Origin of the sequence: Microcoleus sp. w2-18bC1 (assembly GCF_036700365.1) — a bacterium.
GTDB lineage: Bacteria > Cyanobacteriota > Cyanobacteriia > Cyanobacteriales > Microcoleaceae > Microcoleus.
The window spans coordinates 1-51,200 of record NZ_JAUBOS010000042.1 but is presented as its reverse complement, the minus strand read 5'-3'; the positions used below and the strand labels follow the sequence as shown (position 1 = coordinate 51,200).

Annotated in this window: 40 protein-coding genes and 2 pseudogenes; 21 read left to right on the top strand and 21 right to left on the bottom strand. The window is 45.5% G+C overall.

What is annotated here, in order from left to right:
* Positions 1-75: 75 nt before the first annotated feature.
* On the bottom strand, positions 76-3,219 hold the full coding sequence (locus QT979_RS19775; RefSeq protein WP_333311461.1) for a peptidase domain-containing ABC transporter: 3,144 nt from the start codon (positions 3,217-3,219) through the stop codon (positions 76-78).
* Between the two features lie 750 nt (positions 3,220-3,969).
* Between QT979_RS19775 and QT979_RS19770 the strand changes: the two are divergent.
* The 5 genes and pseudogenes from QT979_RS19770 to QT979_RS19750 form a co-directional block, all read left to right on the top strand.
* Positions 3,970-4,149, top strand: a pseudogene (locus QT979_RS19770) (DEAD/DEAH box helicase); the annotation flags it as partial.
* 210 nt (positions 4,150-4,359) lie between these two features.
* A complete protein-coding gene (locus QT979_RS19765) occupies positions 4,360-5,322 on the top strand; it encodes a hypothetical protein (protein WP_333212845.1) in 963 nt (320 codons plus the stop codon).
* A gap of 154 nt (positions 5,323-5,476) precedes the next feature.
* Positions 5,477-5,722, top strand: a complete 246-nt coding sequence (locus QT979_RS19760) for a hypothetical protein (protein ID WP_333212847.1) — start codon at positions 5,477-5,479, stop codon at positions 5,720-5,722.
* 39 nt (positions 5,723-5,761) lie between these two features.
* Entirely contained in the window at positions 5,762-6,064 is a 303-nt protein-coding gene (locus QT979_RS19755) for a UPF0175 family protein (protein ID WP_333311460.1), read from the top strand.
* Positions 6,054-6,401 carry a type II toxin-antitoxin system RelE/ParE family toxin gene (locus QT979_RS19750; RefSeq protein WP_333311459.1) on the top strand — a complete coding sequence of 116 codons (348 nt, stop codon included), beginning with the start codon at positions 6,054-6,056 and terminating at the stop codon, positions 6,399-6,401. The genes QT979_RS19755 and QT979_RS19750 overlap by 11 nt, the downstream gene beginning before the upstream one ends.
* A gap of 172 nt (positions 6,402-6,573) precedes the next feature.
* Here the strand turns inward: QT979_RS19750 and QT979_RS19745 are convergent, their stop codons facing one another.
* On the bottom strand, positions 6,574-7,851 hold the full coding sequence (locus tag QT979_RS19745; RefSeq protein ID WP_333311458.1) for a leucine-rich repeat domain-containing protein: 1,278 nt from the start codon (positions 7,849-7,851) through the stop codon (positions 6,574-6,576).
* 123 nt (positions 7,852-7,974) lie between these two features.
* Between QT979_RS19745 and QT979_RS19740 the strand changes: the two genes are divergently transcribed.
* From QT979_RS19740 to QT979_RS19730, 3 genes are all read left to right on the top strand, one after another.
* Positions 7,975-9,924, top strand: coding sequence for a long-chain fatty acid--CoA ligase (locus QT979_RS19740; RefSeq protein WP_333311457.1), 1,950 nt, complete (start codon positions 7,975-7,977; stop codon positions 9,922-9,924).
* 151 nt (positions 9,925-10,075) lie between these two features.
* Complete coding sequence (locus tag QT979_RS19735) at positions 10,076-10,516, top strand: YlqD family protein (protein ID WP_242722909.1); 441 nt, start codon at positions 10,076-10,078, stop codon at positions 10,514-10,516.
* Positions 10,517-10,696: 180 nt separating this feature from the next.
* Complete coding sequence (locus QT979_RS19730; RefSeq protein ID WP_333311456.1) at positions 10,697-11,980, top strand: dihydrolipoamide acetyltransferase family protein; 1,284 nt, start codon at positions 10,697-10,699, stop codon at positions 11,978-11,980.
* Positions 11,981-12,079: 99 nt separating this feature from the next.
* Here QT979_RS19730 and QT979_RS19725 read toward each other — a convergent pair whose 3' ends face one another.
* The 3 genes from QT979_RS19725 to QT979_RS19715 form a co-directional block, all read right to left on the bottom strand.
* Entirely contained in the window at positions 12,080-12,640 is a 561-nt protein-coding gene (locus QT979_RS19725) for a Uma2 family endonuclease (protein WP_333212857.1), read from the bottom strand.
* Positions 12,641-12,752: 112 nt separating this feature from the next.
* A complete protein-coding gene (locus QT979_RS19720) occupies positions 12,753-14,213 on the bottom strand; it encodes a DUF3370 domain-containing protein (protein ID WP_333311455.1) in 1,461 nt (486 codons plus the stop codon).
* Between the two features lie 232 nt (positions 14,214-14,445).
* Positions 14,446-19,737 (bottom strand): AAA family ATPase, encoded by a 5,292-nt coding sequence (locus QT979_RS19715; protein ID WP_333311454.1) that lies wholly within the window; start codon positions 19,735-19,737, stop codon positions 14,446-14,448.
* Between the two features lie 706 nt (positions 19,738-20,443).
* Here QT979_RS19715 and surE point away from each other — a divergent pair.
* Together surE and QT979_RS19705 are read left to right on the top strand one after the other, a co-directional pair.
* Positions 20,444-21,121 carry a 5'/3'-nucleotidase SurE gene (gene surE / locus QT979_RS19710; RefSeq protein ID WP_333311453.1) on the top strand — a complete coding sequence of 226 codons (678 nt, stop codon included), beginning with the start codon at positions 20,444-20,446 and terminating at the stop codon, positions 21,119-21,121.
* 147 nt (positions 21,122-21,268) lie between these two features.
* The gene (locus QT979_RS19705) at positions 21,269-22,330 is read left to right on the top strand and encodes a DNA methyltransferase (protein WP_333212864.1); all 1,062 of its coding nucleotides are present in this window, start codon (positions 21,269-21,271) and stop codon (positions 22,328-22,330) included.
* Here QT979_RS19705 and QT979_RS19700 read toward each other — a convergent pair.
* Both QT979_RS19700 and QT979_RS19695 read right to left on the bottom strand, forming a co-directional pair.
* Positions 22,320-23,237: a hypothetical protein gene (locus tag QT979_RS19700; protein WP_333311452.1), complete on the bottom strand. Its 918-nt coding sequence runs from the start codon at positions 23,235-23,237 to the stop codon at positions 22,320-22,322. The genes QT979_RS19705 and QT979_RS19700 overlap by 11 nt on opposite strands.
* Positions 23,234-23,497: a helix-turn-helix transcriptional regulator gene (locus QT979_RS19695; protein ID WP_333311451.1), complete on the bottom strand. Its 264-nt coding sequence runs from the start codon at positions 23,495-23,497 to the stop codon at positions 23,234-23,236. The genes QT979_RS19700 and QT979_RS19695 overlap by 4 nt, the downstream gene beginning before the upstream one ends.
* A gap of 1,143 nt (positions 23,498-24,640) precedes the next feature.
* Here QT979_RS19695 and QT979_RS19690 point away from each other — a divergent pair.
* Positions 24,641-25,513, top strand: a complete 873-nt coding sequence (locus QT979_RS19690; RefSeq protein ID WP_333216620.1) for a pentapeptide repeat-containing protein — start codon at positions 24,641-24,643, stop codon at positions 25,511-25,513.
* Between the two features lie 146 nt (positions 25,514-25,659).
* Here the strand turns inward: QT979_RS19690 and QT979_RS19685 are convergent, their stop codons facing one another.
* The 9 genes from QT979_RS19685 to QT979_RS19645 all read right to left on the bottom strand — a co-directional run bounded on the left by QT979_RS19685 (position 25,660) and on the right by QT979_RS19645 (position 36,639).
* Complete coding sequence (locus QT979_RS19685; protein WP_333216622.1) at positions 25,660-26,874, bottom strand: FAD-dependent oxidoreductase; 1,215 nt, start codon at positions 26,872-26,874, stop codon at positions 25,660-25,662.
* Between the two features lie 228 nt (positions 26,875-27,102).
* Positions 27,103-28,635 carry an NAD(P)/FAD-dependent oxidoreductase gene (locus QT979_RS19680; RefSeq protein WP_333311450.1) on the bottom strand — a complete coding sequence of 511 codons (1,533 nt, stop codon included), beginning with the start codon at positions 28,633-28,635 and terminating at the stop codon, positions 27,103-27,105.
* A gap of 302 nt (positions 28,636-28,937) precedes the next feature.
* Positions 28,938-29,423 carry a CRR6 family NdhI maturation factor gene (locus QT979_RS19675; RefSeq protein ID WP_333216626.1) on the bottom strand — a complete coding sequence of 162 codons (486 nt, stop codon included), beginning with the start codon at positions 29,421-29,423 and terminating at the stop codon, positions 28,938-28,940.
* Between the two features lie 168 nt (positions 29,424-29,591).
* Entirely contained in the window at positions 29,592-31,541 is a 1,950-nt protein-coding gene (locus tag QT979_RS19670) for a DUF3685 domain-containing protein (RefSeq protein ID WP_333311449.1), read from the bottom strand.
* A gap of 47 nt (positions 31,542-31,588) precedes the next feature.
* Positions 31,589-33,793 (bottom strand): hypothetical protein, encoded by a 2,205-nt coding sequence (locus tag QT979_RS19665; RefSeq protein ID WP_333216630.1) that lies wholly within the window; start codon positions 33,791-33,793, stop codon positions 31,589-31,591.
* Between the two features lie 733 nt (positions 33,794-34,526).
* Positions 34,527-34,991, bottom strand: coding sequence for a Fur family transcriptional regulator (locus QT979_RS19660; protein WP_333216347.1), 465 nt, complete (start codon positions 34,989-34,991; stop codon positions 34,527-34,529).
* 55 nt (positions 34,992-35,046) lie between these two features.
* Positions 35,047-35,214: a hypothetical protein gene (locus QT979_RS19655; protein ID WP_333216345.1), complete on the bottom strand. Its 168-nt coding sequence runs from the start codon at positions 35,212-35,214 to the stop codon at positions 35,047-35,049.
* 5 nt (positions 35,215-35,219) lie between these two features.
* Positions 35,220-36,302, bottom strand: coding sequence for an Hpt domain-containing protein (locus QT979_RS19650; RefSeq protein ID WP_333216343.1), 1,083 nt, complete (start codon positions 36,300-36,302; stop codon positions 35,220-35,222).
* A gap of 82 nt (positions 36,303-36,384) precedes the next feature.
* Positions 36,385-36,639 carry a hypothetical protein gene (locus QT979_RS19645; protein WP_333216341.1) on the bottom strand — a complete coding sequence of 85 codons (255 nt, stop codon included), beginning with the start codon at positions 36,637-36,639 and terminating at the stop codon, positions 36,385-36,387.
* A gap of 270 nt (positions 36,640-36,909) precedes the next feature.
* Here QT979_RS19645 and QT979_RS19640 point away from each other — a divergent pair, with 270 nt between their 5' ends.
* The 4 genes from QT979_RS19640 (at position 36,910) to QT979_RS19625 (ending at position 39,131) form a co-directional block, all read left to right on the top strand.
* Positions 36,910-37,170: a sulfiredoxin gene (locus QT979_RS19640; RefSeq protein ID WP_333076422.1), complete on the top strand. Its 261-nt coding sequence runs from the start codon at positions 36,910-36,912 to the stop codon at positions 37,168-37,170.
* A 97-nt stretch (positions 37,171-37,267) separates the two neighbouring features.
* Positions 37,268-37,816 carry a DNA starvation/stationary phase protection protein Dps gene (gene dps, locus QT979_RS19635; RefSeq protein WP_333311448.1) on the top strand — a complete coding sequence of 183 codons (549 nt, stop codon included), beginning with the start codon at positions 37,268-37,270 and terminating at the stop codon, positions 37,814-37,816.
* Between the two features lie 44 nt (positions 37,817-37,860).
* On the top strand, positions 37,861-38,565 hold the full coding sequence (locus QT979_RS19630; protein WP_333311447.1) for a helix-turn-helix domain-containing protein: 705 nt from the start codon (positions 37,861-37,863) through the stop codon (positions 38,563-38,565).
* A 239-nt stretch (positions 38,566-38,804) separates the two neighbouring features.
* The gene (locus tag QT979_RS19625; protein ID WP_041623653.1) at positions 38,805-39,131 is read left to right on the top strand and encodes an STAS domain-containing protein; all 327 of its coding nucleotides are present in this window, start codon (positions 38,805-38,807) and stop codon (positions 39,129-39,131) included.
* Between the two features lie 56 nt (positions 39,132-39,187).
* Here QT979_RS19625 and QT979_RS19620 read toward each other — a convergent pair whose 3' ends face one another.
* On the bottom strand, positions 39,188-40,324 hold the full coding sequence (locus QT979_RS19620) for a PP2C family protein-serine/threonine phosphatase (RefSeq protein WP_006632014.1): 1,137 nt from the start codon (positions 40,322-40,324) through the stop codon (positions 39,188-39,190).
* 432 nt (positions 40,325-40,756) lie between these two features.
* Here QT979_RS19620 and QT979_RS19615 point away from each other — a divergent pair, with 432 nt between their 5' ends.
* Positions 40,757-41,275: an ATP-binding protein gene (locus tag QT979_RS19615; protein WP_333311446.1), complete on the top strand. Its 519-nt coding sequence runs from the start codon at positions 40,757-40,759 to the stop codon at positions 41,273-41,275.
* Between the two features lie 15 nt (positions 41,276-41,290).
* On the opposite strand, the gene QT979_RS19610 is transcribed toward QT979_RS19615, so the two are convergent.
* Positions 41,291-42,058 carry a DUF1350 family protein gene (locus QT979_RS19610; RefSeq protein ID WP_333216331.1) on the bottom strand — a complete coding sequence of 256 codons (768 nt, stop codon included), beginning with the start codon at positions 42,056-42,058 and terminating at the stop codon, positions 41,291-41,293.
* Positions 42,059-42,635: 577 nt separating this feature from the next.
* On the bottom strand, positions 42,636-43,661 hold the full coding sequence (locus QT979_RS19605; protein ID WP_333311445.1) for a glycosyltransferase family 2 protein: 1,026 nt from the start codon (positions 43,659-43,661) through the stop codon (positions 42,636-42,638).
* A 1,088-nt stretch (positions 43,662-44,749) separates the two neighbouring features.
* Here QT979_RS19605 and ggt point away from each other — a divergent pair.
* The 5 genes from ggt to QT979_RS19580 all read left to right on the top strand — a co-directional run bounded on the left by ggt (position 44,750) and on the right by QT979_RS19580 (position 49,234).
* The gene (gene ggt / locus QT979_RS19600) at positions 44,750-46,477 is read left to right on the top strand and encodes a gamma-glutamyltransferase (protein WP_333311444.1); all 1,728 of its coding nucleotides are present in this window, start codon (positions 44,750-44,752) and stop codon (positions 46,475-46,477) included.
* A 505-nt stretch (positions 46,478-46,982) separates the two neighbouring features.
* A complete protein-coding gene (locus QT979_RS19595) occupies positions 46,983-47,861 on the top strand; it encodes a choice-of-anchor L family PEP-CTERM protein (RefSeq protein ID WP_333216325.1) in 879 nt (292 codons plus the stop codon).
* 82 nt (positions 47,862-47,943) lie between these two features.
* The gene (locus QT979_RS19590) at positions 47,944-48,360 is read left to right on the top strand and encodes a helix-turn-helix domain-containing protein (protein WP_333311443.1); all 417 of its coding nucleotides are present in this window, start codon (positions 47,944-47,946) and stop codon (positions 48,358-48,360) included.
* A 145-nt stretch (positions 48,361-48,505) separates the two neighbouring features.
* On the top strand, positions 48,506-48,919 hold the full coding sequence (locus QT979_RS19585) for a hypothetical protein (RefSeq protein WP_333311442.1): 414 nt from the start codon (positions 48,506-48,508) through the stop codon (positions 48,917-48,919).
* 66 nt (positions 48,920-48,985) lie between these two features.
* Positions 48,986-49,234: a hypothetical protein gene (locus QT979_RS19580; protein ID WP_333311441.1), complete on the top strand. Its 249-nt coding sequence runs from the start codon at positions 48,986-48,988 to the stop codon at positions 49,232-49,234.
* Between the two features lie 54 nt (positions 49,235-49,288).
* On the opposite strand, the pseudogene QT979_RS19575 reads toward QT979_RS19580, so the two are convergent.
* Both QT979_RS19575 and QT979_RS19570 read right to left on the bottom strand, forming a co-directional pair.
* Positions 49,289-49,693 (bottom strand): annotated as a pseudogene (locus tag QT979_RS19575) (IS1 family transposase); the annotation flags it as partial.
* Between the two features lie 256 nt (positions 49,694-49,949).
* Entirely contained in the window at positions 49,950-51,053 is a 1,104-nt protein-coding gene (locus QT979_RS19570) for an ISAs1 family transposase (RefSeq protein WP_333311440.1), read from the bottom strand.
* Positions 51,054-51,200 lie beyond the last annotated feature (147 nt).

Sequence of the window (51,200 nt, the reverse complement as noted above, 5' to 3'; positions counted from 1 at the left end):
ATGACTAATGACTAATGACTAATGACTAATGACTAATGACTAATGACTAATGACTAATGACTAATGACTAATGACTTAAATATCGAGTTGTTGCTGAGCGAGGTGATAGTAAAGTCCGCGTTCAGCCATCAATTCGTCGTGGTTGCCTTGTTCGGCTAAAATGCCTTTGTCTAGAACCAAAATGCGATCGGCATGACGCACCGTAGACAAACGATGAGCGATAATAAACGCAGTGCGATCGCGACTAATGCGGGCGAGATTTTGCTGAAACCTGCGCTCAGATTCGGTATCCAGCGAAGAAGTTGCTTCGTCCAAAACCAAAATTCGGGGATCGCCCAAAAGAGCGCGGGCGATCGCAATTCGTTGTCGCTGGCCCCCAGACAAACTCGTTCCCCTTTCCCCCACAGGAGTTTGATAACCCAGCGGCATATCTTGAATAAAAGCGTGAGCTTCTGCTAGCTTCGCCACTTCTATCGCCTGTTCCAAGCTTGCAGAATCCGCATCATTTCCGTTTTTATACAGCGTAATATTTTCCAAAATCGTTCCCGAAAACAAGAAACAATCTTGAGGAACAACACCCAACTGAACTCGCAGCGACTGCAAAGAAATGTGCCGAATATCGTGGCCGTCAATTGTCAGCCGCCCCTTTTCTGGATAATAGAAACCTTGCAGCAACTTTACCAAAGTGCTCTTACCGGAACCGCTGCGGCCAACAATTGCCACAGTTTCTCCAGCTTGCACCTCAAAGGAAAGATTTTGCAGCGTATTGCGTTCCTCATCCTGAGCATAACGGAAAGAAACATTGTCAAACTTGACGTTTCCCTGAATGCGAGGCAGCACCAGCATTGGCTTGTAAGGGCTTTCTTCAGGTTGGGCAGAGAATACATCATCCAAACGCTCGATCGAAACGAGCACTTCTTGAAACTCATCCCAAAGTCCTACTACAGACAGCACAGGAGAAATCACGCTCCCAATCATCATATTAAAAGCAACAAATTGACCGATCGTCAACTCATCTTGAATCACCAGCATTGCCCCGTACCAAAGCAAAGCCGTGCTCCCCAAAGTATTAATCCCACCCCCGATCACCTGCAAAGAATTAGCCAACTTCTGCCCGCGAAATTTAGCATTAATCATGCAGGTTAATTGGTCTTCCCAGCGCCAGCGCATTTCTCGCTCAGCAGCAGTTGCCTTAACCGTCGCCACCCCAGTAATCATTTCCACCAAAGATGAATTTTGCTTGGCACTTTCGGTAAAAATCTCCCGCGACACTTTTCGCAGAAATGGAGTTGCCACTAAAGTCAAAATCACGATCGGTGGAATCAAAGCCAGCACCAACAAAGCCAGACGCCAGTTATAGTAAACCATCAGTCCGATGTAAACTACAGCCATCAAAGCATCCAACCAAGCCGTAATAGCTTGGCGAGTCAAAAATGCCTGAATTTTTTGATTTTCCTGAACCCGCGTCAAGATATCGCCCACCTGACGAGATTCAAAAAACTTGATTGGCAAACTGAGAGTATGACTGATAAAGCCACTAATTAAAGTCAGGTCAATGCGGTTCGACAAATAATCCAGCAAATACTGTCTCGTTGCACCCAACAGCGTTCGCCAAACACTAAATAACAGCAGTCCGAGCGCAAAAACGTGCAGAGTTACTATGCTTTTGCTGACAACCACTTGGTCGAGAATTACCTGGGTAAATAGGGGAGTAACTAAACCAAATACTTGGAGCAACAAAGAGAGGAGCAGAATTTGGGCGATCGCAGCGCGGTATGGCCAGACTATGCCAACAAAATCTTTAATTTTAATGCCTTGATGTTCGGCAGCGTGATTGCGGTAGAGTTCCGCTGTCGGGTCTAAAATTAGGGCATACCCAGTCCAATTTTCGGTAAAACTTTTAATGCTCATCCACCGCTTGCCCGCAGCCGGATCAGCCACTAAAACCTGTTGATTTTTAAAGCGGTAAACTGCCACGTAGTGATTGCCTTGCCAGTGAGCAATCCAGGGATTTTGATTTCGCAGGGGAGTTAAAGAAGCTCGCACGGGACGGGTTTGAAATCCCATCCTTTCCGCTGCTTTTGCCAGACTCTTGAGCGACGCGCCGCTGCGGCCGATTTCTGCCAATTCGCGCAAGTAATTTAGGCTGAATTTTTTACCCCAATATTCGCTAATCATCGCTAAGCAAGTAGCTCCACAGTCTGCTGCACTCTGTTGTTGAATGAATGGGTGTTTGCTGCTAAACCAGCGCCTCTGCTTGGGTTTGGGAAAGCTGATGATTCCGGCTGCGGGTTTTTTCTGAGCAACTGCGGTTAATTTTGATGGCTCAGTTTGTGAGGTATATCTGGCATCCTGGGGCGACGTTACTAAGCTTAAAATGGGAGGTTTGCGGATGATTTTAGGGCGGGAATTGCTTTCGGAACTAATTCGCGCTTTGGCGATTTCCCACTGTTCGCTGCTAAGCTGGTAAATTAGCAGATCTGTTACCGCTATCCAGTCGCTCTTTATGTCTGAATATTCCCAGTTCCTGCCGATAATTGGCGCTGCTTGACCTTGAATTTGACCGCTGCGGAGCCAAAAATTATTGTTGGAGTTTTGGCAATGTTCAGCGAGGGAAACTCCTGCGGGAACTCGACTTTCTTCTATGTAAGGAAGTAAGTGCGGCCACAGAAGCTGTTGTTGGTGGGGAGGGCGCGATCGCAAATCAGTTTGTGTCTTGAAAAATATTAACCGCTGTCGCTCTTGAAATTCTTGCTGCAAGTGCTGTTGCAGTTGCGGGAATTCTTCTAAAATAAGCTGCATTGTGGTGGCCGCAATTCGACCGATTTGGCAAGTGCCAGCCGCAATTGCCCTGTAAGGCAGTCCGCTTTCAATAAATCGGTTATCTGTCCCAAATATTGCTCCGACTTCCAGTACCACCGCCGAAATTTCCTGCTGTTGAGACGCTTCTACCGCTAGCAGTCTGACTCTTCCCTCGCAAACTAAATAAAAATTGCGATCGCTCTGTTCTTTTTCAAGAAAATTGTTGCTATCTGATGTTTGATATTGAGTGATTTCATCTCCGAGCTGAAACTCGCAAATTTCACACGCTGTATTTAATTTCGCCACTAATGTCGGTTCTGCACCGACTTCCTCGAAAATTTTCTGAATAGCCGGGAAATTTTCCAAGGCTTCTGGGGTTTTAAAAATGTGATTTTTAACCCCTAAATTTTTTTTCATAACTCACCCTGTCAAAAATTTGAAACAAATTTTTTGAATGACAACTAACCCGGTTATGAGCAATTTTTATTGGTTTAGTTGCAATTTAGTTGGCTTAAAAACTGTTGGTCGATATGTCCGACTAACACCCCTTAGTTACGGCATCCCTTCAACGCCTTTAGGATATATAAAATTGCGTTTTTTCAGGATTGTGTGGTGATTACGTAAGTGTGGTTTTGGCTGGCTCTCAGTTTAACTTACAGAATCGTGATTTGGGCTACCTTTAAGGGCAATCTTTACCAAATCTTTATAAACTTACCGTAATTATACGGATATTTGTGAAGATTGTGTGAAGCTGGGGCAGGCAAATGTTGAGCCTGGCATACGTATATATACACAGAAATTGACATTCAGGATTCAAAAACCATCAATTTTTGATGCTTGTTTGTGAAGTCCAGATTCCGAACATTGTAAAGAAATATTGATTGCTGTTAGTTTGTAGCAGCCATTTAAGCAATTAATTCACCATCTAATCTGGGTATGTAACGAATTAAAGTAAAGTGGAAAATTCTGCTGTTGATAACGGCTTTCCATTTGGGGGTGACTTCTGTGATGGGCCAAACCCATCACTATCGATACCCATCACTATCCGTCTAAACCCTGATTAAAAGTATCGGTTTCTCTGCGTAACGAATTTTGTGCGATCGCACTCAGTGTATTTGTTCTCCAAAAGCATGGAATAGCGTAAAATCCAACAACCAACTACTGGAAATATCAGCGTCTAATCCGCCAACATCTTCTGTGCCGCTGTCCCTGGAACAAGTTCTCAAACATTTTTTTTGCTATGACTCTTTGATCCCGGGGCAGCAGGAAATTGTCGAAGCTGCTTTACAAAAACGGGATATGATGATTGTCATGCCGACGGGCAGTGGCAAGTCTTTGTATTTTCAATAGTAGAGACTATTTATGGGAGGAAGGCTACTCTTTGGCACATCTTAGCCGTATCATCTGTTATTTAGTTCACCCTACTTCATGCCGTTTCACCTAAGTTCTGCTCAATCAACGCCAGTGCTAGTAATTGAGCAGCCTGCACGTTACTCATTGCGACTTCCCAAATGCCTTTTGCACAATAGCTGTAAAAGTTACGAACAGGCAGAAACAATGAAAGCTACTGGTAAGGTGTATACAATTGATTTGGCTGGGAATCAGTATCAAAGCCCTCGCTACTTGCAAAGTCGAGCGAGGATTAACTCCCTCATCGACCATTATATGTCATTGGAAGTTTTGAGCGATCGACTTTCCGCTCTCCCCCAGCAATTTTCCACCCCGCATCCCCGCCCTTGGGAACCCATAGATTGGCAAGGAATCAATCGCAACCAAATTATTGGTGTCAAGCCAGAAATCTTTTTACAAATTTTGGCAAGTGCCGCAGAAATTGAAGCTCCCATCCGCAGCTACGGTAGAGAAAGTTGGTGCTACTTACAGCATATTTACCCGCAAATGGCAAGGTTTATGGGAGGAATCTTTGATGACAACGGCAAGATTTTAGAGATTGGTGTTTGGGAAAAAGAAGAACGCCAACATTGCCCGACATTTAGGAAAATTTACCAGCAACTTACAGGGGAAAAACTGCAAGTTAAACCGAACTCTGTGAATGGCTGTCAATCCACAGGTGACGCTTGGCAAGATACCTACAAACACGTGATTAGTCGCCTGAGTACCGAGTGGGGAGCTACTTCTGTTTATTTATGGTTGATGGTACACTCAACAGGAGCGTTGCAACAGGCAATTTCCCAGCCTTTACAGGATGAGATCAATCATTTGGCTAAGTTTTGGGGTTTCAGCCGCTGGGCATTCTCCCAGAGTTACTTCAATCAACTAAAAGGCTCTACCAAAAACCTGATTGCTTTGCTGAAACACCATCAGATTGAACGCACCCACGGCAACGATGTGTTTAATACTTCGCTCAGTCTCAAACAGCTTTCTTTGGTGTTGGAATTGACTTTTACATTCACACGAGTGATGGTGCGGCTGCGGCGCTGGAACCGGGAGCTCAGTCGCAGTTATCTCAGACATTTGTTTGGTACTGCGCCGATGGTTGATGCACCGCGCCATGTCGCTTAAACTAAGTTACCCCCTCGCTCGGCGGTTGAAACAAGGGCAACCACGGGGGGATTGCCCCTACTACATAAAATTTAGCCCCAGCAGAGAGGGACTAAGAAATAAGGGGCATTTAAGCCGGACTTGGTATTAGCAATCAGAGCGGAGGCTAGAAGTTATGAAGCATAAAATCTACGCTGTTGTCAATCTAAATCACAAAAAACTATTCGTTGGTGAAGCCGCTCATTTGACTATCAATTGGCCGCCTTTATTAGCTCGACTCAACAGCGGGAGGTATTCAGATACCGAATTTCAAGCTGTATGGAATCAGGAAGCAGACAAGCGCTTCTTTTCCTTTCACACTTGGCAAGATTTGGCGGATCTAGCTAATAGTTGTGACCTGGTAGGGTTGCCAAATTGTTAGACTTAAAGAGCCAATCAAAATTAAAAGGTAGTATAAATCATGCAAATTACGATCGACCTTCCCGACAATCTCCCCCTGACTGAAGCCGATGTGAGGATAGAATTGGCGATCGTACTTTATCAGCAACACAGCCTCAGTCTCGATCGAGCCGCTCAACTCGCTGTAATGTCTGTGGACGACTTCTACCAACTATTAATCAGCCGCCATATTGTCGCCCCGCCCGCAGATCCCAATGACGAGCCTGCCGAACTCGTCCTAGCCAGCCTCCGCACTTCCCTCCAGCAAATTAAAGAAGGCAAATTGCATCCTATTTCCGAACTGTGGGAAGGGATTGATTACTGACGAGACACCCCAAATCCAGATTGTCTTTTCCGATGAGTTCAAAACACGACTTCGCACTTTAATTAAACGCTACCGCAGTATCCGCACCGACCTAAAACCGCTACTTGATGAGCTACAGTCTGGCAACTTAATTGGCGACCAAATCCCCGGCACTGGCTACACCGTATTCAAAGTCCGCCTCAAAAACAGCGACATCCAAAAAGGCAAAAGTGGTGGCTACCGAGTTATCTATCAACTCAGAGGCGATACCTACATCTTACTCGTCGTTATCTACTCCAAGTCAGACCAAGATGACATCCCAGCAAATCAAATTCGAGACATTATCGATCGCACTTAAAAGCCAATAAAAACCTAAAAGTACCATAAATCATGCAAATTACGATCGACCTTCCCGACAATTTCCCCCTGACTGAAGCCGATGTGAGGATAGAATTGGCGATCGTACTTTATCAGCAGCACAGCTATCGCGACTGAAGTATTGAAGTGCGATCGGGCGTCATTTTCAAGTTTTAGGGTTTAGGTTCTGGTTCCCACTTACAGATAGACTCTGGCTTGAGAGGACAAGTCTTGGGTGCGCTCGGATTTCCGCTGAGGTAAAGAGCGGTCAGTTTAGTCAAGGATGCTAGCGGTTTGATGTCGTTGATTTGATTGTTGTTGAGGCCGAGCCCAGTCAGGTTAGTCAAGGATGCTAGCGGTTTTATGTCACTGATTTGATTGTTGTCAAGTCCGAGCCCAGTCAGGTTAGCCAAGGATGCTAGCGGTTTGATGTCGTTGATTTGATTGTTGTTGAGGAAGAGAGCAGTCAGGTGAGTCAAAGATGCTAGCGGTTTGATGTCCCTGATTTGATTATTATCGAGGAAGAGAGTAGTCAGGTTAGTCAAAGATGCTAGCGGTTTGATGTCCCTGATTTGATTGTTAAGGAGGTCGAGAAGAATTAGGTTAGTCAAGGATGCTAGCAGTTTAATGTCGTTGATTTGATTTTCGCCGAGGCCGAGCCCAGTCAGGTTAGTCAAGGATGCTAGCGGTTTGATGTCGCTGATTTGATTTTTGGTGAGCCAGAGCCAATTTAGTTTAGTCAAGGATGCTAACGGTTTGATATCGCTGATTTGATTTTTGGTGAGCCCCAGTTCAGTCAGTTTAGTCAAAGATTCTAGCGGTTTGATATCGCTGATTTGATTTTTGGTGAGGCCGAGATCAGTCAGGTGAGTCAAGGATGCTAGCGGTTGGATGTCCCTGATTTGATTGTTTTCGAGTTTGAGCCTACTCAGGTGAGTCAAGGATGCTAGGGGTTGGATGTCCTTGATTTGATTGTTGTAGAGGAAGAGATCGGTCAGGTGAGTCAAGGATGCTAGCGGTTTGATGTCCTTGATTTGATTGTTGTGGAGGTAGAGCCGAGTCAATGTAGTCAAGGATGCTAAGGGTTGGAGATCGCTAATTTGATTGTTCCAGAGTTCGATCGCAGTCAGTTTAGTCAAAGATGCTAGCGGTTTGATGTCACTGATTTGATTTTTGTAGAGCTTTAGTTCCGTGAGAAGAGAAAGTTTCCGATCGGCCGCCTCGCACTCAGTAGTTCCCGCTTTCTGCAACAGCACCTCAACAGTATGTTTAGCTTCAGGACTCAAATTAGCTTTTTGGCGACACCAATCCGCAAATGTTCTGTTTCCCGATCGCGTTTCTTCAGCCTTCGCTCCAAGTGCATTTCCCGATAATGCTACGATCGCACTAAAAGCAACTACTATCAACCTTGATAAATTAATGTGTTTCTCTGCAACTATAAATTTCATCATCTTGTAAGTCTAATTTTTTGAATAGACAATGGCAGGTGGGCAAACTGTCACGAGACTGCCAGATAGTTCTAAAATAGCTCTCATATTAAACTTGTAGCCAATAACTTTATCTGCACAAACCCTATGAACAGCACAGCATCTTACGCATCATCTCAAATCACCGATCGCGATCGCGCGAACCTCAGCAAGCTAATCGATTACAGTTCCATTCGATCGATACCCGAAATTTGGGCGATCGTCAAACAACAATTCGGTCAAACCGTCGCCCTCCACGACCCCCACAGCCAGCCCGAAATCAAACTCACCTACACCGACCTCTACCAACAAATCCAGCAATTCGCGGCCGGCCTCCAAGCCCTCGGCATTGAACCACATCCAGGAGAAGCCGTCCCTCCCCGCGTCGCCCTCTTCGCCGACAACAGCCCCCGCTGGCTGATAGCCGACCAAGGCATCATGATGGCCGGGGCGGCCAACGCGGTTCGAGGCGCCACCGCCGACCCCGAAGAACTTTTGTACATCATCCAAGACAGTGGCAGCACCGCCTTGGTAGTAGAAAACCTGGCATTACTGAAAAAACTGCAACACCGCCTCCCCGATTTACCCATTCAACTCATCGTCCTCCTCTCCGACGAAGAACCGGAAACCAGCCAAACCCTAAGTACAGCCAAATTTTCCCAAGTCATGACCACAGGGGCAAACCGTCCCCTCAAACCCACCAACCACAAGCCTCAAACCCTCGCCACCCTCCTCTACACCAGCGGCACCACCGGCAAACCCAAAGGCGTTATGCTGACTCACGGGAATCTGCTGCACCAAGTCACCACCTTCGGCACAATTCTCCAGCCCGAAGCCGGCGAATCTGCCCTCAGCATCCTGCCCAGTTGGCACGCCTACGAACGCAGCGTCGAATACTTCCTGCTTTCCCAAGGATGCACCCAAATTTACACCAATATTCGCTATTTCAAACAAGATTTTAAAGCCTACAAACCCCATTACATGATTAGCGTTCCGCGCATCTGGGAATCGATTTACGAGGCAGTACAAAAGCAGTTTCGGGAACAGCCAGCCAACAAACAAAAATTGGTTAACTTCCTGTTATCTGCCAGCCAGCAATACATCGAGGCGCGCCGCATTTTCCAAGGATTAACTCTTAGTTTGAAACCGGCTTCTGCTTCCGAAAAACTAATCGCCCGCACCAAAAGCATTCTGCTGTCGCCCGTACACGCCCTTGCCGAAAAATTGGTTTACAAAAAAGTCAGGGAAGCTACAGGGGGACGCTTAAAATGGGCGATTAGCGGCGGCGGTTCTTTGGCCACGCATTTAGACAATTTCTTTGAAATAGCGAATATCGGCTTGTTAGTGGGATACGGTTTAACCGAAACGTCCCCGGTTTTAACCGTCCGCCGCCCTTGGCACAATCTTAAAGGTTCCGCGGGACAGCCTCTAGCCCATACGGAAATTAAAATAGTAGACCCAGAAACCAGACAGCAACTGCCAACAGGCCAGCGCGGCTTGGTATTGGGCCGCGGGCCGCAAATTATGGCAGGTTATTATCTTAATCCCCAAGCGACTGCCAAGGCGATCGACTCCGAAGGCTGGTTCGACACCGGCGACTTGGGCTGGCTGACACCGGGAAACGACTTAATCTTGACCGGGCGGGCCAAAGATACGATCGTCCTCAGCAACGGTGAAAACATCGAACCCCAGCCCATAGAAGACGCCTGCGTCCGCAGCCCCTACATCGACCAAATTATGCTAGTAGGTCAAGACCAGAAATCCGTCGGCGCCTTAATTGTCCCCAATGCAGAAGCTGTGCAGAAATGGGCAGAAACTCAGAATCCCCCTTTACACGAAATTGACTGGAATAGCAAGACAATTCAAAATTTATTCCGCAAAGAATTGAACCGAGAGGTGCAAAATCGCCCTGGATACCGCGCGGACGATCGCATCGGCCCGTTCCGGTTGATTCAGGAGCCATTTTCGATCGAAAATGGAATGTTGACCCAGACCCTGAAAATTAAGCGCCCGGTTGTGACGCAACACTACCGCGATATGATTGACGGGATGTTTTGAAATATTCGCAGGACTTGGGGAATGGAAAAGAAAAAATTATCCCAACACCCGAGTCCTGAGTCCGAGTCCTCAGTCCTGGGCCATTAGTTCATATTTACCAACTAATGGCCCAAGACTAATGCCTAATTCCTAATTGACAAGCAACAACTTTATGGAACCACAATTACTCTTGAAGCGATCGATTAACGTTAAAGTCGTCGTTACTCCCCGCTGGAAAGAAGAAGCTCAACAGCAACTCCAAGCCCAAATCAACCAAATAGACTCTCAGCTACAACAGTTAGAAATGCAAGGGCAGCGGATGGTTTCAGAAATCAAACAGCAAAATCTACAGCCCCCAGGCCCGCAAGTACAGCAGCAAATAGAAAACATTCAAGTGCAGGTGAATCAAAGAAAAAGCGAACTGCTAGAACAGAAAAACCAAAACCTGCAACAGCTTCAGCAAGTGCAGGTGCTAGACCTCGAGCAAGAAGTGAGTCAAGGTCAAATTGACGGCACATTCACTGTCGGGCTGGGAGAAAACTTGATTCAAAAAATGCAAGTAGAAATTCTCCTCCGCGACGGCATAGTCGAAGAAATTCGAGGTGATATTTAGAAATTGGTAAGTGGTAATTGGCGATCGGTAATTGGCAATTGATTTTGAGTCAACAGTCACACATCAAGAATTCGAGAGACTGGCATAATAATAAGTATTGCCGGTGGCCGGTCGCCAATTATCAATTGCCAAATACCGATTACCTATTACCTATTACCAACACACAAGGACTTTTTACAGATGATTCGCGAAGTTTTCATGCCAGCCCTGAGTTCGACAATGACAGAGGGCAAAATTGTTTCCTGGGTCAAATCCGCCGGAGACAAAGTAGAAAAAGGCGAAACGGTGGTAGTCGTTGAATCCGACAAAGCCGACATGGACGTGGAGTCTTTCTACGAAGGCTATTTAGCAATAATTATCGTACCTGCGGGCGAAGTTGCTCCGGTGGGCGCAGCAATCGCCCTCGTAGCAGAAACAGAAGCCGAAATCGCCACAGCTCAGCAGCAAGGAGCCACCGCCCCAACCGCCGCCCCGGCTCCCAGCCCCGCTCCTGTCAGCGCAGCTACATCGTCAGCAGGTTTGCAGCAAAATGTTAGTCGCCAAAATGGCCGCAGCGTCGTTTCTCCCCGCGCTCGCAAGTTAGCCAAAGAATTTAAAGTAGATTTGAATTCTATCAAAGGCAGCGGGCCCAACGGTCGCATTGTCGCAGAGGATGTGGAAGCAGCCGCCGGCAAAGCTCAACCCGCTCCGGTTCAGCAAGCGGTAACAGTCCCCGCAGCACCCGCACCCGCCCTCGCCGCACCCGCACCCGCCAAACCCGCACCCGCACCAGTCCCGGCGATCGCACTTTCGGGCCAAAAAGTACCGATGAACGCGCTGCAAAATGCGGTAGTGCGGAATATGGAAGCAAGTTTGAGCGTGCCGTCTTTCCGCGTCGGTTACACAATTACTACTGATAATCTCGACAAACTCTACAAACAAATTAAGTCGAAGGGCGTCACGATGACGGCTATGCTGGCGAAGGCTGTAGCAGTAACTTTACAAAAACATCCTCTGCTGAATGCTTCTTATGTGGAGTCCGGGATTCAATACCGTGCTGATATTAATGTGGCGGTAGCTGTGGCGATGGACGGCGGTGGTTTGATTACGCCGGTGTTGCAAAATGCCGATCGCCTCGATATTTATTCGCTCTCGCGCACTTGGAAGGATTTAGTCGATCGCGCCCGCACCAAGCAGTTGAAGCCTGATGAGTACAGCACGGGAACTTTCACTCTTTCCAATTTGGGAATGTTTGGTGTAGACAAGTTTGACGCGATTTTGCCCCCGAATCAAGGCTCGATTTTGGCGATCGGTTCTTCGCGGCCGCAAGTAGTGGCAAACGAGGATGGTTTGATGGGAGTGAAGCGCCAAATGCAGGTGAATATTACTTGCGATCACCGGATTATTTACGGTGCTGACGCTGCATCTTTCTTGCAAGATTTAGCGAAATTAATTGAGACAAATCCTCAATCTTTGACCCTTTAACCAGTTGACTGTCAACAGTTAACTGTCAACAGTTAACTGTTGACAGTTGACTGTCAATCAGCTAAGAGTTTATAATATTCAATCTACTTTTATATCGCTCTAACCCAAAATAAAATCAACGCTTACTTCAAACTCAGTAAAAGCTAGCGGCGCCACCATTTCTCCCCGCTCAAACTTTTGCATTGAAGTATAGCCATTTGCCGTCGGAAAACGGTAAACTTCTAAACAATTAATCTCAAGATCCCACAACCATACTTCTTGAATACCAGCACGAGCATAGTTAGGTACTTTCACATCGCGATCGAAATCAACAGTGCTATCAGAAACCTCAACTAACAACAAAACTTCAGATGGTACTGGATGTGCAGTAGCATAGTAGTCAGCGCGAGGTTGCAGCAATACAATATCCGGTTGAGGTTCGGTGCGTTCAGTTAACTGGATCGGGTCTTGGGCGCCTATAATCGCACGTCTTCTCTCCAAATCGGAGAACACAGCGATCAGGCGCTTTACACAACTTGCATGACGAGTACCAATTGCAGCCATTTGAACAATTTCTCCTTCTATCAATTCTACTCGGTCATCTTCGCTCAAAATGCCAGCCTCACCCATTAGGTGATATTCTTGTACTGTAAATAGCCGTCTTTGCATCTGAACAGACATAACTATTCTCCTTATTCAACAGTTGTCTAAACTTTATCATTGTTGCCAGTAAGATTCAACCTACTGGCTCTATGTTCTGTGCAGCTTCATATTAAATTGGTATAACCACCAACTAATTACTCGATCGCACTGTCAAAACTTGCGGCGGCGTCGCATCCGGCGGATACAAGAAATCCACCTGCACCAAACGGCGTTCCCCCGGCTTCATATTCACATTCACCAAAGGTTCCCCCTGCTGTCCCCGCCGTTGCACAATGTGAATGTAGCGCGTCAAAGTCTTGCCCGTATCATCCTTAAACATCACCCGCACCGTACCTCGGAAAAATATCCGATTTTCAGGAGGGTCATAAAACATCAATCCCCCCGATTCTGTATTTGCTTTAATCGGTGTTTGCATTTTAATGCTAACAGATTGAGACTCGCGAGATTTGTTATAAAGCGGAAAAGTTAAGTTGTATTGAATCCCGTAATTACCGTGAGCAAAATAAGCAGTATCGGGATAACGAGCTAACATTTTAGCGCTTTGAACTTGGCCAGTCCCAAAAGTACCCGTGTCCGTTGTGCTCAAAGCATAGGAAAATGACTCGCCGCGCTTGGGAATCGTTAAATAATCAGTTCTCGAATTGTCCGTAATTTTAGCTTGCCACTGGGAACCTTCCGCTACTCCCGCTACGCGGCCATAAATTTTTTGCACCGGATTTTCGCCTCTGGGAGTTGGTGCTAAATCTCTCGGGCCCGCTAAACCTTTGGTATTTAAGATATTTTCCCACTCTTCTAATGTGGGATATTGCTCTACTCCTTCTGGAGTTGTAGGAGCAAACATCGCTAAACTAGCGACATAAACCGAATTGCTGCTCGACATTCGCATCAAGGTCGATCGACCATTGGAAGAAGGCGTCACATTCCCCACGGGTATCGGCAAATTCATCAGCATTCGGCTCTGATTGGCCGGAATCTCGATCGCAGCGGGCAAAATGGCTTGTCTGAACCCCCGCAATACATCGCTCGTGATGCGGCTTCCAGGCCCCGCAAACACAGTACCGAATCGATTCTCTAAATACGACGGCAAATCGACAAACAAAGCATCCGGCCGAGTTAAATAGGTCGCTCCTTGCAATACTTTTAAAGTAACAGGTTCGGAGTTGGGATTGTGGACAATTATTCCTTGAAATAAGGTGCGAGTTTCGGCGCGATTTTTAGCTTTGGCGATGTGGTGGGCAAAGATGTCAAATCGACCTTTGAAGGGAAAGTTTAAGTGTGCAGAAGGTATTTGTTTTCCTTCCTGTGGAAATGTGGAGAGCAAAATGCCTTCGGTTTGCACAACTTCGGGGCTGTTGCTATTGAAAACCGGGATGCTGTCGAGTTTTCCCGGTAAAACGCGCACTTGCTGAGGCACCGTCAGGGTTTTCAGCGGGCTCCTGCTTGGCTGTGGCGGCAAATCCAGTTCGTTTTCGGGTGCGGGGGCTTCTGGGTCGATGATCAGTTGTTGTTGGGCGGGAGGTGCGGCGATTGTTTGAGCTAGGGGGAAAATTGGCAAAAACATTGCTGTGAGCGCGTTTAACTGAACTTGCATTGATATTTGACCGATCCTCTGGGAGGACTCCGCTAACGGGCGATCGACACAAAACTTTACCACAAGTTGGTTGATGTGTTTGAGGAATTTTGGATTTTAGCACAGACGTGGCGCTCAGCTTTCGATCGCACTTTCCTGAGTCCGCGCACCATTTCCAAAATTGTTGGGCGTGAAGTCGGTTTCGATCGTCGGACTCTCAAACAATTTACCAATTACCAATTACCAACTTGCGTTATTTCTGTTTTATAACTACCAACGTAATGTCGTCAAAAACTTTATGTTTGTCAATATGTTGCCGCAGATGATCAATTACTGCTTGTCGAATTTCTTCAGCCGTTTTGTGGCGATTTTCTTTGGTCACTTGGCACAATCTTTCTATGCCGTAATACACTTTATTTATATTTACAGCTTCGGTAATTCCATCTGTGTAAAGCACTACTACATCCCCTGGATTAAGATGCACTTGAACTTGGGAAACAAAATCAGCAATATCTTCCTCTAATCCCAGAGGAAAGCCGAGTTCCGTTGTATCGATCCGTTCGATGTTACCATCAGTACGGACTACAATTATTTCTTCATGTTGACCGCTGAGGGTAAGGTTACTATCTTGATAATCTAACAAAGTCAATGTCATGTTTTTAGACGAGTCGATGCGCTCGATATTGGCATAAAGGGTGCGGTTTAACACATCAAGAAACTTCACCGGATCGGTTTCGTTCATTTGTTGGAGAGTGCGGACGGCGGTTTGCGCCATAATCATTAATACGCCACTTTCTAAACCATGTCCGGTAACATCGCCGATGCTAATTTTTACCTTATCATTTTGGGTTAGCACGTCGTAGTAGTCGCCACCAACTTCATCGGCAGGTTGCATATATCCTGCTATTTCTAATCCTTTAATTTTATCTAGTTCTGATTGTTTGGGCAAGATCATTTGTTGCAGTCGTTTCGTGACTTCTAACTCAGCACTGAGGCGGATGTTTTCGGCTTTAAGTTTGTTGTTAAGGCCGCTAATTTCCTGGTTTGCTTGGGCGAGTTGGGCGGTGCGTTGTTGCACCTTTTCTTCTAAAGTTTGATAGAGACGGGCATTTTCGATGGAGATCGCAGCTTGGGCGGAAATGATGTTGAGGACTTCTAGGCGATCGCGCGTAAAAGCCCCCGCTGTTAAATTATTTTCTAGGTATAAAATGCCTACCAACTTACCTTGATTAATCAGGGGGCTACACAAGATAGATTTAGGTCGCTGCTGAATAATATATGGATCCGATGCAAACCTGCTTTTATTCGTTGCATCATCGATCGCAAGAGTTTCTTGCGTGCGTTCTACATAATTGACCAGCGAGATAGGAATCTCTTGACTTTCAGCCGCTGACTTGGAGATTAATTGACATCGTTCACCCGTACACTGAGCTTCAATTTTCCACTTACCTGCTGGGTCAGGTATGATGAAATAAAACTTTTCTGCTCCGGCATTTTCCAGCAAGACTTGCATCAAATTCGAGAGTAACTTATCTAAATGAACTTCCCCTGAGAGCGCTTGGGAGGCTTTGATAATTGTTGATAAATCCAGCTCGTTTGCAGCACCTGAACTGGTAGAAGTAAGAGTGGTTCTGGTCTGAACAATCGTTTCGCTTCTTCCACTCGTCAGGCTGTTTTTCCTACCGACGACTGGTGCGAGTAATTCAGAATAGCGCTCTTCTAAATCTTTAACTTTTGCTTTTGCTCCCCAGCGAATATAAGCATAGTAAGCGTCTATCATGTAGGTACGCGCTACTTTCTGACGACCTAAAGTTAAATAAAATTCTGCTGCTAGTTCATTGGCGAGGGCTTCGTGCTGGACGTATCCATTTTCCTTGGCTCCATCTATCGCCCGGTCGTAATATTCCATTGCTGAGAAAGATTGCCCTAACACGCGGGCTTTTTCTGCCTCTACTAAGTCATACTTATGCTGGTAATTGGCTGGGCAATGGAACGCCCAATATTTCATCTTTTGCTGATTTTCTTCTACTTGTTTCAGGTATTGTTGCTGCTTTTCCTCAGTTTCCTGAAAATACTGAGCTAAAAGAGCAAGAGAATAGTAAAAAATATGTTCTGAAAAGCTAAAGTTACTGTGGAGCATTGTTGAATAATTGACTCCTGTAATACCATGCTCTATAGCCATTGCATAATCTTGGAACAAATAGCAAAGCATGGTTTTAGCAAAAAACACTCTAAACAAGGCAATTGTATTATTAATACTTTGAAGATATGCGATTGTCTCTTCTTCATTTAACAGGTCGCCAATTAATAGCAATTTATTGTCTGCTCGACCCATTAAATTTGCCACTAACTGACCGATAATTTTGATGAGATAAAGCTGATGTTCTTGGGACAGCTTAGCTGTTAAATCGCTATAATTTTTTTGTTGCTCTTGCACATAATCCAGATGCTCTCCCTTAAAAAGCAGATGTGAGCAATAGTAATCAGCAGCATGACAAGCATATTCTATATCACCGACTTCTAAGCCGTTATTAATTGCTTGAAGCAAGGGGTCTATAGTAGTTGCCAGAGGCTCTTTTTGATGGTGATTACTGATAAAAATATTAACGAATATTTTAGATAAAAACTCTTTTCCATTTAACCGAGCCAACAACTGCAAAGATATTTGACCCAGTTTATAGCCAGAATCTATGTCTGGTATTAGCCAAGATATGAGTGAACCATAAATAGAATAAGCGTAAATAGAAACCAACGAATTTCCGTATTGAATCGAGAGTTCAATCATAGTATATAGAATCGGTAGCGCCATTGCGCTCGATCCAAAACAAGCAGGAGGCCATATAAGAATTAAAATTTGCATTGCCGCTAGCCTGTAGCGATCGCTCATTTCTGGCAAGTTCGCTAACTCCTCGATATTTAACTCTTGGGGGGGTGATTGGGATAGGGCCACTCCCAGCATTTCTAGAACTTGCAGTCCGGTATCTACCGCAGAATTGTTCTGGTTTTTAGCGAGGTTAAGCCTAATTTTCAGTTCGTATAAGTTGACTTGTTCGAGAATTTTTTTGGCTTTTTGGAGAGTGCGATCGCACAAAATTACTGCTCGTTCTAAATTGGCATTGAGATATTCGCCTTCCGCCGCTTCCAGATAAAAATTAAATGTCAGATCGTATCTACTTTCCCAGCTATCTTGACTCAGGAGTTCTATACCTACATTCAAATAATTAACAGCGGCTTCATATGCAGTAGCTGCCTTTGCTTTCTGTCCAGCAATCAGGTTTAATTCAGCCAAATCATCTTTTTCTGACTGATTAGTTAGCAAATCTGTGCCAAAATTCAGTTGGTTAACCAGAGCAAAAATATTATCTTTTCGCTCTTGCTCTGTTGTATTATTCAGCAACAGTTGACCAATTTTCAGGTGAGTGGCTTTTTTGTCTGACTCTGCAATCAAAGAATAGGCTGCTTGTTGCACGCGGTCGTGCAAAAATTTGTAGTCAACTTTGATATCGCGTATAGATGCCAACTCTTCCTGGGCAAACACTAGAGGAATTTTGTAATTTTCAGACAGCGGCAGAATCAAACCCGCTTGCATTGCTTCCCACAAATGAGCAGCCGTCGCTATGTTTGATTCTTCATTGACAATTGATAAAACTTCTAAGTTAAATTGGTTGCCGATACAAGCCGCTAATTTTAATGATTTCTGGGTTGTTTCAGGGAGTTTGCGAATATTGCGAGCAACCAGTTCAACAATATTGAAATCTGCGATACCAATTGATTGGATTTGTTGAATATCCCACTTCCAGCGGTCTGTGTCTACCTGATAAACCAGCAGATTTTCCGAGTACAGGGTTTTGAGTAGCTGCGTTAAAAAAAAGGGATTCCCTTGGGTTTTATTAAAAAGTAACTCTGAAAAAACTTTTATTTTGTCTGAATTTACGCTGGCATCGAGAGTGTCGGCGATTAATTGGTTGACGCTATCCAAAGCCAGCGCCTGAATGGTGATATTATTCACCACCGTTTCAGTTTCTTGAATTTTTTCTATTGTCTGGATTAAAGGATGAACGGGACTGACTTCGTTATCTCGATAAGCTCCAATCGTTAACAAATATTTGCTATCTGGGTCAGTGACTAAGAGTTGAATTAACTTTAGAGATGCCGAATCTGCCCACTGTAAATCGTCTAGGAATATGACTAGCGGGTGTTCGGGTTGACAAAAAACGCGAATAAATTGTTGAAATACCCGATTAAATCTGTTTTGTGATTCCGATGAACCCAGTTGAGGAACTTCAGGCTGTTTACCGATAATTAGTTCGACTTCGGGGATAACATCAATAATAACTTGACTGTTATTATCTAGCGCATTTAATAAGTTTGCTTTCCAAATAGCAATCTGTTCGGAACTTTCGGTTAATAGCTGACGAACTAATTCTTGAAATGCTTGGAGTAACGCCGCATAGGGAATATTGCGCTTAAACTGGTCAAACTTACCCGCAATAAAATATCCCCTAGCTGCTACAATTGGTTTATGAACTTCATTGACGATTGAAGTTTTACCAATCCCGGAATAACCGGAAACTAACATCATCTCGGTGGCACCGAGGCTGACTCGTCCAAAGGCATCTAGAAGAATTTGGACTTCGGTTTCTCTACCATAAAGCTTCTGGGGAATCAGTAATTGGTTGCCGCGATCGCGTTGACCGATGGGAAAATTTTCAATCTTTCCAGTTGTCTGCAATTGCTGCAAACAAGTTTCCAGGTCAAATTTTAATCCCGCCGCACTTTGATATCGGTCTTCCGCATTTTTTGCTAACAGTTTCATCACAATATCTGAAACCACTGGAGGAATTTCTGCTACCTCTTTAGGTGGGACGGGTTGTTTGGCAATATGACAGTAAACCAACTCCATCGGATCGGTGGTAGTAAATGGCAACTGGTTGGTCAGCATTTCATAGAAAGTCACTCCTAAAGAATATAAGTCGGTGCGGTAGTCAATTGCTCGATTCATTCTTCCCGTTTGTTCGGGTGACATATAAGCGAGAGTCCCTTCCAGCAAGTTGGGATTGCTAATGCTTTGGTTTTTCAATTCCAAGCGCGATGAAATACTAAAGTCAGTCAGTTTTACTTTTCCGGTCGCTGGATTGATAATGATATTTGAGGGCTTAATGTCTTTGTGAATGATCGGTACTTGATGGAGATAGATCAAAGTTTCTGCTAGAGCGATCGCTACCCTCAGCACCTCGGTTATTGACAGGTTATTGGCTGCCATAAAATGATAAAGGGATAGCCCCCCAAAATCTTCTAATATTAGCGCTAAACTATTCTGATAGTTTTCTAAGTTGTAAGTTTTGACAATTCCTTCACACTCTAAATTGTGAGTAATTATAAATTCTTGCCTTAAATTGGTGATTTGTTCAAGGCTAGGATATTGATTTTTTATTATTTTAACGATAACAAGCTGTCGATCCCGATTTCTTATCCCTCGATAAACAACGGTTCTGACTCCTTCGTAAATATTTTCTATAACTTCGTATTTTGAAAGAACGATCATTTTTTTTACCTTACCCTTTTCATTAACTATTCTAAATCGATGTCATCCAGTTCATCCTGACTTGCGGTCATAATCGACTGTGGAACGGCACAGCCTGCTTTGGTATTGCTTTGAGTGGGTTCGTTCATGTGGCTCTCCTGAGTTAAAATGTAATAATGGTAACAGTATATATAAGTATTTGATTTACGAATGGGAAATGAGGACTGTAACTTAGATACTATCTTTGATAAAGATTTCATATCTATTATCCCATCCCCTGCGTCAAAGCCCAATAGGAATCGACGTTAAGTTATTATCGGCTCTCTCGTACTTATGGTGATAATGCAAGCTAATAATTTAGCATGATCGAGAGTTTCAACGTTCAGTCTCAGATACTTAGTATCATCTGCTACTGTTAATGCCAAGCATCGGGGAGAGCCGAGGAAAAAATTATGTGATTAGATGTTTGCATCGACACTGATGTCATAAATGCTGCACTGGGGCAAGCGTAACAAGTCGCTTTAGCTGTCATATCAAGGTGCGACTCGGCTAAAATGTGGCGCGCCACATTTCTGGGGCAACTGTTCAATTAATGCGATGATATAAATGTGTGGCAATGCTCATACTGACGATCGCCACCAATCAACAACCAATTTAGGCTAGAACTACCAGAAGGTTGCCAGCCTCTGCGCTCTCAAATCGGTTCTATAAAACCGACACATTTTTAATGACGATAATTTTAACCAACGACGACGGCATCGATGCTCCCGGCATTCAAGCACTTTTGCAAGCAGTAAGCGGCAAGACAATTATGGTGGCTCCCCAAGGCCAATTGTCCGGCTGCGGGCATCAGGTGACGGCTCACAGTCCGATTCATGTCGATCGGCGATCGTCCGTGGAATATGCTGTAGGGGGAACACCGGCTGATTGTGTCCGCATCGCTCTTCATCACGTTTGTGCGAAGCCGGATTTGGTGCTTTCGGGTATTAACGCGGGCGGCAATTTGGGAGTTGACGTGTATATTTCGGGTACGGTGGCGGCTGTGCGGGAAGCAGCGATGCACGGTATTCCGGGCATCGCTATTTCCCACCGGATTAAAAGGCCGCTCGAAATAGACTGGGATGTCGCTACTCGCTGGACATCGCGGGTGTTGGCAGATTTGCTGAACCGGGAACCAAAGTCTGGGTGTTTCTGGAATGTGAATTTGCCCCATTTAGCGCCCGGAAGTGCGGAACCGGAAATTGTGTTTTGCCAGCCTTCGACGCAGCCGCTGCCAGTGGTGTACCGGATGGAGGGAGAATACTTTTATTATGCCGGAGAATATGGATCGCGCGATCGGGCGGCGGGGACTGATGTTGACGTGTGTTTTGAGGGTAATATTGCAGTGACTGAGATATCGCTGTGATGGGATTTGATGGATTTGGGCGATCGAAGTATATTTTTTGTCAACAAAGCGGAAGTAGGTAGGTTAACTTTGGTATCACTTAGCCTCAATATCCCAAAATAGGATAAAATATTTGTACGTAATTTTTACAGTCACGTAAGTCAACAAATGAGTCCTAACGCAGAAGCGAATTCTCCCAGCATCTTAAAACGCAAAGCGAGCAGCACTGTTGGTCGTGGCAAAGTAGCTAATCTCAATACCAATTTTAACTTTTCTGCATGGAGTGACGAATACGTTACTTTATATCTTGGCGATAGTCTCCAGCACTATGACAATTGGGAGCAACCTACTGTCATAGTTTCCGATGGAGCTTACGGTATTCTTGGGTTTGAAGGAGATACCTCAGATCACATTGATTTACCTAATTGGTATAAACCTCATATCGAGGCCTGGTCAAAAGCAGCCATACCCTGTACAACACTCTGGTTTTGGAATTCAGAGATTGGTTGGGCTATTGTGCATCCACTTCTAGAAAAATATGGTTGGCGCTATGTAAATTCCAATATTTGGAACAAGGGAAAAGGTCATATCGCAGGGAATGTTAACACACAAAAAATTCGCAGGTTCCCCGTCGTTACAGAAGTCTGCGTTCAATACGTCAGAGAAGTAACAGTTAATGAACTTACCTTAAAAGCATGGTTATTACGAGAATGGAAACGCTCAGGATTGCCGTTACGACGAGCCAACGATGCTTGCGGGGTAGTGGATGCAGCAACCAGGAAATACTTCGATCAAGGGCATTTGTGGTATTTCCCTCCGACCGAGATGTTTGAAAGGCTAGTGAACTATGCAAATGAGTATGGTAGTCCTCAAGGAAAACCATACTTTTCGCTGGATGGCAATCAGCCTTTAACGGGACAAGAATGGAGCAATATGCGATCGAAATTTAGATGCCCTCACGGTTTTACAAACGTTTGGGAGCGTCAAGCTTTACGGGGTGATGAGAGAGTTAAAACTCTCTCTGGAAAAGCATTACATCTCAACCAAAAACCTCTGGATCTGATGAACCTTATTGTTGAGGCATCGAGCGATGAAAACGATGTTATATGGGAACCTTTTGGCGGACTTTTCAGTGCAGCTTTGTCAGCACGGAAACTCAAAAGAAAAGCCTTTTCTTGCGAGATAGACCCCGACTATTTCTACTATGGTGTACAGAGATTTAATCAATAATTTCATCAATACTCTCTTCTCTAATCTGTAGATAATCTTGTAGGGATTTCTTGATGCTGCCTTCTAGGCGACTTGATAAAAGCTTATTCCACCGACCAACGGTCATACCGGAAACTTCAGTATTGTAGACACGTCGCTTAAATTCCTCAATGCCTGGATGTACAATTCTGTCCATCTTTGCAAAATTTGTATCTAGTCTATATTCATAGCGTATCCGTAGCTCCCGCAGAAGGCGCTGATACTCTCTAGTTGGTTTGTAGACTTTTCCTTGAGTACCCCATGAATCAACTATTTTCTGAGCTTCTAAAAACTCCTCCGCAGAGCCTTGGAATTTATATCCACTGGTGTTTGTTTGTTGCAAATTTGCTGTTCTTTGAGTTGTATCTTCCGGCTCTAAAACAAGATAATCCGGCGGATTGTGATAGTGGGTATCTCTCGCTACAGCTACCGATAAACCAGAGACAACGCACACATCAAGAATGCGAGGCTTGCCATAGATGATTTTATCGGGTAGCCATGCCAGGATAGCAACGTAGGTCTGATCGAACCTAAAGTGATTCTGACTATCTTTGAAACGTGCTGTTATCTCTGTTGCTAGTGGGAACCACGCTTTGATTTCTAATCCTGGCGTTGGTTGAACTATGCCGAGGAAAATAGTATCTGGAAAGCCAGGATCTTGCCTATGCCACTTTCCAAATTCAGCGAACTCATTTTGTTGATTCAAGAATTCAACGGTGTTAAATTCGATTAAATTTCCGACTAAGGGCGAAAGCTTTGAGATAACTTTAGACAGGTTCACCGCTGCATCTACGGTAACAGGTTTAGATACATCTAAAACGTCGAAAGTGTTACCCGATAAGCGATCTAGATATTGGGAGGCAAGTCTGATTACATCTTGGGTATTCATATCTCGCTCTCACAAGATGCTTTAGATATTTTTTGTGAAATTTTCCTAATAATATCGCAAGGATCTACACCAATTACATGAGCAACTAACAGAAACTCAATTACATCTAACCGTCGTTCACCGTTTTCATATTTGGCTACGAAAGACTGGGGCTTTTTAAGAGATTTAGCAACAGACTCCTGAGTTAGTTGCGCTTCTTTACGAGCCGCAATCATACAGCAACGGAAGGTTTCATATTCATCGCTAAAAACAGATTTCATTATACTTTGGGTTTAGGACTGCATATACCCTAGATATAATAAACCTGTTTTCGGATAATCCCAAAATAGGATATTTGAATCTGTTAAAAATCGATAGTAATGACAATTGAACAAAATTAATCACAGTTGAGAGAGTGGCAGCTATCTCTACTTGCGGCCCTCGGTGCTACCATAATTTTTTTTGTCATCCTTCGGCTTAGCAACACCATCAGGTTGTTTCTTTGGCTTTTTGACTTCTTTATTGCTTTTTCTTTCTTTTGACATGATTATTCCTCCATTTTGACTCAGCATAACATAGATTGACACATTTGCCTAACTGCCAGTAGAGAGGGTGATACTTTACAGATAATACTCGCTGTTAGTTTTGTAAAATCTGCAATATATTATCCGCTAAGTTTTGAACGAATACCCTCTACCGTTAGGCATATCGATAAATTCCTCATAAGTACAATGTCTGAAATTACTTTTCACCCCGATAGACTCAAGGAAATATTGAAAAGCACGATCGTATAACTCCTGCGAGACAACCGAGAAAATTTCTCGCTGATTAAGCTGTTGTTTTAGATCTAATTTTCCTCAAAAATGACAGGAGATAAAAATATGGAGATATGACCATGCCAGCCTTCGCGACACCTGAAGCAAACACAACTAAGAAATTTGCAGTCTCCGTTTAAAAAAGCTGTTAGTCACAGTGGACAACAAGAATATTATTTTACTATTGATTAATAATTAGGACAGTGTTTGATGGCTTACCTATTGAGAATAACGGTTTCACCGATCTCAGGATCGCGAATTAAATAACTTACAATTTTAATTGTTATTGTGGGATGGGCGTCCCGCCCGTCCTTTTTGGACGGGCGGGACGCCCATCCCACTTTCAAGAGTGGAAGTTATTTAATTCTCATTCCTCAGTACGATCGCAACGCTTGCCGAAGCACACTAGAGACCCACGATAAATCAAGGGTTTCAGACTATGACCTCAAAACGGTCGGGAATCTGGAAAAAGCACAAAGTATATGTATAAATATAAAGTTAATTGTCAGCTTTCTTGAAAGTGCGATCGCGTCCGCTCCATTTGAGATAAAATACTTATAAAGAGTGTTTATTTCTAAATAAATTTCCGCTATTAGGAATGTGACCAGTATGGAAGTAACCGAGCTGCTCAAAGAATACGAAAATGGAAACAGAGACTTTGCTGACGCAAACCTCAGCGGAGCAAACCTCAGCGGAGCTATGTTGGTCGGCGTCAACCTTTCGAGGGCTAACCTGTCGGGAGCTAACCTGAGTCGGGCGCATCTCACCAAAGCAGAACTCAACGACGCAAACCTTTACAGGGCAAATCTGAGTTTTGCCAAAATGGGCCAAGCCAGACTAGCAGACGCAGAGCTTACAAAAGCCAATCTCAGCGGAGCTTTCCTCGTCAAAGCAAAACTGCCCAGGGCAAAGTTGAGTGGCGCCCAACTCATCGGTAGCAACCTGCGGAGCGCCATCCTCTGGAACGCCAATTTGTGTACAGCCGACCTGCAATTCATCAATCTGCGGGGCGCTAACCTCACGGGAGCTAACCTCAACTGGGCCAACTGCGGAGGGGCAAAACTCAGCGGTGCAAAGCTTTTTGGCGCTCAACTAACAGGCATCTATCTCAGGAAAGCTTACATCAATGGCATTGACCTGAGCAGGACGGATCTCAATGGCGTCAACATGAGCGAAGCCAAACTAAACGGGGTAAACCTGGAAGGCTCTAACTTGTTAGCTGCCAATCTCAGCGGGGCTCAGTTGCGGGGCGTCAAGTTGATGGGAGCAGATTTAACCAGGGCAAATCTGGTGGGAGTTTCTTTGGTGCAGGCAAACCTCGATTGGGCTAGGCTGTGCTATGCAGACTTGAGCGAAGCCGACTTGAGCGGGGCAACGTTCACGGGAGCCAACTTTGAGGGTACTCAGTTAGCCGGATCAACCATGCCCCCATCTATGAGCAATGATGTCTACTTAACTGCAGCACGTGGTGTCGCAGCTTAGGCAAGGTCAAAAATTAATTTCGCATCCGAGTGGACGACTCTCGCATGGGTTTAACTTTTGATGCAGACATCATTACTTTTGTGAGAGTGTTGCACCGGCAAGAAATTTACTGATATTTGCGAGAGTTTGTAGCATCACAATTGAGTTCACCCGATTAATTTCGCGACTCGCAAAGCAGAGGTAATGGCTCCTTCGTGCAAACCATCCCCCAAATAAGCTCCCGCATGATAAGTGTGGTTCTCGCCATTAGTCTCGATAACTTCATCTCGATATCGAAAAGACTCCACAGTGTACAGCGGCGTGTGATGTTTCTGAATGTGAATAATGTGCTTTTGGGCGATCGACTCCTGCAGTTGAAAAGCTAAACTGTACTCTCGTGGCGAGGAGATGCCGCAAAGCTGATTCAAGCTCGCATTATATCCCCATCCCTTCTCCGTCTCGAAAAAATCAAATTCTGATAACTTGCGGATACCGTAGCGATCGTACATCGATGTATCCGAATGCAGTACAGTGGTTGCATAATTGGCTTTCCACGCCGAAAACCGCTTCGTTTCCGCCTCCGTCGGATCAGACAATAGCCTCATAACTTGATCGGGTGGCATCGCAAAAACGACCTTATCAAATTCCTGGATTTCCCCATCAGAAAGCACGATTTTTACAGCATCCGCACTTCTAAAAATATTGGCAATCTCCACATTTAGCCGTATATCGCCCTTAAATCGCTCCAAAATCTTTTCAATGTAAGAATACACCCCGCCTTTAATCCTCACCCAGTTGACCGAGGCATATTCGCGCAAAACAGGCATCGCTAATTCCGCCGGAAAATTGTCGAGTAATTCAAACGGTATCGAGTAGCTATACATCGTCAGCAACTTCAGCCAATAATTGCGGACGCACGAGCTTTTCAAAGACTCCGAAAGCGGCACATCGTAGAAATCGTGCTGTTTAGCAAACCGCATTTTTAAAATAAACCCCGCCGAACGAGCGTAGAGACTATCAAGCCGCAAATACTCGCTCAGACGTTGGATTCCGGTGAAATTCTTTCGGATAGAGACCGCAGACAAAAAGTGAGTGCCATCTTTAAAAAACAACGCTGAACCAATCTGCACGGGTTCTAATTCAACGCCGAGATCCTGCATAAAAGCCACGAAATTGTAAAACACAGTCGGAAATTCTAGCACCCCATTTTCTAATATTTCATTGCACTCAGATTGATTGGGTACAACATTTTTGTTCAGCGTCCTAATGTGTCCGCCTAAAATCGGCTGACTTTCCAACACAGTAACGTGATGCCCCTGTTTATCGAGCCAGTAGGCTGCTGCCATACCACTGGCTCCGCCCCCAACAATTGCAATTCTCATAGTTCACTCCTACTTGATAGAATGGAACATTAATCATCGAATGCTTAAGAGGTGTTGAAGAAACGATCCGATCCCCCCTAACCCCCCTTAATAAGGGGGGGGACAAGAACCTTTTTCTAGCTTTCTCTCGTTGCCAGGTTGGATGTGATGCCCTTTTTATTTTTTAGTCTGCGGAGGCAGACTTCGTTTCTGTAGTAGCGATTTCAATCGCCGAGTAACCAATTCCTCCTAGCCTAAAATCGCATCGCCGGATAAACTTTGATAAAGCAGCGCCCCCGTCCAAAATGTCGGTGCAAAGCCGGGATAGCCCGAAGAGGCGTTGCAGAAATAGAAATTGTTGAGGGATGTTTCATGATTTAGTCGATCGACTCCCATGTTGCGCGGCGTCAGGGTGGAACCGTAGGAATTACCGTTTGGACACCAACAGAAGCGCTCGTTAGTCGTCGGACTTCCGGTAATATGAAAGACCATGTGTTTGCGGAAATTCGGAACATAGTGTTTTTCCACAACATCTAAAATCGAGTCCAGAATCTCTTGTTTCTTCTGTCTGTAAGCTTTGCGATCTGTCTCCCAAAGTTGTTTAAAATAGCTGTAATTAGCAACAGTCAGAAATTCGACAATTTGACAATCTTCTGGACAATCCCGCCGCGCTTCCGTCAGTAAAGTTGGCGTTGTAATTGCAAAGCTCGGACGAGAAAAATCATTTCGATCGTACATTTGAGCAAAGGCTTCATTCAGATCCAAGTGCTCAGAATGAAACGTATTCCACTTGCCAAATCCATAGTCTCGGAGATCAATATCTTTGACAACGCAGTACACCATGTAGTTAGATGCAGAATACTCATAGTTGAGTTTCCGCCGCACTGTTTTAGAGAACAGTTCCTCTCCAATCATTTTGGCTGCTCTTTTCGGGTCAAGGTTGCAAATCACCGTGTTGCCCGTGAATTCATGGGTTTGATGGGTGGTCAAATCCATCGCTTCAACACCAGTTACTGTTCTGTTTGTCACCCTAAAATTAGTGACTTCATGGTTTAGTAGAACTTTTCCCCCGTTGGATTCAATGACATTAACTAAAGAATTGATGACAGATTCAAAATGCTGCGTCGGGTAAAATGCACCTTCTTGATAGCCTCTAAACAAGGCAATCCAAGCATAGAAAGAAAGCTGATTTGGGGGCAGCAAAAAGTCAGGCCATTGCAGGGCTAATAGGGTTTGGGCGGCTTGCGGGAGTTGGAACTTGTCGAAAACGTCCTGAAGTGTACTATTGAGATGTTGGACGGCACAGAATACGTCACCGAAGTTTTTGAGCAATTCAATTGGTTTGACGGGAGGAGCGAGTTTTCTTAGTCCTTCGCCGGTTTTCTCGACTTCGTTGACGAATTTGCGAATTCTCTCGCCCGCTTCGGGAAACAGGGCCGACAATCGGCGGATCAGTTCCTCTGGTTCGGAGGGAATATCCAGCTCATACCCCGGCATTCTCATGTGGTCGTAGCCATTCGGATCGTACCGTTCAAAGGTGACATCTCGATCGAGACCGAGTTTTTTGAGAACTCGATTGACTGTATGTCCTTCGCCGCAGTCCCAAACGTAGTGGAATTGGGCATTAAAGGTGTATTTTTTGGCCATCGTAAAGGTGTGACCAAAGCCTCCGGGGTGCTCGTGAGCTTCGAGGATGTGTACGGTTTTGCCGGAGTTTGCCATCAAAGCTCCGAAAACCAGTGCTGATAAACCACTGCCGACGATGAGGTAATCTGTTTTCATGGTAAATTTCCTCGATCGATTGAATCGGGCGATCGTTGTCTATTTAAACTAACTCTCAATTCTGAGAAAATTGTGAAGTCCAGCAACAATTTTTTGAGGCGCGCTGGTTTAAGAATGGTATTAAAGTCTGATGGCGGTTGCTGTTAAGTTTTATTAAGCTGTTGTGGATGGAACTTATAGCAGCGGAGGCGGACTGGAAAACCCGCCCCACAAGGGAAGAAACCGAATTTCTACCTTTCTACTTAGTCTTTCGGTATAGAGTCGCCTACCTAATTAGGACTATGTTAATTTGAGCGAGATGCTTATTTGTGGGGCAAAATCACATCAAAAAAAGCATCCTCCAAATCATAACCAAACATCTGCGACATCGCCATCAACTTCGATTTACTGGGAATTCCCTGCTCATTCAACCAATCAGTCAACACAAAAATTTTGTTCATCAAAAACATTTCCAAAGCTTCAGGATTGTACTGAATACCTTGGGTGCGGTGGAACTGGTGCGGCACCAACATCGCGGCATAGCGCGCCAATTCTCCCGCTTTCCAATCCAGCAAAAATGGCAGCCAAGGATAACAAGCATCCAAGCGAATAAACCACAGCCGCACTTCGGGAATTTCCGAAATTTCTCGCGGATCTAACTCTTCGCGCGGATACTCAATTTCAAATTGTAGCTGTTGTTCGTTTTGGGCGATCGCTCCTTCGGCCAGCCACTTTTCAATCACACTCCGCACCGGAGACAAATCTAAACTGTTTATGCGATCGGCATCTATCGATATCATAATACTCATAAAAAGTCAACCCATTTTAATTTTTAGATTAATCCCACAGATGAATCCGGGAGGCGAGTACCCAATTGCTTGATTGTCAACTGTCTACCATTTAGTTATCATACCACCACCTATAAATATTTTAGCTCACTAATGACTACGAAATAATGACTAATGACTAATGACTAATTACCCATTTTTCCCAAACTTGCTATCTTGCAAAGAATTACCAATCCCCTGGATAATTCCCCGCCCAATCAAACCAATTCCTCGCCCTATAACCTGAGTCAAAACATAAACAACGCCAGCACCCAACAACGAAATAACCGCGCGAACTCTAGGTGCGATCGCATCCCTGGTTTCCAGCACCAAAGTTAAGGCTAACTGCCAGCCAGAAAGCTGTACTAACTCCAGATTTCTTGGAGCATAAATAGAAATTTTTTTAATTCCAGAATCGCCCAAAATAAACAGCCAAAACCTGCTTTCAAAAATAGCTTTCGGTTCCACAAAATATCTATCCCAGCTATATCTCCACGACAACTCATTCCGAAACCGCTCAATTTCTCGCGTCGAAATCAACTTACCATCGTAAAAAATTTGCTTAATTTCTTCAATATTTGCCAAATTATTTAGTAGAGGCTGTACCACTCCGCTAGCAACTTGAATTGCCAAATTTTCCAACAAAGCTTCAGCTCGCTGCATTGCTGCCGGGCTGCCAGCAACACAAGAAATATTGTCAACAGTTAGAGGAACTTCAAATAGCAAATGTGCAAAAAAATCAACTGTCATCGGTATTTTGTCAAGGATTTGAGCTGCAACTACATCAGCATCTGCCAGCAGTATCGGCACAACTTCTACGCCGCTACCTGCCAAGAGATAAGCAGCGCTTCCCTCTTGACTTTCTCCCAGTTTCAAGCTTGTTTGACTCCCATCAAAAACCAGATTTTCTACCGTTGGCAGTGTATAGTATCTGCCAAAAAAATCTATGATTGTCGCCTCCCACAAATCCCGTAAAATAGCAGGCATTTTTTGCGACAATTGAGTTTGCTGCACTTGCGAAAAGCGCAATTCTTCCAGCAAATCCTTTAACTTATGCAGGATGGAAGTCATCAATTCACGCTTTTTGGTCGATCGCAAAATATCGATTTCCAAAGGCAAGCCAGTCAAATTCACCAAATCAAACTGCAATTTAGCTGCCGCCGAGTCAAACAAGCTACCTTGCCAATTAGTTGCAACCACCAAAGATTCAGCCGAAACTTGGGAATTCGCTAATTGCGATTGAGAATTATTTAACAAATTCTCGCCTCTCATTTCCTCTTTCTGCCTTCGGTCTTCTATCCTCTGCTTTATGCCTTCTGCCTTCTGCCTTCTGCCTTCTGCCTTCTCCCCTTTTCCTTCCAATAAGAACTGACTGACAATCCAGCGAGCTGCCAGCAATTCTCTGCGGCGCCCGCTGAGAACAACCCCATCTAAAATAGAGGGCAAATCTGTCGGATTTGCCGCTTTAATCTCTTGCAAATCAGCTTGAACAACCGCCAAAGTTGCATCTATTTCCCGTAGTCCAGACTGACAAAAATAAGCCAGCATTTTTTTGTGTACTGGCGTATCAACTGTCGAATTATCTGCATTGTTATCGGCAATTACTGCGGAGTTTTCTACTGTTTGAACCACCGCTGCATTTAGTTCTATTTCCGAGTTCGTTGTCGCATCCGTCGCCCAATAAGTGCGACCAGATGCCACCGCGCGAATAGCTTCGATTGTCAAGGAAATATCTCTACCTTTAGGACAATAGCCATTCGCACCCGTCGCCTGTACCTGAGCCAACAGCTCTGGTGTGAGCGGCCCGCCTAGCAGCAACAGGGGGAGGTTGGGGTACAAACTTTTGAGTTCGCGACAAAAGGCCAGCGCCTCTGTTTGGCCCGATCGCAAATTTAAAGTCTCAACAGCCAAAATTACCAAATCTGTGGGCTTCTTGGCTGCTACCGAGTCGATCGAGCGAGATTCGAGAACCCGCAAAGCCTCGGTTGCGGTTGAAATCTCTGCAACAACTTGCAAGTCTGGATACTGCTCGCAAGCAACTCGCAGCCCCAGCCGGAAAATGGGGTCGCCCTCGATCGTCAGCACTTGGAAATTACTCACTTGATTTTAGATTTGAGATTTTAGAGAGCGATCGTGCGAAAACCCAATTACTCCGGGAGCAAATTAGCATCAGGAGGCCCAGCCGATTCAGGAATCGAGGGCGGCGCGGGTTCCGGAGCCGGAGCCGGAGGAGCAGGTTCCGGAGCCGGAGCCGGGGCCTCTTCTCTCGCGGGCGGATAGTAAGGTTCCGGCTCTGGCGCGGGCGGATAGTAAGGTTCCGGTTCCGGCTCTCTAGCAGGCGGATAGTAAGCTTCCGGAGCCGGGGCCTCTTCTCTAGCAGGCGGATAGTAAGGTTCCGGAGCCGGGGCCTCTTCTCTCGCAGGCGGATAGTAAGGCTCTGGTTCTGGCGCGTACTCCTCCTGTCGCGGAGCTGGCGCGTACTCCTCCTGTCGCGGAGCTGGCGCATACTCGCGAGCGGGTTCCGGCGCGTACTCGCGAGCGGGTTCCGGCGGCGGCGCACTGTTGGCTCTGAGTTCAGCACTCCAGCGCCCGATCGCACCTGCTGCCTCTGAATACAGCGCCCTACCGTAACCGATTTGGGAAGCCGTATCGATCGCCGCTCCTAGACTGCCTTGAGATGCCAATGCCGAAGCTCGATCAAGAATCGGTCTATCTTGAGCAACTTGCAGTTCACTCACCCACTGATAGACATTATCCTGAGCTTTCGCGTACAAAGTCCTACCGCTCTTAATTGCCGAAGCTTTTTCAATAGCAGCACTAAGTTTTCCTTGCTTCGCCAGGGCGATCGCTTCATCCAAAAAAGGCTGATCTTGAATAACTTCTATACGTTTCGTCCACTGAGCCAAGAGAGTTTGCGCTTCTATCCTGCGGGGGCGGTTTTGAGCAACCAGGGCTAACTGAGCCATACCGCCCTTGAGTCCTTCAACCGTCTGCGGTTCTGCCAACTGCTTCGCCAAAGTCAGAAAAGATTGGTCTTCGATCCGCTGAATTTCCCGACGCCAAGCAGCCACCAAAGTTTGAGCGTGAACGCGCCGTGGCTGCTTAAGTCCAATGGTTTGCGCTTGCTCGATCGCGAGTCCAAACGTTCCTATCTGACCGACACTAGCGATCGTACTCGCCACTTGCAGCCGCAGCAAATCTTGAAACTGCACCTGCAAATTTTCAATTTGAACTTGAGCTTGCTTGTACAGAGGGCGACCTGGAGCTATTTTGCTAGCAGCCCCCTGCCCTTCAAGCAAGCTAAAAATGTGTTGTGGCAGCGGAGTTGATATCGACTGGTTCCACGTCACTGCCTGAGCTCTACCCAACTGCATCAAATCTTGAGCTTCCGCAAACAGTAGCGAATCCTGTGGCACAACAGAAGCAGCCTCGATCGCCCCCGGCAGGTCTTTCGCCCCCAACCGCTTAGTAGCCATTGCCAGCAAAGTCCGGCTCCAGCCCTCAATTTCCTTCTCAGCTTTAGCGCGGGCAAAAAGCTGCGAGTCTATTTTGCGAGCCAGGACGATCGCCTCAGCGAACTTTTGCGGAGTCTCGTCCTTCGCCAAATCTCTAGCCTCTTCCAAGCGCTGCCAGCCGTTTCTTTCCAAAGAAATCTGCTGGATCAGCTCGTTGTACCGCTTTTGACTCCAGAAAACATTTTCCAGCTTGAACAAAGCTTGAGCATAATCCCAAGCCTTCCTTAAATCCTCACTTTTCAAAGCTGCTAGGGCTGTATCGTAGAGTTTTTGGCCCTCCTGCCAATTTTTTTCCCAAGCAGTCACAGCCTCCTGTACCTCTGGGTAAGACGGACTGGTTTTCGGAATTTTCGCCACAATCTCCAGAGCGCCTTTCAAATCGCCCCTCTCAATTTTTGCCCTGGCAAATCCCAGAATGGCTTTCGACCATTCCCCTATCAAATGTTGACCTTGCGAGTATAGCGGATGTTCTTTCGGCCAAGCCTGCACCAGTGCCATTGCCGATTCTAGCTGTTCTAGCTTGCCCGACTTAGCGGCTTGCTGAGCGCAGTAAAGTCGCTCTCCGTCCGCCGCCAGCGGCGACAGTTGCTGGCAATTGGGCGGCGGCGGCATCGTCAGTAACCACAGAAATGCAGCGGCCCCCGTTACTCCAAATCCCACCAGGAGACTCAGCCAGATTAGCTGCCACTGCCAAAAAGTTCTTTTCCCCTCGGTCGGCAGCGCCGTTACTGAGGAACTCGCATCGCCTGTCGCCTCTGCACTGAACTGTGCCGTCGGTTTGAGGGATGGGTTGTATTGCGGTGGTGTGTGGAATTGGTCAGATTGTCGTCTCGCCATTACTTCAGCTTGTCCTGTAATGCGCACTCTTCACGTGACACTCCCACATCAAATCATAGATTGTGATGTCGGCTTCTGACTCCTGTTAAGGAGATCGAGAACTTCCTTCAAGGTACTGGCAATCTTTCCCTCTACGGCGTTTTATAGTGAGGTTTGTGTCTGGCCCCACTGGTTGCTTCCGAGTATTTTAGGCTCCCGAAGCACGTAAATCATACCAGTTATCTAACAGTTATTGACAGATCCCGGGGCCGTTTAGCAGAAAAAACAGTATAAAGCCCCGTCAGTCGAGCAATTTTAGATTTTAGATTTTAGATTTTAGATTTTAGATTTGACTCCACAGATGGATTGGGGGAGCGATTAAACTAAGGTCTAATATTAAATCCGGGTCAGAAATTCCATTATCAGACTCAGCGGTTGAAACCGCAACTACACTAAATTTCGTCTCCTCCAAGCCGATTAAAAATAAAGGGGCATTACAGCCGGATTTGGTCTACACTTTTAGGTGTACCGGGTAGAAATGATTTTTTGGTTTAGTCGTAAATTTTATTCCCGATCGCCCAACTTGTCGATCGAGTTTCATTTTTCTGTTTTCATTTTTTTTCGACTGTACCAAATTCCGGCTGGCGACGGCAAAAAAACCGATCGAACCCAGCTAAATACTTAAATCATTTTATACCACCGATCCACCCAGTACAAATATCAGTTTTGCTTCCAACAGCCGCTGCTTTATCCGTTACGAAGCCTTTGGCGTATCGCTGACACTCGATGCTTCCGTGGCGGACTCGGCAGAGCGATATCCGTAGAAATCTATCCGGTAGTCTACAATTCTGACACCAGTTTGCTGTTGGATTTGTTCGATCAATTCGATCGGCAATTCCACATGAACGTCGAGAATCTGAGCCGTATCAAGACAATTGACGTGAGAGTGAGAGTCGCTGACATTGCCGTACAAGCGTCCCTCCGAACGTTCTATGCACTCAATAATCCCTGCTCTCGACAAAGCTTCTAGATTTTGATAAACAGAAGTATGCCCGATCGAATGCGCTTGTTTGTTGAGGCGATCGTAAATTTCGCGAGCCGAGAGGTGTTCTTTTGCCTCCCACAAAAGTTCTAGAATAAATCGACGCTGGCGGCTCAAGCGCATTCCCATCGCCTGACAGCGGTTTAAAGCATCTTCTAATGAACTAATTGGTTTCACAGCTACCGCCTTATAAAGCCTGCTCGATTTTTAATTCTGGTACAATATTGCACGCCTACATATCCACTAATTCTAACGCAGGCTTGCCCAACAGTAGAAGGTAGAGGGCAAAAATCTCGAATGAGTGAATTTTTTCGAGTTGCTGCTCAACGAGCGGCTGCCAGCACCCCCAGAAAATTATCCGCCTCACAAATATTGCTTTGATTCTATCTTCTACTGCCACACCTCCTAGTTCGAGGATTTGATGGCGTTAACCAGTAACTTGGCGATTTCCGAGAGTTGCTTTTTGTTGAAAGTTTTGAGCAAAAGCTTGACTACCGCCTTCGGTTCGGCCGGAAGTGCGACTTGCTTCGACGCTGCGGCTGGGGCGGCTGGGGCGGCTGGGGCGGCTGGGGCGACTGGGGCGGCTGGTTTTGGGCTTGCTGCCAAAAGTAGCAAATTTTTACTCGGAACGATCGTCTTGACTTTCCCCACTTGTACTAAATCGCCAGCTTCCTTGAGTTCTTTGATAATCAACGGAGCTAAGACTTTATAAGAGTTTTTGGGATTAACGATCGCAGATCTAGCTGTTTTTACTAAATTTTGCCAAGTCTCTACTTTACCTCCCAATTTATAGAGGCGAACGCACACAGCCGTCAACTCAGAGCGACTAGCAGCCGATTCTTTCTGCTTGAACACCTGCAACATTTCTTTGAGTAAAGTCATCACTTCAACAGCAAAATTTGGCGGCACAGCGCCCGCTGTTGAAGCAGCGGGGATACCAGACCCAGCAGCAACCGCCTGCACTTTCCCTGACGCCAATTTATCGAGGTGAGTTTCGAGTTGAGCAAAAACAGGCATCACCTGCTGCACGAGTTTTTCTCCCTCTTCATTCCTCAAGCCGAAAGGCCCCTCCAGTCGCCCCAGCAAGTCCTTAAGCGTATCAACTCCCTTTAAAAATAGGGATTCTGCCGTTTGGTCAACCTGCTTGACGGGCCCGTCCTTGAGCACCTTAAAACAATCTTCCAAACGGTGAGCGGTTGTTTTAATACTATCTAAGCCAAGCATAGCCGCCCCTCCTTTCACGGAATGGGCGGCTCGAAACATCTCTTGGACGCTTTCGGGGTCTTTCATTGTGGACTTTAAATCCACTAAACCATTTTCTAGAGTATCGAGGTGCTCCTTAGCCTCCTCTATAAACAAACGCATTATTCGGTCTTGCTGATCTGACACGACAGTCCTCCTAACAATCTGTGCACCCTCCAGAAAGCACCCTCTTCGCGGGAGAAAACACGACTCCTGCCAAAAGTCGGAAGCTCCCATGCAAAACATTCTAGCCTGCCTCAGCTAGCAGACTCAAAATACTCGTATCAGGGCAATCTTAGCTCTCAAACTGGTGCGGTGGAGATTGAGGCTAGAGTTCTGAGGGAGTATCTGGAGCGACTTCAATACCCATTCCTTGTTTCATCATCTGCTGATTCGTAATCAAGTCGCTTAACTCCTTGACTTCGACGCCGATGTCTTGGCAAGCCTTTTTCAGTTCCCGCTCGAAGGTGTTGAGGTCGCCTCCGTAGCCGCAAAGCTTCGCGGCTGTGGCGATTCCTTGTTGGGCGTTAGCTTTGGCGCAGTCGATCAATTCAATGCCTTTGAGGGGTTGGGAGGATGCCATAATTTCAAGCCACAATTTATATTTTCTCCCACTGTACCTAGAACGTTGAGGTCGATCGATCTATCGAAAGGCATGAAAAATCCTGCCTGTGCTAAGTGTTGCCAATTCATAGCTATTTGTATGGGATTTCCCGACCAGATAGCAGTAGTTGCGATTTTCTAACCCCCATATTCCCAGCAAAAACAAGGTTTTTGCGTAAGTCCTCATATTTATTGACAAAACGAAGTCATAACGAGTATGATTTAGCTATAAGTAAAAAAGAGAGCCGCCATGAGGATAGAAGAAATTCCCCTCAACCAGATTCGCCGCCCCCTGCCGCGAGTCAACGACCAAACCAAAGTCGCCGCCCTCATGGAATCGATCCGCGAGGTAGGTTTAAACGAACCCATCGACGTGCTAGAAGTAGATGGTCAGTATTACGGATTTTCCGGCTGCCACCGGTACGAAGCTTGCCAGCGTCTCGGTTTAGAAACTATCCGCTGTAATGTACGCCGAGCTCCCCGTGCGGTGTTGCAGATGCACCTAGCCTGAGCCTCTCAAGAGAAATTCACCACGCAGGCAAACATTCAATCGCCCAAACCTTTCTAAGATATTCGATCGACAATCACTAATAACAAGCTAAAAACCTATGACTACCAACAATCACAAACAACATCTTTACCCCACCCGGATCGATATGTCAGCCGCCACCCGCTCTCAAGTAGTGGGGTTGCTCAACGCCACGCTGGCAACGACTCTGGACTTAAAAACTCAAGTCAAGCAAGCTCACTGGAACGTCAAAGGCATGGACTTCTACCAGTTGCACTTGCTATTTGACGAAATGGCAACAGAACTCGAAGAATACATCGATTTGGTTGCCGAACGGGTCACAGCTTTGGGCGGTTTGGCTGTAGGAACAGCCCGCACAGCCGCCGCAGATTCCATCCTGCCAGAGTTTCCTTTCGACATTTTAGATGGGAAAGAATACGTGACGGCTTTAGCCGATCGCTACGCACCCTACGCCCAACACCTGCGAGTCGCCATAGATAAAGCAGGCGAACTCGGCGATGCCGATACAGCGGATCTGTACACCGAAATTTCGCGGACAATTGACAAGCGTTTGTGGTTCCTAGAAGCGCATTTGCAAGGTTCTGCGACAACTGCAACAGCCGCCGCCGAAAAAGTTGCCGTCAAATAGCCACAAAAACAGTTGTGGGGTGGGTGTCCGAGCCCGCCCCACAGATGTATTTCCTTAAGGCTCGTGACAGTTTACGATCGAGAATATGTCCATTTATTAATTTGGATGAGTTTTTCGTGACTGCCAATATTCCAGATTATGCTCCTCAAATGCAACGCCTGATGGAACAGGCGGGGCTTTCGAGCGATCGAGAACTCAGCCAAAAAGCAGGAGTTTCCGAGATCCAGCTAAGTCGCCTGCGTCGCGGTTTAGCTTTGCAAACCAGAGCCGACATCCTGCTCAAAATTAGTCAAGCTTTGCAAATTTCCTTAACCGAACTGCTGGCAACCTTGACCCCAAACTATGTAGAGTTAGAACCGGCACCACCGACAGCCCTAGAACAAGAATATCAGCGCCTGCAAGCTTCGATCGAACAGCAGCGAGAATCTTTGATGCAGGAATTCCAGCTATCTAGCGTGCAAATTTTAGAATCTTGGATGTTGCAGTGGCCGACTGCTGCGAGCAAAGCTCAGGAAAATCACAACTTGCGGGCTCAGAAACTACTGCCCTTGCTGCGGCCTGTCGAGCAGTTATTGGAGCATTGGGGAGTGGAGTCGATCGCCCCAGTCGGAGCCCAGATTCCCTACAACCCCCAACAGCACCAGCTCATGGAAGGAACAGCCGAACCCGGAGAACCCGTCAAAGTCCGCTACACAGGGTACAGACAAGGCGACAAACTGCTCTACCGCGCCAAAGTTAGCCGAGTTTAATTAATACCAGAAGGCCTTGGGCAGAACCAAGATTGTCCCTATCTCAAAATTCACTCCCGGCGAAGCGCTGCGACTGAGATCGGCGTTACGATCCGCGACGAGGAGCATCTTTTGCACTCAAAACTATTCTCCCGCTTTCAGGCTTTGGCGCTTTCCCCCTCTCTTATTTGGATCGGAGTCCATCTCGCAGCTATACTAGCCTAGTCTGGCTAGAAATTCTGACATTCCCACCGCAAAATATGAGTCCTGTAGTTAAAATTATTCAGCCCTCTGGCATTTTAGACGGCACCAAGGCAAGTCAATTCCGCCAAGAGATTAGCGACCTAGTGGAAGCGGGAGCCGATGTGGTATTGATAGACTTCACTGATGTGACATTTATGGATAGTTCTGGTTTGGGCGCTTTAGTCTTGGCGCTCAAAACAGTCCGGGCCGCTGGGAGTCAATTAGTTGTCTGTTCTATCAACGAGCAAATCCGCATCTTATTTGAACTCACCAGCATGGATCGAGTTTTCGAGATATTTCAGACCCGCGATGCTTTTAATAGCAAAATTCTCTCAACTAACTAAATCTTTGGGCTGCTGCCTTTTTGCTATTTGGTCACAGATGCACTGCAAGAAGTCAGCTAGCCAAAGTTTACCTTGAGTAAAGACCAATCATCATCAAAAACTGCTTTAGCGTTCAACTTTTGAATGTAGTTCAAAACCAGCTCTAACTGGTCGGCACTTGCACCGTTGTAAGCTGCTAACAGGTCTACGAAAGGGTCAAGCCCCCAGATATTGCCGTCAGGTTGGTGGATCTCGTATACCCCGTCGCTAAAGATGTAGAGAGTGCTCAAATCCTCTACATCGCAGCAATTATCGACATAGGGGGCGTCAGGGAACATCCCGACCGGCATTCCGGGGGTTTTTAATCGCTGGATTTTAGCGGTGCTCGCAGGGGACTGGGAAATCAACACGGCTGGTGGATGGCCGGCGCTGGCATAAACTAGCTGGCGAGAAATGCGGTTGTAAACGCCATACCAGATGGTGAAATACTTGTCGTTTTGGTAGCTCATCTGGAAGGTGGTGTTCAGGGCGCGCAAAACGTCGCTGGGTTTGTAATAGTCTATGTTGGGGAGCGTGCGCGATCGCAGCAAATTCAGCACCGCCACAGAAGGCAGCGCCGCCCGCAAACCGTGACCGGCTACGTCGAGCAAGTAAATCGCCAAATAATCGGCATCTAGCCAGTTGTAGTCGAAGCAATCTCCACCCAACTGCCGGGAGGGAATGAATTTTGCCTCAATGCTGAAAGGTTCCGTCATCGGATCTGGCAGCAACGATTGCACGTACTCGGCGGCCTCGGCTAACTCTGCTTCCAGACTTTGCTTGGCTATTTTCAAATCTCGGCTGAGTTGGTGCAGCCGCAATCCGGCGCGTACTCTCGCCTGTAATTCGTTGAGTTCAATCGGCTTCGAGATAAAATCGTCTGCACCGGCGTCGAGGCCTTTGACTCGATCGGCGATCGAACCCAAAGAAGTCAACAAAAAGAATTGTGTAGTTGACAGATCCGGATCTGCCTTAACTCGACGACACACATCGATGCCGGTCAAGCGCGGCATGATCCAATCGCAAATTATCAGGGCCGGACGCAATTTTTGCGCCTGGGCTACACCGTCTTCGCCATTGCTTGCTACTGTTACTTCGTAACCCTGTTTTTTCAGGGTTCTTCTCAGCAGTTCTTGAACAGCCGTATCATCGTCAATAACCAGAATTTGAAACATGGGCACTTAGGTACTACAAGTTTTTCAAGGTCTGGGGGTCATTTAAAATATATCCTGTCAGCGCCCTTGTCTGAGATTGAGTATAGTTGATTGACATCGCTTTCGAGGTAATTGCTTTTGAGGACAGGTCGTTGAGTCCAATTTACGTTAAAATTTGATAGAAATTTGGCGCGATCGAACTTCACTCAGTTTATACTCAGAATATAAATTTTTATAGACTTTTATTTGCCACAGGCGCTCGTTGACATGAAAATGCTATTTATGGTATAGTGCCTAACCGATTAGTGGATTAGACATTGATCCAGGGCCCACCAAAGCTAGTATCCTCAAACTACCATTCAATTTTGCCGCCGTTATACTTGGTCTCGTTGTATTTTATCTGCTTGTATTGTGTCTCGTTGTATTTTGCCCACCGGGCGATGAAGAACTTCTGTGGTGAGCGTGATTGAATTAAAAGGTTCCGAAAAGTTGCCGATGCTAAAAAAAGCGGATCTTCAAGTCAATACAGGTCTGAATGGATTAAGCTGGGTTTTGTCGTGGTTTGCACAATTGTACGACTCGCGAATTCCTACAAGTGTGTGGATAAGGTGTCAGTTGGCTTTGGCTGAGGGCTTTACGAATGCGGTGCGTCACGCCCACAAGGGCAAACCAGCGGATTTGCCTGTTGACATTCAGGTGGCTGTGTTCGCTGACTCTTTAGAGATTAAAATTTGGGACTCGGGCGATCCGTTTGATTTAGAGAAAAAAATCAAAGATATTGCGGAAAAAGTCGATATTCACTCTCCAGGCGGGCGGGGCCTAAAATTAATCAAAGACATCGCAGACAGTATTAGTTACAAGAGAATGGCTGATGGACGGAACTGTTTGTCGATGGTCAAAAATTATACTCCTGTCTCAAGGCCGAACAATGAAGATGATATTTTGGAAGTGGTAGAGGAAATTTCTGATTAATGGGTTGATCGGATTTTAAAGGCGCGACAGAGGATTAAGCCACAGCAGAATTGTCCGTTTTAATTCATTTAATTCTCGATACACTTCTTGTTTGACCCACTGCCCGATCGCGTCGAAAGGTGTAAAAATTTGACCCACAGGCCAGCTAACATCTTGCCCCAAGGGCGTTTGGTGGTTGCCTGCTAGAGTCTGAACGGTAATCATGTCGGGAAATCGTGCTTTTAGCAGTTTGGTCAAAAGCAGGGTTTGGTCGATGTTGTCGCCGTTAAATTTGACTAAAAGATTGCGCCGAATTTGATAGCTATCTTGGACGAGGCGATTAGTCTCTTGCGGGGAAGGGGTAAACTCGACGTTAAAGACAGGGGAAATTTGCTCGACGATCGGGATTGCTTCGGATGCCGCATAATTGTTGAAAGAAATCAGAATATTGCCTGCCCTTTCTATGTCAAACACCGAACCAATCAGGAGGTGGAGTTTGCATCCCATGCTGTGTCCCATACCGTAAATGGGGAGATAGGAAGATTTGAGCAATTTAGTGGCGCGCAGGCGATCGAGGGCATTTTCAAATTTGTTGAGGACATCGCGGGCGATCGCAATATGATCCAAAGTATTGACAAACGGCGTTGCTACTACAACATATCCTTGATTCCCCAAAGCTTCTAACAGCCAGCGATAGGTGAGTTGCGGTGCTGTCGCCACAAATGCACCGCCGAGAAAATGTACGATCGCGATCGGTCTTGACGGAATTAATACCCAGTTGCCAGAAATTTCTTGCCAGTCCATAAATTCAATCTAATTCCAAATAAAAAGGCGAGCGTCCTGTGAAGGTAAAAGGCAGAATGTTTTATAAATTTTTGCTTTTATTTTTTGCATCAAAAAGGGGTTTGCTACCCATTTTTTAATTCCAAAAACTTTCCTTTTTACTTATACATTATTTATTCTAACTGTTGTGATGGCAAATAGCACGGCTGGCGATCGCTGCTATTAGTGCCTTGTATAGGCTTGAAGCTAGTGGCAGAATAAATCAAGACTGACATCCGATCTCGCAAAAATTTTTATATTGTCTGCCACTGCACGGCTGCAAGCCGCTGTAGCTGGTATTGCGGGTAATTGACCCGACAGAATATTCGCAGTCAAATACGGATCAAGACCCCAACATCGCGTATTAATCAGCCCCTAGGCGATCGGCTTTGATTTGGCTTTATTGGCAGCACCTAATTTCTTGACTAAACCCGCATATAGCAGTTCTCAATCTTGGTGAGGTATACCCTATGCTTTATGCTCTATGCTCTATGCCCCCTTATCAAGCGTGCACCTCATGTTACTGAGAAAGGCTATACAACTATAACATCCTTTAGGATCAACCCCCGATTTCAGACGATCGCTGGGAGTTTAATTCTGCACAATGACCAATACCTTCTGCCGTTTGATGACTCAACTTTTCGTGAGTTTTCATCCATTTCCACTTGTGCACAGTAGCTTGAGGATTGAGCACTGTGGTAGCCACGCCGTAAACAATAGTCGGCAAAACCTCCCGATTTAACCAACTTTGTCCCACCTTTCTCATGTAGTGCAGTGCCAAAACTTCTCGAAATTTGTTAAGCCTTTGCAAAAGCGGCAAATTCTTAAAACATAACTCTTCGTACTCCTGGAGTGATAACTCTTTTTCTCCCCGCAAGCGCCGCAGTTGGTTTTCCTTGACACAATCAGAAGCTATGCGCTTCTTCAGCCAGTGTTTATCTGTGAGAGAGTTCCCTCTAATTCGATAATTTCCCAAAGGTTCTGTCGCCGCTAGCAAGCCATACTTTTGAGCAAGTTTAGTAAATAACTCTGTATCTTCTCCTACCTGCCAATCTTCTGCAAAGCCACCTTCTTGGAGTAGAATAGAGCGATAGACTACAACAGAAGACGGGAAAACCCACGGACTTTCGCCTGTCTCCTTAATCGCCTGCATTTCTGCTTTAGTTGTAGGATAGGTGGGAATGTAACTCAACTTGTTGCCGCGCTTGTCTAAATATCGCAAAGCGTGAGCCACAGCTTTGACTTCGGGATTGTCTGCGAGCATCTTTAAACAAACTTCTAACTTATTGGGTTCCCAGGTATCGTCGCTGTCGATAAACGCTACATACTCGCCTGTGGCGCGATATATCATTAAATTTCTCGACTTAGAAACCCCGTAATTTTGAGGATTCCTGAAGTATTGAATTCTCGAATCTTGCTCGACCAGCTTAGCAGCAACTTTGTCAGTAGTGTCAGTAGAGCAGTCATCAACAATTAAAACTTCTAAATTTTTGTGGGTACCATTGAGTACGGAGGCAACTGTCTCGGCCAGAGTGTCGCCAGCATTGAATGCAGGAATGATTACGCTGATTTTTTGGCTATTCATAACTTGCATTAAGGTGTGGTTTGGTAGTTGTTCGCCGAAGTATAGTATCGAAGCCTACACTCTGACTCATTTACGTGCAAGTACCTGTAGTCAGAAAAGTTGCCTACATACTGCCAATATAACAGGTTTACCAACGTGAGTGTTATCTACCATAAGGAGGGGACAGCCCTTAGCAGGCGGAGTGCAGACTATTAATTGGCGGGCAATTTTTCAGACACAAAGGCGACGGCTGCGATGGATTGAGGGTTTTGTCCGGGGACTGGAGCTGTCCTAAATTCGATCGCATTTTTTTGCTTTAATAGGACTTACCAAGAAAAACCCGACCTCACCCAAAATTATTGGTTTGATAACTATATAGCTACTAAAAAATTGCAGTTATGACTCAGTTCGATTCCGGTTAATCGCTAATCATAATTTTTTTATTGCGCCAAAACTGGGAAGGAGGAATTTGAAATTTTCCTCCAAACCTAATTACAATTATTTGATAAATTTCTATATCAAGAGTCAGTAAAACATGGTTTACTGATTAACCGAAAGTCGAAAAAATTCCCAAAAAAAGCTATAACTAAGTCTGTTCCAGCAATCGTAAATCATTTGTGAATTTCTTACTGCCTCCCTTGGTAAAGTTGGGGTGGGGTAAAAAAATACGACTCATTTGGAATTACTCTATGTGTTGCCTTACCCTAGCCATCACCTAAAATACTGATTGTTTTGCTGTTGCTTAATCAGCCTAGGGAACAAAAATAATTGGAAAATTCAGAAGCTTTGTGAACCAGGGTTTATATGATTGGCATCTTTAGTTTTTCCTACCTTAAATCAGCCACACCCTTTTTCTGAGTTTATCAGCTTTTTTGAAATCGGTATTCTATCAAAAAAACTGCTTTTGCAAACTTGTTTAATTATTAAATTGCCACCGTCTGTCCCTGATTTGTCTCTTCCTCTTGTACCCCGATCGCCTCCCAGGGTCAAATCGTTTTCCCGTCTGCCATAACAGGTAATTTATCTGCGATTGAACTTAGTACCGCTAGGTTTTAGGGAAGATGCTCCTAAAAGTATACTATAAAAAATCCTCGCCTCACGCGTAAAAAATGTTGCCAAATTTCTTGAGCAAAGTGCGAATTTATACTTCTTGCCTAACTGTCTTGGTGTTGGGTAGCTGCCAGCAACAGCTACAGCCAACCTTGCAGCAGCAGCGCAGCCAACAGGGGATGGCAGTTTCGGCTCACCCTCTGGCGAGCGCTGCAGGGCTGGCCCTGCTGCAACAGGGCGGCAATGCAGTGGATGCGGCGGCTGCTGCGGCTTTGGCGATTTCGGTGGTGGAGCCTTTTTCGGCGGGTATCGGTGGCGGGGGTTTTTTACTGCTGCGGCGGGCGGAAACGGGGACTGTGCAAGCGCTGGATTTCCGGGAACGAGCTCCGAAACGGGCGGCGCGGGATATGTACCTCGACAAGCAAGGCAAGGTGCGCCAAAGGGCAAGTCTGGACGGGCATTTGGCGGCGGGTATTCCGGGTACTGTTGCTGGACTTTATACGGTGCACCGCGAGTATGGTAAGTTGCCTTGGGCCCAGGTGGTGGCGCCAGCGATCGCCCTGGCTGAAAAAGGCTTTCCGGTAAGTTCGCGGTTTACGACGGCTACCGGGCGACGACAGGATGTGCTCAAAAAAAACCGGGCGGCGCTGGAGGTTTTTACTCGCGGTGGCATTTTATACCAGCCGGGTGAGCTTTTGGTACAGCGGGATTTGGCGCGGACTTTGCGGCAGATTGCGCAAAATCCGCAGAGTTTTTATACCGGGGACATTGCGCGGGCGATCGCCGCCGACATGGCTAAAAACGGCGGTATTATCACTCTGGAAGATTTGAAAAACTATACGCCGATTTGGCGGAATCCGGTTTGTGGCAACTTTCGCACTTATGAAATTTGCGCGATGTCGCCTCCTTCTTCCGGCGGCGTTCATTTGTTGCAAATCTTAAATATTCTGGGAGATACGGAGCTCAAGAGTTTGGGAAGGCAAAGTCCAGATACTTTGCACTTACTGGCGGAGAGCATGAGGATTGCTTATGCCGATCGGGCTGAGTATTTGGGCGACCCGGATTTTGTGAGTGTACCGGTCAAAGCTCTGACTAGCAGGAATTATGCCAAATTGAGACGATCGCAAATCCAAATGTCAAAAGCCCGACCCTCCAGCGAGGTAAAGGCTGTTGACACTGAAACTTTGAACCGTCTCCTGTGGGAGTCTCCGGAAACTACGCACCTTACGGTAGTTGACAAAGAGCGCAATGTAGTAAGCTTGACATTTACGGTGAATGGCGGTTTTGGGGCTGGAGTCGTGGCCGCGGGTACGGGAATTTTGCTCAACAACGAGATGGATGATTTTGCAGCGGCGCCGGGAGTGCCGAATTTGTTTGGTTTGGTGGGCGGGGAGGCAAATTCGATCGCCCCGGGCAAAACTCCTTTATCGAGCATGACGCCGGTCATCGTGACAGAAAATGGCAAATTTCGCCTCGCTGCAGGGGCTCCCGGAGGCAGCACGATTATTACCACGGTGTTGCAAATTGTACTGAACGTATTGGTTCACGACATGAATGTCGGCGATGCTGTGTCTGCACCTCGGATACACCACCAGTGGCAACCCGATCGGCTGAGGGTGGAACGGGGAGGTTTTGAGGCTGCAACGCTTTCGGAGTTGCGGCGGCGGGGACACCAGATTGTTGAAGGTGACGGCTGGGGCAATGCCAATGCGATCGTCCGGACTGCAGACGGTTGGTTGGAAGGGGCTGCCGATCGGCGTGGCGAAGGAGAAGCAAGGGGGTTTTAGTCAACAGTCAGTCGATTAGAGATTTTAGAGCGGGGCGAGACTTTGGCGACTCGACGATTTTAGATTTACTCCACAGATGAATCTGGAATGTTGAACTCGGATCAAAAATTTTGATCTCTCTACGACAGGAATCGGGGGCTCCTATGGTTTTTTTGGGCGAAGTCATCTTTCATAAGTCATTAGCTATTAGTCATTAGCTATTAGTCATTAGCTATTAGCCATTAGTCATTTTGGAGAGCGCCAACGGTATCAAAACCCGGTTTTTTGGGTCTCCAGTGCGTAACTCCTGAAATTATTAGTCTGTGTAAGTGTATTTTTGCATCCGTATTTTTGCGCTGAAGTTTAGAGGCTGAATAATTGCCAAGAACTACCCAAAAAATTAGCCCCAAAAAACGTATATACACTTATGTGTAAAGTTATTGTAAAGGCCCTAGACATTGATACTTATATAATGTAAAAATGAAGTTGGGCATTGGATCAGGTTTGTATCTTCCAGGAAAAATTTATGATAATTACTCACAAAATTGCTGGCTTAACAGCTACATTAACTACTGCTATGAGTTTGTTGGCAGCGCCAGCAATGGCATTTTCGGTAGGGGCAACTAATAACACTGAGACTTTAAAAAATAATTTATTGGGGACTAATACAGCCGGGTTGAGTAATTTCTCTGTTTCAATTACGGGTAATTCGGCTGCTTTTGGTACTTTCACTAATGACCCCTTCGGTTTGACATCAGGTGTTGTTCTGAGCACTGGTAAAGTCACCGATATACCGGGTCAGAATCGGAAAGATAACTTCACGACACAGGACAGCGATTTAAGCACGGATTTTGGTGCTAAGGGTGAACAAGGGGATCTGACTCAGCTAAACCTCAGCTTTTTTGCTAATAGTACGGTTGAAAAATTGTTCTTTCAATATGTATTTGCTTCTGAGGAGTTTCCTGAGTTCGGCGGTTCTAAATATAATGACGATTTTGAACTGCTGTTGAACGGCACTAATTTGGCAAAATTGAGCGACGGAAAAAGAGTTACGATTAATAATCTTGTTCCAGATCCATATAATCGCTCTAAAGATCACCCCGACTATATTAACAACCCAAGTTTGACAGGTATTGCTGCTAACATCGTTAAGCTGGACGGTTTTACTAAAGTTTTAGGTTTTGAGGGTTTGCTCAAGCAAAATCAGACGAATGTTCTCAGTATCCGCATTAAAGATGTGGGCGATGGCAAGTTAGATTCTGCTGTATTTATTCAAGGCGGTTCTGTGGGGACGGTTCAACCTGAACCGGTTCCCGAACCGATGACTGTGGGGGGTTTGATGGCGGGAGGCGCTATGCTGGCTGCTGGACGAAAGTTACGCAATCGCCGTGGCGGAAGTAATTAATAAGTAAGTAGGTCGGCGAAAAAAAACAAAACTATGTTAAGATACATAAAGAAAGGTATAGCTTTAGTGAGATAATTAATATATGGGCGCTCGATTAAGAGTATTTCTGACTCAAAAGCAAGACAAAACCCTATTTAATCTGAGAACGGCGAAAGTACCACAGAAAGTCAAAGATCGAGCAGAAGTAATCAGGTTAAACGCAAATGACTGGTATGTTGAGAAAATAGCTACTCACTTTAACTGGGCTTCACAAACAGTGAGAGCAGTCTTACATAAATGGGAAGAATTTGGTATAGAAAGCCTTTGGGAAAAACCAGGTAGAGGGGTAAAAGCCAAATGGAAAGAAGAAGATATAGAGTTTTTGTCAGAATGCTTAAAAAAAGAACCACGTACATATAACAGTTTTCAATTAGCTGATAAATTAGAAAAAGAGCGCTCTATTAAATTAAGTCCCGACCGACTAAGACGGGTACTAAAAAAAAGGGTATCCGCTCAATAAGTAGGGGTAGCAGAGGAAAAAAAGTAAGCAGAGTGCAGAAAGTGTCATAAAATAAGACACATGACGCCAAAGATTATTTCACCAGACAAGTCATCCTCCAATATACTGCAAACCATCGACCCCCCCAAGGATTGCAGACGAATCCATGCGTCATAAAGTAGAGCTCTTACTGAACCTCATTGAGCAATTACAATTAAAAGTCAAAGACTTAGAGTCAGAGAATCAACGGTTAAAAGATGAAAACAACCGATTGAAGGGAGAACAAGGAAAACCAGACATCAAAGCCAACTCCAAAGGGTTCAAAAGCCAGCACTCGTCAGAGAAAGAGCGAAAAACGCCAAAAAAGCATAGCAAACGCAGTAAGAACGCCACGATTAAAATAGCTCGAGAAGAAATACTAGAATATCCCACAGACCAACTGCCAGCAGATGCAGAATTTAAAGGATACGAACAAGTAATCATCCAAGATATCAGCTTGGCAACCGACAACATATTGTTCCGTAAACAGAAATATTACTCACCCTCACTCCGAAAAACTTATGTAGCAGAATTACCATGAGGCTACGAAGGAGAATTTGGACCAGGAATCAAAGCCTTAATCATCAGTTTGTACTATGGGGGCAATATGACGCAAGGCAAACTACTAGATTTTTTAGCCGATTTAGGTATTTCCATCTGGGCCGGTTATTTATCCAACCTGTTAATCAAAAACCACTCCGGTTTTGAAACCGAGAAACAAGAAGTTTATGATTCAGGACTAGCGAGTAGCCCTTGGCAACACTTTGACCAAACTGGCGCGCGTGTAGGTGGAGTCAACCATACCGCCAATATCATCTGCAACCCTTTATATACAGTCTACTTCACAACAGGGTAGTGCCCTGAAGGAAAGGATTAAGAGAATTAAACTGAATTCAAAGAAAGTAGGCGTTTAGAGTTGTAAATTAGCATTGTAATGATGCACAAAGCGCCAAATGGCAGCAATATGATTTTCTAATTTTTTAGAGAAGGCTAAGCTCTTTCTTACCAATCGAGACACTCGTTGTCGAATAGTACAGTTGAAGCGCTCGATATAGCTAGTAAAACCACTATCTTTGTCTACACTCCGATGACGTTTGCTGGGCAATACAGAATCATAAGCACTCCAATGGTCGGTATAAATTACTGCACACTGACGCTACACTGGTGGCATTGAATTCCATAAAGCTTGAGCCGATACTGCGCTACGCTCTCCAATATGTACACCAACAATTTCCCTAGTCTGGGCATCCAATGCCAGCCAGACCCACTGCTGATTTCCTTTACTATCAACGAATGACCATAACTCATCCATCTGTCGGGGCGACAAGTCGCCTATAACGCTGATAGAATAAGCCTCATAGCTCTTATGCCTTGTTGATAATTAGGTAGTTTATGTGGAGACAAAGACATTAATTCAACAACAACCTGCCAATTACTAAACATCGAATCGACCCATGATTCACCCCAGAGTCCAATATAAAAAGTGCTATGTCTAGCATATTTTCTGTGGCTTTCTGTTTTTCTGCCTAGATATTCTTGAACTTGCTTTGATTTAATATCTATCCCCAGGGCTATTTCATTCTAAACAACTCCTTAATTAGTTTAAGGCCAAATCCCGCCAGACGTTGGGCTTGAGCCATATTATCAAATCCATAATCGCGGTATATGTTGAGTGCAAAATTTCGAGCGGCTGCCCAAATTTGAACTAAAGGTTTTGTCCTTATACGAGAAGCATCTTCACCTTGAGTTACATCCCGCACATAATGAACCTTGTTTTCAACTCCCCAATAACCTCGAATCCGCTTGGCAAATTCTTCAGCCGTTTCAATCAGAGAAGAAACGTAAAAACGAATTTCAACACTTGATTCAATAATATTTGCTCGATGGACTTCGCGGTATGACTCAATACGAATCACGGTTTTAAGTCCCGGAAATTCAGGAATATTATCTAACTGGTTACTAATACTAACCGTGCGGTTTTCAACTCGACCATGACCAACATTGTTCGATTCATGAGTCTGAATAGCTTGAAAATTGGATTGGACTGCTTCAAGTAGACCCGATTGGTTGCCTTTGAGCGCCCCAATATAGTCATTCCCACTGTCTACGATGACTTGAGCAGTTTTTTTTTTGGTACTGATTGCATCAAAAGCGAACACTACACCCTTGAGGGCCAGATCTTTGATAAATGCGGGTAAGGCGGTGATTTCATTAGTTTTTGAATCAACTTCATAGGGGTCGAGAATCAGCCCTCGTTCTACGATGTAGGCACTTACTAACATAATAGCCGGATGAGAATCTACATTAGCGTCATCATTAATCGCTTCATAAGACCCTCGTAAAACTTTGCCGTCCACTGCAATAGTTTCGCTTTCTATTGGGTCAATCCCAAAAAAACTAGATAAACAGGATGAGTAGCGTTGTTGATCAATTCGTAGTAACGTTCGTCTTATCGTACTATAGGAGGGTAAGCGGTTTTTTTCAGGTTTGAACAATTCTAACAGTTCATCACGGTAGGCTTTTAACCAATCTCCAATCGCTATAAAACCCCGATTTCCTGCCGCAACGGCCAGGGTAAATAAGGCTAGACATTCGCTTTGTTGATGACGCATTCCTGCTCTACGACGGCAATCTTCAAGATCCTCAAATGCTTCAACAATTGTTATCTGGGACATTTTGACCTGAACCCTCAGTGAGATTAATCTGTTATTCTATCAGGCCTTACACTAGAATGAAATAGCCCTGTATCTATCCCTTGAATGATACTCTTTAAGTATGATAGCGATAGCAAAATTAATAATTTACTCAATCGGTCGCCCGTT

What these genes read in the sequence shown, in the direction of transcription:
- QT979_RS19775 (WP_333311461.1), bottom strand. Translation starts at nt 3,219, where the DNA reads ATGAAAAAAAATTTAGGGGTTAAAAATCACATTTTTAAAACCCCAGAA.
- QT979_RS19765 (WP_333212845.1), top strand. Translation starts at nt 4,360, where the DNA reads ATGAAAGCTACTGGTAAGGTGTATACAATTGATTTGGCTGGGAATCAG.
- QT979_RS19760 (WP_333212847.1), top strand. Translation starts at nt 5,477, where the DNA reads ATGAAGCATAAAATCTACGCTGTTGTCAATCTAAATCACAAAAAACTA.
- QT979_RS19755 (WP_333311460.1), top strand. Translation starts at nt 5,762, where the DNA reads ATGCAAATTACGATCGACCTTCCCGACAATCTCCCCCTGACTGAAGCC.
- QT979_RS19745 (WP_333311458.1), bottom strand. Translation starts at nt 7,851, where the DNA reads ATGATGAAATTTATAGTTGCAGAGAAACACATTAATTTATCAAGGTTG.
- QT979_RS19740 (WP_333311457.1), top strand. Translation starts at nt 7,975, where the DNA reads ATGAACAGCACAGCATCTTACGCATCATCTCAAATCACCGATCGCGAT.
- QT979_RS19735 (WP_242722909.1), top strand. Translation starts at nt 10,076, where the DNA reads ATGGAACCACAATTACTCTTGAAGCGATCGATTAACGTTAAAGTCGTC.
- QT979_RS19730 (WP_333311456.1), top strand. Translation starts at nt 10,697, where the DNA reads ATGATTCGCGAAGTTTTCATGCCAGCCCTGAGTTCGACAATGACAGAG.
- QT979_RS19725 (WP_333212857.1), bottom strand. Translation starts at nt 12,640, where the DNA reads ATGTCTGTTCAGATGCAAAGACGGCTATTTACAGTACAAGAATATCAC.
- QT979_RS19720 (WP_333311455.1), bottom strand. Translation starts at nt 14,213, where the DNA reads ATGCAAGTTCAGTTAAACGCGCTCACAGCAATGTTTTTGCCAATTTTC.
- QT979_RS19715 (WP_333311454.1), bottom strand. Translation starts at nt 19,737, where the DNA reads ATGATCGTTCTTTCAAAATACGAAGTTATAGAAAATATTTACGAAGGA.
- surE (WP_333311453.1), top strand. Translation starts at nt 20,444, where the DNA reads ATGACGATAATTTTAACCAACGACGACGGCATCGATGCTCCCGGCATT.
- QT979_RS19705 (WP_333212864.1), top strand. Translation starts at nt 21,269, where the DNA reads ATGAGTCCTAACGCAGAAGCGAATTCTCCCAGCATCTTAAAACGCAAA.
- QT979_RS19700 (WP_333311452.1), bottom strand. Translation starts at nt 23,237, where the DNA reads ATGAATACCCAAGATGTAATCAGACTTGCCTCCCAATATCTAGATCGC.
- QT979_RS19695 (WP_333311451.1), bottom strand. Translation starts at nt 23,497, where the DNA reads ATGAAATCTGTTTTTAGCGATGAATATGAAACCTTCCGTTGCTGTATG.
- QT979_RS19690 (WP_333216620.1), top strand. Translation starts at nt 24,641, where the DNA reads ATGGAAGTAACCGAGCTGCTCAAAGAATACGAAAATGGAAACAGAGAC.
- QT979_RS19685 (WP_333216622.1), bottom strand. Translation starts at nt 26,874, where the DNA reads ATGAGAATTGCAATTGTTGGGGGCGGAGCCAGTGGTATGGCAGCAGCC.
- QT979_RS19680 (WP_333311450.1), bottom strand. Translation starts at nt 28,635, where the DNA reads ATGAAAACAGATTACCTCATCGTCGGCAGTGGTTTATCAGCACTGGTT.
- QT979_RS19675 (WP_333216626.1), bottom strand. Translation starts at nt 29,423, where the DNA reads ATGAGTATTATGATATCGATAGATGCCGATCGCATAAACAGTTTAGAT.
- QT979_RS19665 (WP_333216630.1), bottom strand. Translation starts at nt 33,793, where the DNA reads ATGGCGAGACGACAATCTGACCAATTCCACACACCACCGCAATACAAC.
- QT979_RS19650 (WP_333216343.1), bottom strand. Translation starts at nt 36,302, where the DNA reads ATGTTTTGCATGGGAGCTTCCGACTTTTGGCAGGAGTCGTGTTTTCTC.
- QT979_RS19645 (WP_333216341.1), bottom strand. Translation starts at nt 36,639, where the DNA reads ATGGCATCCTCCCAACCCCTCAAAGGCATTGAATTGATCGACTGCGCC.
- QT979_RS19640 (WP_333076422.1), top strand. Translation starts at nt 36,910, where the DNA reads ATGAGGATAGAAGAAATTCCCCTCAACCAGATTCGCCGCCCCCTGCCG.
- dps (WP_333311448.1), top strand. Translation starts at nt 37,268, where the DNA reads ATGACTACCAACAATCACAAACAACATCTTTACCCCACCCGGATCGAT.
- QT979_RS19630 (WP_333311447.1), top strand. Translation starts at nt 37,861, where the DNA reads ATGTATTTCCTTAAGGCTCGTGACAGTTTACGATCGAGAATATGTCCA.
- QT979_RS19625 (WP_041623653.1), top strand. Translation starts at nt 38,805, where the DNA reads ATGAGTCCTGTAGTTAAAATTATTCAGCCCTCTGGCATTTTAGACGGC.
- QT979_RS19620 (WP_006632014.1), bottom strand. Translation starts at nt 40,324, where the DNA reads ATGTTTCAAATTCTGGTTATTGACGATGATACGGCTGTTCAAGAACTG.
- QT979_RS19610 (WP_333216331.1), bottom strand. Translation starts at nt 42,058, where the DNA reads ATGGACTGGCAAGAAATTTCTGGCAACTGGGTATTAATTCCGTCAAGA.
- QT979_RS19605 (WP_333311445.1), bottom strand. Translation starts at nt 43,661, where the DNA reads ATGAATAGCCAAAAAATCAGCGTAATCATTCCTGCATTCAATGCTGGC.
- ggt (WP_333311444.1), top strand. Translation starts at nt 44,750, where the DNA reads ATGTTGCCAAATTTCTTGAGCAAAGTGCGAATTTATACTTCTTGCCTA.
- QT979_RS19595 (WP_333216325.1), top strand. Translation starts at nt 46,983, where the DNA reads ATGATAATTACTCACAAAATTGCTGGCTTAACAGCTACATTAACTACT.
- QT979_RS19590 (WP_333311443.1), top strand. Translation starts at nt 47,944, where the DNA reads ATGGGCGCTCGATTAAGAGTATTTCTGACTCAAAAGCAAGACAAAACC.
- QT979_RS19585 (WP_333311442.1), top strand. Translation starts at nt 48,506, where the DNA reads ATGCGTCATAAAGTAGAGCTCTTACTGAACCTCATTGAGCAATTACAA.
- QT979_RS19580 (WP_333311441.1), top strand. Translation starts at nt 48,986, where the DNA reads ATGACGCAAGGCAAACTACTAGATTTTTTAGCCGATTTAGGTATTTCC.
- QT979_RS19570 (WP_333311440.1), bottom strand. Translation starts at nt 51,053, where the DNA reads ATGTCCCAGATAACAATTGTTGAAGCATTTGAGGATCTTGAAGATTGC.